This window comes from Williamsia sp. DF01-3, from assembly GCF_023051145.1.
In the GTDB taxonomy this organism is placed as follows: Bacteria; Actinomycetota; Actinomycetes; order Mycobacteriales; family Mycobacteriaceae; genus Williamsia.
Genome location: NZ_JALKFS010000005.1, coordinates 3,331,171 through 3,387,821, shown reverse-complemented (window position 1 = coordinate 3,387,821; position 56,651 = coordinate 3,331,171). Strand labels below are relative to the sequence as shown.

Here is a 56,651-nt window from a genome sequence, read left to right as displayed (position 1 = left end):
TGCTCGAGGACTTCGGATCGGGGATGCGATGGGGGACACCGCTCTCCGCCGTTTCCGGGCAGCGTCTGACGCGTACGCGGGGATGGTGAGTGGAAGAGTTCACCGGTCGTGGGTGCCGTTCGGAGGAGTGATCGAGTACCAACCGCGGGTGGCCACGGACGCGTTGGTGCGAACCCCTTCGGGGCGCGAGATCCGCGTGCTCTCAGGACATTTCAGCCCGCCTCATCACGGTATCGATGAGCAGCGGCGTCAGGTCGACCCGATCGCCGCAGCGGCCGGCACCTGGTCGGGGCCCACCATCATGGGCGCCGACTTCAATGTGCGAGACGGATCGCCGGAGTTTCAGCGTGAGCACCAGATCTTTGCGTCGGTCGGCCTGGTCGAGGCCACGGCAGGTGCACCCGCGAACAGCGACCGAATCTATGCCTCGGCGCATTTCGGCCGAACCGACGCTCGCAAGGTGCTGCCGTCGTCTGGCGAAGTGCAGGCCAGTGACCACGCGCCGGTGGTGGTCGATCTTTTGCTCGAAGCCGGTCATTCTGGGTTTGAACGCGGTGATGCCCCGCCCGGCGTACCGGACGGGGCATCGACGCCGCGGCCTAGCTGACCAACAGATCCAGTTGGTCGTCGGTGACCTGCACGGAGACCTTGCCACCGTCGAGGAGCACCTCGTCCAACAGCAGGTCTGCAATCCGGTCATCAACTGCACGCTGAATCGAACGACGCAGTGGTCGTGCGCCGAACTCGGGCTGGTGCCCGTGCTCTGCGATCCAGTCGACAGCAGCATCAGAGAACTCGATGTCGATCCCCTTGGCGCCCAACCGCTTGCGGCTGTCGGCCAGGAGCAGGTCGGTGATCTTGTGCAGCTGCTCGGTGTCGAGCTTGCGGAAGACCACGATTTCGTCGATCCGGTTGAGGAACTCCGGTCGCATCGACTCCCGCAGTCGGGCCATCACTCGCTCACGCACCGGCCGTTCCGCGGCTTCGGCGTCACCGGAGTTGAACCCGAGTCCACCGGACTTGCTGGAGATGATGTCCGATCCCAGGTTGCTGGTCATGATCAGCACGGTGTTCTTGAAGTCGACGGTGCGACCCTGCCCGTCGGTGAGACGACCGTCGTCGAGCACCTGCAGCAGCGTGTTGAACACGTCCGGGTGCGCCTTCTCGATCTCGTCGAGAAGGATCACCGAATACGGGTTCCGGCGGACCTGTTCGGTGAGCTGCCCCGCCTCGCCGTACCCGACGTATCCGGGGGAGCCCCGATCAGGCGGCTGACCGTGTGACGTTCTCCGAACTCGCTCATGTCGAGTCGGAGCATCTTCTTCTCGTCGCCGAAGAGCGAGGCTGCCAGCGCCTTTGCCAATTCGGTCTTTCCCACGCCTGTCGGTCCGAGGAACAAGAAACTGCCCACGGGCCGATCCGGATCGCTCATCCCGGTACGGCTCCGGCGAACCGCACGCGCGATGGCCTTCACCGCATCCTCTTGGCCGACAACACGCTGATGTAGCTCATCCTCGAGGCGGCGTAGACGCTCCCGTTCCTGCTCGGTCATCTGGCTTGCCGGGATACCGGTGGCGCGGGCGACCACTTCGGCGATGTGTTCGGCGGTCACCTCAGGTGTTTCGCCTGCCTCGGACGGCCCGCCCGACAGACGTGCCTGGAGCCGGGCGGTCTCGTCACGCAATGCGGAGGCCTTTTCGTAGTCCTCCGCCGCGACGGCCTGCTCTTTGGCGGTCTCGAGTTGGGTCATTTGCTTCTGGATCGCCTCCACGTCGGTGGTCGGTGAAGCGAGTTGCATCCGCGCACCGGCTTGGTCGATCAGATCGATCGCCTTGTCCGGCAAGAACCTGTCGCCGATGTAGCGGGCGGACAGCTCGACAGCTGCACGGATCGCCTCATCGGAGTATCGGATTCCGTGGTGTTCCTCGTACCGCCCGCGTAGTCCATCGAGGATTGCCACCGCGTCCTCGACGCTGGGTTCGGGCACCGTCACCGGTTGGAATCGACGCTCGAGAGCGGGATCTTTCTCGATGTTCTTCCGGTACTCGTCGAGCGTCGTGGCACCGACGATGTGCAGTTCACCGCGAGCGAGCTTGGGCTTGAGGATGTTTCCGGCATCCATCGACCCCTCGGCTCCGGCACCGGCACCTGCGATGGTGTGCACCTCGTCGATGAAGACGATGAGTTCGTCCTTGTTCGCGGCGATCTCGTCGATCACCTTTGTCAACCGTTCTTCGAAGTCGCCGCGGTATCGGGTCCCCGAGACCATGCTCGACAGGTCGAGCTGCACGATGCGTTTGCCTGCGAGACGATCGGGCACGTCGCCGTCGACGATCCGTTGAGCGAGCCCTTCGACGATGGCGGTCTTGCCGACACCGGCCTCGCCTACCAGCACCGGGTTGTTTTTCGTGCGTCGCGACAGGATCTCGATGGTCTGTTCGATCTCGTCTGCACGGCCGATGACCGGGTCGACGCCCCCGCCGCGGGCCTTCTCGGTCAGGTCGAACCCGAACTTGTCCAGCGTCGGGGTGGCAGTCGTGGACTCCGCAGCGACCGAGCCGCCCTGAAGTGCGGTCTGCAGGTGTTCGGGTGTGATGCCGGCAGCGGCGAGCAGACGACCCGCAGCCCTGTCATGGTCGGCAGCGAGAGCGAGGAACAGATGTTCTGGATCGATGTACGTCGAGCCCAAGGTCTGGGCGAGTTGGTGAGCCTCGAACACGGCGGTTTTCAGTGCAGCGCTCAGTGAGGTCGTGGTGAAACCAGTGGTCGGCGTCCCCTGAGGAAGACGCTGTTCAATGGTGTCCGCGACCACGGTCGTGTTTGCCCCGGCGCGCTCCATCAGAGTTTTCGTGGGCTCCGTGGCGGTCATGACGCGCAAAACATGTAGAGCGTCGAGTTCTGTGTCGCCGCGGCCGGCGGCGAACCTGGCGGACTCGGCGATGAGGTCTTGGGTGGACCTGCTCATCAGCCGACTGATGTCGATGCGACGCGGGCCCTCGGGGCCGAAGAATGCGGGCATTCGCGGAGCCTCCTAGTTAAGAGTTGAGTGGATCTGACTCAATTAACATGAGTGAGGTTCTATCAATTCCCGGGTGCCGCGGTCAATTCTGTAACTCGGCCTCGCAGGGGCCGGATCGGACGTGTGGTCGCCCCGGCGGGCCGTGACGCGATAGCGTGGGCAGAGAACTTCGAGCGCACATCATGAAGCGAGGACGACGTGGTCGATACGAGCTCCACCTTGGAAGATCTGTCTCGCAAGCACCTGGGCATCGCACGCGACGATGCGCATGGCCGCAGTGCCGACATCCTCGTCCACGACGGTCCGCTACGTCAGACGTTGATGGCGATGGTTGCCGGTACCGAACTCGGCGAACACAATTCGCCGCCGGCGGCGAGCATGCTTGTACTCAGCGGCAGGGTGAAGGTGACCGCGGATGAGGGTGAGGTCGTCCTGAACGTAGGTGAACTTCGTGGGCTCACGCACCATCGGCACAGCGTGACCGCGATCGAGGACTCGGTTTTCATTCTGACCACGGTCACCGGTTACGGCGAACCATCGCGGCGCTGACCCGATCATCTTGACCCCGTCGCCTGCCCAGGGGTAGGCAGTCCGGGGTTGCGGCGCGACGCGCTGACACTTAGCCCTTGCGCTAAGTATCCGTCCGCTGATAGTTTGCCTTATGGCTCAGTATTCAGAGCAATTGAACGGGGTTTTCCAAGCCCTCGCTGATCCCACCCGCAGGGCGGTGATCGGGCGCCTGGGGGAGGGGCCGGCGAGTATCAGCGAGCTCGCCCAGCCATTCGACATGGCCTTGCCCTCCTTCATGAAACACATCCGGCAACTCGAGGACAGTGGCTGGATACGCACGATGAAGGTCGGTCGGGTTCGCACCTGCGTCATCGAGCAACGGCAGTTCGACGTCGCGCAGGATTGGTTGGAAAGCCAGCGCGCCCTGTGGGAACAACGCACCGATCGGCTCGAGAACTTTGTCGTCAATGAAGTAGCGACGCAACAACATCAGGAGACACGCCATGGCAACACAGCCCAACCCTGAGCTCGACCTCGTCATCTCCAGGGTCATCAAGGCTCCGACTGCCGCGGTATGGGATGCCTGGACAAATCCTGCCAATTCGAGAAGTGGTGGGTTCCCCATCCGACGGTATGCAGGGTGCTCGAGATGGACTTACGGCCCGGTGGTTCTTTCCGTACGGAGATCAGCGAAGACGGGGATGGCTTCGAACCACACATCACCGGCTGTTTCCTGGCTGTCGACCCGCGCCGGCGAATTGTGTTCACCGACAGTCTCATAGCCGGGTGGCGCCCATCGGCCGACGCGTTCATGACTGCCATCATCACTGTTGCCGAGCACCCTGAAGGCACTGAATATGAGGCCAGGGCCCTGCACCGTTCCGCTGCGGATCGAGACAGCCACGAGCGCATGGGCTTTCATGACGGTTGGGGAACTGTCACCCGGCAGCTCGCGGATCTGGTCGAAGGCGAGCCCAGCCGATGAAACTGACGCTCATGCAGTTCGTATCTCTCGATGGGGTCTGCCAGGGCCCCGGATCTCCCGACGAAGACACGACTGACGGGTTCACGGGCGGCGGCTGGTTGGTTCCGCACATGGACGAAGAGTTCATCACGATTGCCGCGAGATGGCTCGACCAAGCGGACGGTCTCTTGTTGGGTCGGCGCACATATGAGAACTTCGCGCGTGACTGGCCGGCCATCACCGACCCCGACGATCCATTCACGAAGAACATGAACGGTCTTCCGAAATACGTTGCCTCGCAGACGCTGACTGCTGCCGCCTGGTCCCCGACGACGATCTTGTCCGGTGACGTGGAGGGGCAGGTCGCCGACTTGAAATCCCGGCCGGGTCGTGACCTCCAGATCCATGGCAGTGCCCGGCTCGGGCAGTCGATGCTCGCCGCCGGACTGGTCGATGAGATCCGGTTGGTGATCGCGCCGGTGGTGGTGGGTTCAGGGCGACGGTTGTTCCCTGCCGGGGGAACACCCGCGGGTCTACAACTCATCCGCCATGAGAAGACACCAGGCGGTCTTGCCATCCATGAATACAAGACCGTCGGTGCACCGGTGACGGGCATCTACGAACCGGCGTAGTCGGCGAACGTGTGCCGAAAGGTGTTGTGGTGGGCGCGGAGTCGACTCCGCGCGCCTGACCCTCGCCCACCTGCACCACGTTGCGCGGTGGCGGCGCGCTGTCGAACCCTGAGGACGCAGAACCGGTTCCACTACGATGGCGTTCATGCGATTTGGATTGTTTGTGCCTCAGGGATGGCGTCTGGACCTCGTCGGGATCGACCCCGCCGACCAATGGCCGGTGATGCGTGATTTTGCGGTGCGCGCCGACAACGGTCCGTGGGACTCGGTGTGGGTTTACGACCACTTCCACACGGTTCCGGCTCCCACCGACGAGGCCACCCACGAGGCGTGGACGTTGATGTCGGCGCTCGCAGCGTCCACGTCACGTGTTCGGCTGGGTCAGATGTGCACGGCGATGAGCTACCGAAATCCGGCATATCTTGCGAAGGTGGCCGCCACGACCGATCTCATCTCGGGCGGACGGGTCGAGATGGGGATCGGCGGCGGCTGGTACGAGCACGAGTGGCGGGCCTATGGCTATGGCTTCCCGTCGGCGGGGGAGCGATTGGGCCGGCTCGACGAGGGGGTGCAGATCATGCGGCAAGCGTGGAGCACAGGCTCGGCCTCGCTCGATGGGAAGCACTACCAGGTCGATGGTGCAATCGTCCGTCCACTTCCTCTGCAGGAGGGCGGCATTCCTTTGTGGATCGCGGGTGGGGGCGAGAAGGTCACCCTGAAGATCGCCGCGAAGTACGCGCAGTACACGAACTTCGATGGCAGCCCCGAAGGATTCGTACGAAAGTCCGACATCCTGCGGACGCACTGCGAAGCCGTCGGCTCTGACTTCGACGCGATCGTCCGGTCTGCCAACTACAACGTCGCGATCGGTTCCACCGAGGCCGAGGTGGAACAGCGGTTGAGCACGCTCAAGGATCGACTTACCCCGCACGTTGGCGCGGATGCGGCCGAGGGCGCCCTCGGAGCTTTCCGCGGGCTACCAGGGGTGGGGACCCCTGAGCAGATCATCGAGAAGCTGACGGTTCTCAAGAGCCATGGTCTCTCTTACGGCATCTTCTATTTCCCTGAGGCTGCTTACGATCTTTCGGGAATCGAACTTTTCGAGAAGGAGGTTCTGCCCGCGCTCGCGTGAGAGAGCGTCGTCGAATCACGACTCGTGGACGTCCGTGCCCAGATAGAAGGCCGTGGTTCGCATCTCGGCTGAACGCGCGGCATCCTGTGATGCACCCGCAGCAATATGCGCGTCTGCCCAACGCCGACTGCTCTCGGACATGAACTGCCGGGCGGCATCGGTCTGGGCCCACTCGCTGGTCTCGGCCGGCGCATCGGCCCCGGTCTCGAGGTGCAGCGCGAGACCGAGCAGACCGAGATCCCAGCCGATCCCGACCGCGCCCGGCCCGTACTGCCTCCACCGATCGGGATCGATGTCGCCGGAGTGCTCGATGACAAGTCGCGACTGCTCATCAGCGACTTCTTCGAGCCGGACGGTCAGGTGGGTGATCTCTTCGCCGAACTTCCAGGTGAGGGTGAAGCTCGTCGGCGGATCGCAGGTTTCGACGGTGCCGCTGGCATTCCCTTCGATGTGGTATTCGCCTCCCAGTACCAGGTCGCCAGTGACATTGCCGAACCACCGCGCCAGGCGGTTCGCTGTGGTGCAGGCTTCCCAGAGGTCGGCCACGGTGGTGTTGTACACCTGACTCAGGCGGGCGGACGTGCTGATGGTCGAGCCGTTGTCCTGTGCGGTAACCGCCCTGTCAACACTGTTGAGTTGCTGTGCCGTGTCAGGGAATTGGTTGTCAGTCATGTCAGGTCCTCTCGGTGGGTCGGGTCTTTCGTGCGCGCTTACCGCGGGCGATCTCGGTGTCCAGCGCGGCCAGTCGCGGCGTCCAGAAGCCGCGGAATGCTGCAAGCCATTCATCGACGGCGCGCAGCGGATCGGCCTCTACTGCGTACAGCCGACGCGCCCCATCGGGACGTACGGTCGCGTAACCGTTGTCGCGCAGCACGCGGAGATGCTGGGACACCGCCGGTTGACTGATTCCGAATTCCCTGCCGATCGTCTGCGACAGCTCGCCCGCTGAACGTTCCCCGTCGGCGAGCAGCTCGAGCAGTCTCCTTCTAACTGGGTCGCCGAGGATGTCGAGTGCGTGCACCAGAGCTATATTTCACTGACAACTTATATAAGTCAAGACGCAAATGACCGCGATACCGCCCAAGGAGAAACGACCCGCCGGGCCGCGGCGGGTCGCCGACTCAGGCGGTAAGACTGCAGAATTGTGTTGCGAGCGCAATCACCAATTCGGTGTACACGGGCAATCAGAGGTAAGTTCGGGCGAATACGAGACGTCACCACCCATCAGGCGCTGGACCGCCTCCCCGACGAAGAGGGCGCAGAACATGGCACGCAAAACCATCGAACAGATCACCGACGACCTCGACGGTTCCGATCTCGACCCGTCGGAGGTGATAGTGGAAACATTCACCGTCAACGGTGTCGAATACTCCCTCGATCTCGGCCCCAAGTCGGCCGAGAAGTTCGACAAAGACATGCAGAAGTGGATTGACAAGGCCACCAAGATCGGTGGCCGTCAGAGGAGGGCCACCGCCAAGCAGGCGCCGGCCACCTCCGAAGTGCGCAGCGACAAGTCGCAACTGGCAGCCATCCGTGAATGGGCGCGCGAGAACGGTTATGAGGTCTCCGACCGCGGCCGTATTCCCAACGCCATCGTGGACGCATTCAACTCGGCTCACAACTGACGCTCGGGTAGTGAGTTCTCTCCGCGCCGGCTCAGGCTTGGTCGCCGCGGCCCGCTCCGTCGAGGTCAGGATGCTGGCCGGCATGACAGGGCGGGAGCAGTCAGAAGCGTTCCGGCTTCTGCGGAGCATGATCGATTCTTTGCGCGACGTGGACGGATGATGTTGTCCGCATTCGCGTAAGCGACCCTTTGCGTAGTGTGAGCGACATTGCCTTCCTCGGTAGGAGCTCAGACATGGCAGACGACGAGAATGTGGTGACAACCACCAGTGGGCCGGTTCGGGGCCTGGACGACGGGATCACCAAGTCGTGGCGGGGTATCCGCTATGCGGCGCCACCCACGGGCGAGCGGCGTTGGCGGGCGCCGGTGTCACCGGAACCTTGGGCCGATGTCGTCGACGCGACCACGTTCGGTCCGGTGGCGCCGCAACCGAACAATCCGGTGATCACGCTCGGACCCGGCGCCGTCAAGGACGAGGACTGCCTGAGCCTCAACGTCTGGTCGGCGTCAGTGGTCACTCCGGACGACCCACGGCCGGTCATGGTCTGGATCCACGGGGGCGCATACATTTTCGGCACGTCGAGTCAGCCGTTGTACGACGGGCGCGCGCTTGTCTCTGATGGCGACGTCGTGTTGGTGACGGTCAATTACAGACTCGGAGCGCTGGGATTTCTGGATCTGTCGGCGTTCAGCACCGATGAGCGCGTTTTCGACACCAACCTCGCGCTGCGAGACGTGATCCTCGCGTTGCAATGGGTTCAAGACAACATTGCCGGCTTCGGGGGAGACCCGGAACGGGTGACCCTTTTCGGGGAATCAGCGGGCGGGGGCATCGTCACGACACTCCTGACCGTACCGGCTGCGTCAGGACTGTTCTCCCGTGCAATCGCGCAGAGCTCGCCGGCGACCTCGGTGTACGACAGCGCAAGGGCAAAACGTGCCGCCGACATCTTTCTCCAGAAGGTCGGGGTCGAACCGGATGAGGTTGCGACACTTTATGACATGCCGGTCGATCGCCTGGTGTCGGCAGGACTCGAACTGTTCAGCGATGTGCCGGCCGCAACACCCGGGACACTGGCGTTCGCACCGGTGGTCGACAAGGATCTGCTGCCTGACTACCCGCTGGCGGCGGCCTGTGCCGGCCGCTCGAACCCAGTTCCTCTGATCATCGGTACCAACAAAGACGAGGCGGCGCTGTTCAAGTGGATGAAGTCGCCGTTGATGCCGATCACCCCGGATGCGATTCGCGCCATGTTCGCCGAGATCGCGGCAGAGCAGCCGGAGCTCAAACTGCCCAGTGAAGCCGAGATCGGTTCGGCCTACTCGGGTTTGAAGATGAAGGCAGCCGGGCTCGCTGTCGCCCGCGACGTCGGTTTTCGGATGCCGACCATCTGGCTCGCCGAAGCGCACAGTGCCGTCGCGCCGGTGTATCTCTACCGGTTCGACTGGGCCACGCCGATGCTGCGGGCCTTGCGGGTCGGGGCCACACATGCCACCGAATTGCCGTATGTCTGGGGCAACCTGGTGGCCGGCCGCAAGGACATCACGTTCAAACTCGGTGGCCTGAAAGTGGGGAAGGCGCTCTCAGCCCGTCTCCAGAATCGATGGGTGAACTTCGCCGTGGACGGTCATCCCGGCGGACTACCGGGTGACCCGGAATGGCCTCCCTACGTACCGGATCAGCGTGCGACCCTGGTGATCGACAGGCAAGACAAAGTGGTCGATGACCTCGACCGGGATCTGCGTGCGGCGTGGGGTACCGAGGTGCTCAACTTCCTCTAACCGGCATCACCGGCGGCATCGACGAGGACTTCGAGATACTTGGCCACACCGTCGTCGTCGTTGGTCGCCAGGATGTGATCGGCTGCTGCGAGGGCATCGGGTGAGCCGTTCGCCGGACACAACGCCAGGCCGGCCCATTCGAGCATCGGCAGATCGTTGATCGCGTCTCCACAGGCCGCGACCTCGGTCGGATCGATGTCCCACGCGTCACACAGTCGGGCGAGTCCACTCGCCTTGGAGACGCCTTCGGCGGCCATCTCCACGTAGGGCGCGCCGGAATGGGTCGGGGTCACGCCAGGTATCCCGGCCTGCGCCACTCGCCGGAAGAGGTCGACGCTCGGGATATGAGCATGGCGCGCAACGACTTTGACAATCGGTTCGTCGTCCAACGAGGCCGTGTCGCTCATCTCCATGGTCAGCGGATCACGATGGTGGTCGGCGTAGACACAGAGCGCGGCGTAGGCCGGGTCGGCGATGAAACGAGTCGGGCCGACCACGGAGAACACGGTGCCGGGAAAGAGGGTCCGCACCTGTTCGATTGCCGTACCGGCGACGTCCGGGGCCATCGCCTGCACGTCGAAGATGGTGGCCTCGCCATCGGTGAGGTCGATCAACACGGCGCCGTTCGCAGCAACGGCATAACCGCGAAACCCGCTGCCGACAGCAAGGTTGTGAACCGAATGTTGCGCTCTAGCAGTGGCCCATACCACTCGGATACCTGCTGTGGCAGCGGCGGCCATGGCCGCCGCCGACCGTTCACTGATCGTTCGTCGAGACGTCAGCAAAGTGCCGTCGAGGTCGGTTGCCAGCAGCCGGATACTCACACGAGCATGATGCCAAGCGGTGGTGCGGCCCGTTGCACGAGATAGCGGTTCAGGCGGTTGGCCAGGTCGCGCCCCGGTGCTGCGGCCGATTCGAATGGAGCATCTCCGATTCCGTTTCGCGGTGCGGGCCCGCTGCCCGCTGTAACGTCTGCGCTGGAGGCCCGCCATGATCCTGGAGTACATCCGCTACCGCATCGACGAATCATCAGCTGCCGAATTCGAGGCTGCGTACGCCCGCGCCGCCGACGCCCTGCACAAGTCCGAGCACTGCGTCGACTTCGAGTTGTCGCGAGCAGTCGAAAAGCCCGACCACTACATCCTGCGCATCACGTGGGACTCCCTGGATGGACATTTGACAGGCTTTCGAGGCAGTGAACTGTTCCGGTCGTTCTTCGCCGAGATCAAGAACTACGTGGGCGCCATCGACGAGATGCAGCACTACGAACTGACCAGCGTCACCGGTACCGGCTCGGGCGCCGACGTCCCGCCCACCCTGTTCGAATGGGCGGGCGGCGCAGAAGCGTTCGACAAGCTTTTCACTCGTTTCTACGAACTGGTCCCGCAAGACGAGTTGTTGGCACCGATGTTCGCCGGGATGGATGCGCGTCACGCGCAACATGTCGCCTCGTGGGTGGGCGAGGTATTCGGTGGCCCTGCCGAATACACCGCGCATGGCGGCGGCTACGAGAACATGCTCGCCCATCACGTCGGTAAGGCCATCACGCCCACGCAACGCCGGCGCTGGGTGGACCTACTGCTCGATGCAGCGGACGAAGTGGGTCTGCCCGACGACCCGGAGTTCAGGTCGGCCTTTGTCGCCTACCTCGAGTGGGGCACCCGCATCGCGGTGGAGAACTCCCAACCCGGAGCCACCCCGATGCCCCATGCCCCGGTGCCACGTTGGGGCTGGGGTATGGCCCCTCCCTGGCAAGGTTGAACGGTCCTGTCCGAAGCAATCGATACCGTTGACGGATGCACCTCGATGACGTCGTGACCACCAGCGCGGCGGTCGCCGCAACCCGTTCGCGGAAAGCGAAGACCCTCGCCATCGCAGATCTGTTGCGCGGCGCCGCACCGCAGGACGTACGCGCTGTGGTCGCCTGGCTGTCAGGCGAGACGCTGCAGGGCCGACTCGGTATCGGTTGGCGCACGCTCTCGGGGGCCCGGGCACACGCGGCCGCAAGTCCGACGTGGACGGTGGCAGAGGTCGACAGCCTGCTCGACGAGCTGGCCGTGACCTCCGGTGCCGGCTCGGTCAAGCTTCGAAAGGAGTTGTTGGGCAGCCTGTTCGAAAGGGCGACATCAGGTGAACAGGACTTCCTCATCCGACTGCTCACCGGAGAGGTACGCCAGGGAGCGCTGGAAGGCGTGATGACCGAGGCGATCGCTACGGCCTCTGATCTGCCGGTTGACGTGGTGAGGCGGGCGTTCATGCTGTCGGGCAGCCTTGCCGAGACCGCGGCCGCGGCAATGGGTGGCGGCGCAGCTGCCCTTCAGTCTTTCGGTTTGGAGGTCGGCCGGCCGGTGCGGCCGATGCTTGCTTCGCCCGCGAAGTCGCTCGGCGAGGCGCATTCGGCGCTAGGTGGGAACGTGAGCGTGGAGTACAAGCTCGATGGTGCTCGAATCCAGGTGCATCGCAACGGCGATGAGGTGGCGATCTTCACGCGAACACTCAACGACATCACCGAACGGGTACCCGAGCTCGTGCAGTTGGTGCGTGACCTACCGTGTGAGTCGGTGGTTCTGGACGGGGAGACACTGGCGCTCGCCGACTCGGGCCGACCCCGGCCGTTTCAGGAGACGATGAGCAGGTTCGGCGCCAGTTCGCAGCGCGATTTGTTGCTGCAGCCATATTTCTTCGACTGCCTGCATCTCGACGGTGAAGACCTGCTCGACCGGCCATTGTCCGATCGGATAGGTGTACTCGATCGCCTTGCGCCCCAGCATCGGATTCCGGCGCTACGATCTCCGACTGTCGAGGAGACCGAGGCCCATCTCGATGCTGCGCTCGCCGCCGGTCATGAAGGCATCATGATCAAAGCCCTCGACTCGACGTACGCGGCAGGCCGGCGGGGCAAGTCGTGGCAGAAGGTCAAGCCGGAGCACACGCTCGATCTCATCGTGCTGGGTGCCGAATGGGGCTATGGCCGTCGGACGGGCTACCTCTCCAATCTGCACCTCGGCGCTCGCGATCCGGATGGCGGGGAACCGATCATGGTGGGTAAAACGTTCAAGGGGCTCACCGATGAGCTGTTGCGTTGGCAGACAGAAGAGTTCCCGAAGGTGGAGCGAAACCGGGACCAGCACACCGTGTACGTACATCCGCAGATCGTGGTGGAGATCGAGTTGGATGGCGTGCAGGTGAGCAGTCGATATCCCGGCGGTGTCGCGTTGCGTTTCGCACGCGTCTTGCGGTATCGGCCGGACAAGACCGCCGCGATGGCCGACACCATCGAGGCGGTACGGGCGATGTTGCCGGGAGACGGGAGTTAGTTCAACGGCTGCGCGGCGAGTTCGAGGACGCGCGTCTCGGAACTGCGCCTTGCCTCGGCGGCCTGCGTCGATTTCGAATCCAGATCCGGGATGCGACCTACCAATGTGAGGTCGTCGGTGACGACCTCCACCTGCATCCCCAGTGCTTTACCAAGGACCTGGGTCAGTGGCGGAATCGTGTGGTCCAGCGACTCCTCGGCCGTGCCGGGCGCGTACACAAGGCCTCGCGAGGAGATGACCACCACCGGCTTACCTGCGAACGGTTGGTCGGGAGTGTCGAAAGGCGCTGTGGTGCCCAGTACGTGAATGTGGTCGATCCAGGCTTTCAGGGTGGAGGGCAGCGACCAGTTGTACATGGGCGCACCGACAACCACCACGTCGGCGGCAATCACTTCGTTGATCAGTTGCCACTGCAGGGCCTCCGACTCGGCACTGGGCTGCTCGGTGGCAGACCGCAGCCTGGTGGCGTAATGCAGTCCTGCGTCGGAAAGGTGCGGGATGGGGTCGCGATGGAGATCGCGGTAGGTGACCGTTCTCGTCGAGTCGGCGGCGAGCCATGTCTGCGCGAACAGCTGGGTCAGCTCGCGAGATCGGGAGGTGTGGACGTCGGCGGACGAATCGAGGTGAAGTAGGTGAGCCATGGTCTCATTCTGCCCACCCTTGGCAGACGGGTCCGATGAGTGTCTCTGCGTGCTACTGGACGCCTACCCGTTTCGGTGCCGTGGCCCACAGGAGCAGCACACCGACGGCGATTCCGATCCCGAGGTACAGCCAGCCCAAAGGTGCTTGCGAGTTCTCGGGCAGGACCCCTGCGGTGGTCATCGCGGCACTGACGATGAGGTAACACCCTGCACTCACCACCCCGCCGATCAGGCCGAGATTGCGGTCGAACAGGCCCAGGGCAAGTCCATACATCTGTGGGCACAAGACACCGCACCCGGCCAAAGCGAGGCAGGCGCCGATCGTGATGGCCGGTGCGTTCACGCCCATCAGCGCTGCGGAGGCGACGAGAATCATTGCCCCGCAGAAGAAGACGCCCAGTGCTCCGAATGCCAGAGGTCGGGTGCGGATGCGGGTCGCGAGTGTCCCGCACGCCAGCTCGCCCAGCAGGTTCGCACCTCCGACGATCAACGCCATCGCGCCGTACGCGGCGGGTGAGAAGTCCAGTTCTTCTTGATAGAGAAATGGGCCGACCACACCGAACACCAACTGCGCTGATGCCATCAGGCCGAATACGACAATCAGCACCACGAACACGCGGTGGCGTAACGCGGCAGCCAGGACACGGGCGGTGATCCGAAAGTCCACCCGATCGCGGTCATCGGCTGCGAGTGTTTCCGGAAGCGCGAACGTGACCAGGACAGCGACCGAGGCAGCGAGAAGCGCGATGAGAGCGAAGATCCACCGCCACGAGATGAACTGCACCAGCAGTCCGCCGATCGCCGGAGCCAGTACCGGAGCCACGCCCCACGCCGCGCCGAGTAGACCCGAGACAGCGATCAGTCGAGTACCGGCGAAGCAGTCGGCGGCGATGGCGTAGGCCAGGACCAGGCAAGCGCAGGCCCCGCAACCCTGGAGAAAACGTAGGACGAGCAGGGTGATCACGTTGTCTGAGACCGAACAACCCAGGCTCGTTGCGACGACGATCGAAAGACACACCAGCAACACCGGTTTGCGCCCGACCGCGTCCGAGATCACGCCCACCGGTATGAAGGCCAACGCCATACCCAACATGTAGGCGGTGACCGTGTTCTGCAAGGTCGTGCTTGTCGACCCGAGCTCGGTCGCCATGTCGGGGAGTGCAGGGGTGTATGCATCCAGCGGAATTTGGCTCAGCGGAATGACCATCAACAGGATCGCGACGATCCCGCGCGACGCCACAGGCGCGGTCGGCCTCGTCACGAGGTCATCCCCGTCAAGCGCAGCATCCGGAGAACGCTACCGCCCCGCGGGCCAGAACGCGCCGGGAGCGTCAGACGACGTTGTCGCGCTGCTCATTCCAAAACTCGACAATTGCCGTGGACAGGGCCGCGGGCTGTTCGATCGCCGGGATCACGCGGGCACCCCTGACGGTGACCTCGCGCGCATCGGTCATCGTTGCCGCGACTGCTCTGGCCTCTGCGGGCGTCCATTCGCCTCGGTCATCAGTGGTGACGAACAGAGTCGGACAGTCGATTTTGTTTACCGCCCACGTCAGGTCGGTTCGATCGAGAATCGCGGTTTCGATCGCATTCACCATCGCTGCGTTCGTCACTCGACGCATCGAAGACCTGAGCAAGGCGACCGCTTCTGTATCGGTCGCCCGTGTCCGGTCGGTGAACAGTGTCTCTTCGATCGCCTTGCGCGGTAACCCCCGAGGACCGAACATGCGGTACAGCGGAGCGAGGGCGCGGACCTTCAGACGCAACGGCTTGCTGATCGGATTCGTCGGTGCGCTGATCGCGGTGAGAGTGCGGACCAGATCAGGACGTGTTGCGGCCAAGTGCATTCCGACATGCCCTCCCCATGCGTTGCCGAGCCAGTCGACTGGTCCGCCGAGGTCTTCGACCAGCGACGTCATCAGCTCAGCTGCTGCAGAGGCGCAGGCTGCGATGTCGGTGGGCCGAACCAGGGCGTCGCTCTTACCAGACGAGGGGGCGTCGACGAGAAAAAGACGCCGGTGTTCGGCGAGGGTGGGCAGCACTCGGTCCCAGCTCGACGAGTCCACGAACATGCTGTGCCACAACACCGCGGGTGGACCATTTCCCACTGCGCGGACGTGCAGGCCACCCAGGCTGGTGGGGACAGTCGACGTGATTTCGGCAATGGCCATGGGAAGCTCCTCGTTGATCGGTCCAATTGAGATTACAGCGCGTAAAGTCAAATGAATATAGGCTGATCGAATGGTCCGCACATACTCGTCGGAGGTACGCGCAGAACGAGCTCAAGAAAAGCGACGCGCAGTCGTGGCAGCGGCGCACGCGATGTTCGTCGAGGAAGGGTGGGTGCCCACCACGATGGCGAAAGTTGCTGCTGCCGCAGGAGTCACGCGTCAGACGGTCTACTCCCAATTCGAATCGAAGTTGGCGCTGCTCGACGCGTGTATCGATCGTGCGCTCTCTGATGGTCGGGCTATCCCAGTTCGAGAGATGCCCGAGTATCGCGCGATGGGCGTCGGCGATCGGCACGCGCGAATAGCGGCCGGGGCACGATGGCTCTGCGGTGCGCACGAACGGTCAGCGGTCATCCAGGCCGTGCTCGATCAGGCGGCTGTCACCGATGCCGAGGCGGCTTCGCGGCTCGCCCAGCGCGAACGCACCCGTCACAACGAAGTCGGCTTTGCGCTGTCGCTGATCCTTGACGCCGAACCCGAGACGCTCATCGTCGATGCGGTGTGGACGATGGCGTCCCGGCGGGTGTGGCTGATGTTGGTCGACGAACAGCGCTGGAGCGGTGCTCTGTGGTGTCGCTGGTTCGCCGCTCAGGTGACACTGCTCGTCGATCCGCGCGGACCGCTGGCCGGTTAGAGGTCAATCGGCAGACGGCGGGACGAACTCCGGTTGGTCGAGCAGCCTGAGCCAGCTGCCGTCGGGTTGACGGCGCACCACCTGTGCTCGTGCGCCTGACCCGTCTCGGGGTGGTGTTGACGTCAAGGCGATGTCTCCGCTGATGAGAGTCGGCAGCGGCGCCTCGGGTTCGAACTGTGGCCGCGAGGTCAGCACCTTCTCCCACAACGCCTGGATGGCCGCGCGACCAACGGTCTGCTCGCCCGGGGGATAGGCCATGACAGCGTCGTCTTCGTAGAGCAATGCCACCCCCTCCGCGTCGCCTGCGTTGCAGCGTTCGACGAACAGCCGGGTCAGGTCCTCAGGGCGCAGCGCCCGTTCTCGATTCGGCACAATGTCTCCTCGTTGGTCGGTATGTGACTGATTTAAGCCTCACGTCCGCCGTTCAAGAAGTCCAACAGATTGTTCTTCTGCGAACTAGAATTACTGGATATGGAGCTACGTCAACTCGAGTACTTCGTCGCGGTGGCTGACGAATCGAACTTCACGCGTGCGGCAGAACGGGTTCACATCAGTCAATCCGGGGTGAGCGCACAGATCCGGCAGCTCGAGAAGGAGCTGAACTGCGAATTGTTCGACCGCTCCAGTCGGGTGGTGCGGCTGACGCCGGCTGGGCGTGCGGCACTCGAACCGGCTCGGCATGCGCTGGCTGCGGCTGCGGGAGTGGAACAGGCTGTCGACGAGGTGGCGGGTTTGCTGCGCGGCCACCTCACCATCGGCATGGTGACCGGTTGCACCATCACGCCGTTGTTTGCCGCCTTGGAGAAGTTCCATCGATCGCATCCCGGGGTGGAGGTGATGTTGCGCGAGAGCTCATCGGACCTGATGGTCGGTGAAGTACGCAGTGGAACAATCGATCTCGCTCTGATCGGTGCGGCCGGTAGTCTTCCGTCCGGGCTCAACTCGATGACGATCATGAGTGAAGGTCTGTGTGCGATGGTGCCTGTGGGCCACTCGTTGGACAGGCGGAAAAGCTTGAGTGTGAACGACATCGCCGACCAACGCATCATCGCCATGCCTGCGGGGACCGGTCTGAGAACAGCATTCGACCGAGCATGTCTTGCTCACGGTGTGGAACCGGTGATCGCGCTGGAGGCAAGTGCACCGGACGCCATCGTGGAACTGGCAGCCAGGGGACTCGGAATCGGCATACTGAGCATGTCGATGGCGGACGATCATCGTGATCGACTCACCGTTGTTCCCCTTGCCGGTCTACCTGATCCCGCACTGCTGGCTGTCGTCTGGCCCGAGTCCGCCGGCCCGGCCGTTCGTGCGCTGGTGCCCGAACTCGAGGAGGCATTCGCGCTGTGAATCCGCACGCTTTCGCCGACTCCGAACGAGCATCCGTGTACCGGGCCATCGGCGAACGACGAGACATGCGGCGGTTCGTTCCCGATTCGGTGGTGCCCGAGGAAGTCCTGACGCGGCTCCTGCAGGCTGCCCATGCGGCCCCGAGTGTGGGGCTGATGCAGCCCTGGCGATTCCTGCGCATCACCGACAACATGCTGCGCCGGAAGATCCGCGACATCGTCGACGAAGAACGGTGTCGGACTGCGGAGGCGTTGGGGGAGCGGTCGGACGAGTTCCTTCAGCTGAAGGTCGAAGGTGTTCTCGATTGTGCCGAACTGCTGGTCGTGGCACTCGGCGACGACCGCGACCGGCACATTTTCGGGCGTCGAACGATGCCGAGAATGGACCTCGCCTCGGTGTCCTGTGCCATCCAGAACATGTGGTTGGCCGCCCGGGCGGAAGGTCTCGGGATGGGGTGGGTGTCGCTGTTCGATCCTGAGGTCCTCGGCGATCTTCTCGCCCTGCCGCCCGGCGCCGAGCCGGTCGCAGTGCTCTGTCTCGGACCAGTTCCCGATTTCCCCGACAGGCCGGCCCTGGAGATCGATGATTGGGCACACGGTCGGCCGATCTCGGAGTTCGTCACCGAAAACCGCTGGAGCTGAGCGGTTTTGAAGACAGAATTGTCGCCCCGAATGGGGGCGACGATTCTGTTCGAGTCACAACTTGCTGGAACTGGTTGATCTACAGGATGTAGAGCATCTCCTGGTAGGTCGGCAGCGGCCAGAGATCATCTGCGATCTGCGCCTCGATCTGGTCGGCGGCTTCGCGCACCGCGTCCATGGCGGGTAGCAGTGTGTCCTTGGCGTGCACCGCTTCTTCGTAGCTTCCCTCGACGTGTGTCGCCAGAGCCTCCTTGAGTTGCGTCAAACCGCTCGTCAGTGCTGCAAGCGGTTCGGACAGTGCGTTGAGGAGTGTGAGATCGGCTTCGACGCCTGCCGCTTTCAACGCTCCGACGTTGGTCGCCAATTCTGTCTGGTACCTGACCGCCGCCGGTAGCACCAGGGTCGAGCCGATCTCGAGGGTGAGCTTGGCCTCGACCCCGATCGTCAGGGTGTAATGCTCCAAGCCGATCTCGTAACGGCTGTGCATCTCGCGCTCGTTGAACACGCCGTACTTGGAGAAGAGTTCGATCGACTTGGCAGAGATCAGTTCTGGCAATGCGTCGACGGTGGTTTTCAGATTCGGCAGACCGCGGGACTCAGCTTCGATCGGCCACGTGTCGGAATAGCCGTCGCCGTTGAACACCACGGCGCCGTGTTCGGTGATGATGTCGGTGAGCAGCTTTTGGACGGCGGTGTCGAACTGGACACCTTCCTTGACCGCTTCCTCGAGAACGGTCGCGCAGTGGTCCAGCGAGTCGGCCATGATGGTGTTCAGGACGACCATGGGTTCGCTGATCGTCTGCATCGAGCCCGGCGCCCTGAACTCGAAGCGATTCCCGGTGAAGGCGAAGGAGCTGGTGCGGTTCCGATCGCCCGGATCGGTCGGCAGCACCGGGAGGGTGTCCACGCCGATGATCATGGTGCCCTTGCCCTTTGACGAGGTGGCCTCGCCCTTGGCGATCTGCTCGAACACATCGGCCAGCTGCTCACCGAGGAAGATCGAGACGATGGCGGCGGCGCCTCGTTGGCGCCGAGACGATGGTCGTTGGTGGCCGAGGCGACCGAGACCCGAAGCAGCCCTGCGTGCAGGTGTACGGCGCGGATGACAGCCGCACAGAAGACCAGGAATTGCGCGTTCTCATGAGGAGTGTCCCCTGGAACCAGGAGGCTGCCGAACTTGTCGTTGCCGAGCGAGAAGTTCACATGCTTGCCCGAACCGTTCACGCCTTCGAACGGCTTCTCGTGGAACAGGCACTCCATGCCGTGCTTCTTGGCAACGGTCTTGAAGGTTGTCATGAGGAGCTGCTGATGGTCGGCCGCGATGTTGCCCCGTTCGAACATCGGCGCGATCTCGAACTGCCCTGGCGCCACCTCGTTGTGCCGGGTCTTGGCAGGGATCCCGAGTTTGAACAGTTCACGTTCGGTGTCCATCATGAATCCGAGGACCCGCTCGGGGATGGCACCGAAGTAGTGGTCGTCGAACTCCTGGCCCTTGGGCGGCTTGGTGCCGAACAATGTCCGACCGGCATTGATCAGGTCGGGACGCGCGAGAAAGAAGTGTCGATCCACCAGGAAGTACTCCTGCTCGGGCCCGCAGAAGGCCACGATGTGGCCCGGGTTCGAGTGCCCGAACAGCCGGAGCACACGCTCGGCGTGCTTGCCCATCGCCTGCTGTGAGCGGAGGAGCGGGGTCTTGTGATCCAAGGCCTCGCCCGTCATCGAGACGAAAACCGTTGGGATGCAGAGAGTGTTGCCGTTCGGGTTCTCCAGTACGTATGCCGGACTGGTCACATCCCAGCCGGTGTACCCGCGTGCCTCGAAAGTGTTGCGAAGTCCGCCGTTGGGGAAGCTCGACGCATCGGGCTCACCCTGGATGAGTGTCTTGCCCTGGAACTCTGCGAGTGTCGAACCGTCGCTCGCCGGCTCGAGGAAGCTGTCGTGCTTCTCCGCGGTCAGGCCAGTCAGGGGATAGAAAACGTGAGCGTAATGTGTCGCGCCCTTCTCCAGCGCCCAATCCTTCATCGCTGATGCGACGGCGTCGGCGATCGCGGGATCCAATGTGGTCCCTTTTTCGATCGTCGCCATGACGGACTTGTAGACATTTTTCGGCAGGCGTTTGAGCATGACCGATTTGTTGAACACGTTCTCGCCGAAGATGTCTCCGGGAGCCTCGGCCGTGTCGAAGCTGGGGGAGGCGGCGTGTACGCCTCGACCGCAGTGATCGCGGCAAGCCGGATGTTGTTTCCACTCATGTGTTAGACCCTTCAGGCACGGACTCTCCACCTTGTTCTGGGAAAGCCCTGACCTGCGAACCCTACGAATGATCTATAACGGGCTCATTTCGTCGCTGTGACGATGAGAAGCGCCCGGCTAGGGCCGGTCCGTTCTGAACACGTGGTGTTGACCGTCGTCGATGGGATTGTCCGGTGTGAGATACCCGGTCGCGATCTGAGTGAAGCCGGCAGCGAGCAAAGCTCGCCACGAAGCGGGGTTGGCCACCGCAACCGGAACGATGATCGTGTCGGACGACGGATGATCAACCCATGATTTGTCGACCATCTCGCGGATCATGGCAGTACCCAAGCCCTGGCCGGTGAGATCGGGGACACCTATGAAGTAGTCGACAGACAAAGCGTTCGGAGGTACGGAGACCAGGGTTTGCATCTCGACGAGCTCCTCGGGGTAGGCGGAGAACAGATACCGCTGGATCAGACCGATCGGCGCGCCATCGTGTATCACGATGAAGACCTCGCACGGTTCCGTTCCCGTGATGCTGCCACCGAAGTCCCGCTCTACTGCCGCGTCGGACGTGTCGTGGTTCCAGAATCTCGCCACGTGCGGCTGTTCCAGCCATCGCTGGATCAGAGGTAGATCGTGACGCTCGATCGGGCGGAACCGCACTCGTCCAGCATGTGCGCAACACGAGGGACGGTCAAACGAATTAGCGGCCGCCGGGTGAGCGGTCGAACGCGCGCTGGACAGGCCGGGTCGTGGCGCCTGCACAACATCTCAGCGCGCGTTCATCACCGGGAAGACGTGATCGCGCAGCAGCGGTGCCAGATCTGCGCCGGTATCAGTGCGGTGGACCCACCGCAGTTCGGCGATTTCCGCCGAGGCGATGGGGATTGCGGGAAGTCGTGAGCTGAAGACCGTGGCGGAGATCATGGTGTCGGTCTCGTTGGCCGCGGGTGCCCGGAAGGTGCCCACGAGCATCAGGTCGTCAGCAGTGAGCCGAATCCCGATCTCCTCGTCCACCTCGCGGATCGCGGCAGCGGTCGCGTCCTCGCCGGCTTCGAGTTTGCCGCCTGGGAACATGAACATCCGTGTGTCTGACTTGCGCACGGTGAGGATTCTCTGGTGGTCGTCGGAGAAGCACACGGCCGCCACGGTCAAGGTCTGTTGGTCCGATACAGGCACCGCGCATTTTTACCACGACGCCGATACCGGCGGTTTCGGTGAAGAACTTCCCCAAATCTGTAACACGTTCTAGTCTGACGACATGACAGTTTCTGCGGATACCCCCACCGATTTCGACCATCTGCGCGGCGGCACCCACCTGGGCCACCTCATGGTCGCGGCGCTGCGTCGCCATGCGAACGAACCGGTTTTGTTCTTGGGCGACACCACCCTCACCGGGGGGCAGATGGCCGAGCAGATCAGCAAGTACACCCAGGCGTTCGAATCACTCGGTGCCGGATCGGGCAGTGCGGTCGGCCTGTTGGCTCTCAACCGCCCAGAGGTCCTGTTGGTCATCGGAGCGGGACAAACCCAGGGTTGGCGACGCAGTGCTCTGCATCCGCTCGGATCGCTCGACGACCATGCATATGTGCTGAGCGACGCGCAGATCACCACCCTGGTGATCGACCCGGTGCCGATGTTCGTCGAGCGTGCGGCCGCACTCCTCGAGCGTGTCGACAGTCTCAAGCAGGTGCTCACGCTGGGCCCGGTTCCATCTGAACTCTCGGAGGTCGCCCGCGATGTGATCGCTGAATCGCAGCGGTTCGAGGCCAAGCCTCTCAAAGCAGCTGATCTTCCCCCGATCACATCGTGTCGATCACCTACACCGGTGGCACAACCGGAAAGCCGAAGGGAGTCATCGGGACTGCTTCGGCAATGTCCACGATGACGCAGATTCAGCTCTCAGAGTGGGAATGGCCAGAGCACCCGAAGTTCCTGATGTGCACCCCGCTGTCGCATGCCGGGGCTGCGTTCTTCGTACCGACCCTGATGAAGGGCGGCTCGATGGTGGTGTTGCCGAAGTTCGATCCGGCCGAGGTGCTGCGCACCATCGAAGAACAGAAGATCACCGCCACCATGCTGGTGCCATCGATGCTGTACGCCTTGATGGACCATCCCGACTCGCACACGCGCGACCTGTCGTCGCTGGAGACCGTCTACTACGGAGCATCCGCGATCAACCCGGTTCGGCTGGCCGAGGCCATCGAACGCTTCGGTCCGATCTTCGCGCAGTACTACGGACAGTCCGAAGCACCGATGGTGATCAGCTACCTGCCCAAGGACGCCCACGATGAAAAGCGGCTGTCCAGTTGCGGCCGTCCGTCCGCGTTCTTGCGCACCGCCCTTCTGGGTGAAGACGACAAGCCGGTCGCGGTAGGGGAGCCCGGGGAGATCTGCGTGGCCGGTCCGCTGTTGGCGGGTGGCTATTGGGGGCTACCCGAAGCAACGGCAGAAGCATTTCGAGACGGCTGGCTTCGCACCGGAGATGTCGCCAGAGAAGACGAGGACGGCTTCTGGTTCATCGTCGATCGCACCAAGGACATGATCGTCACGGGTGGGTTCAATGTCTTCCCCCGCGAAGTGGAAGATGTTGTCGCCGAACATCCTTCGGTTGCGCAGGTCGGCGTGATCGGAGTTCCCGACGAGAAGTGGGGTGAAGCGGTGACCGCGATCGTGGTGCTGCGGACCGATGCGCCCACGGATGAATCGTCGATCGCGCGGATGACGGCCGAGATCCAGGACGCGGTCAAGGAGCGCAAGGGTGCGGTCCAGTCGCCGAAACAGATCATCGTCGCCGACGCCCTGCCGTTGACCGCCTTGGGTAAACCGGACAAGAAAGCGTTGCGCAAGCAGTACTGGAGCGACAGCGACCGCTCTGTCGGGTAGTCGAGGTGCGTGCAGCGGCAATTCCTACACGTATCGCCGTGAGAACCGGGTGATCAAGGGGCACGGCCCGTCTGGGCGGTTCGGTCTTCGGAGCACCCTACCTGCAGACGCGTCGGCTCGAACGCGCTGCGGCCCTGCTGCGTGACACCGACTATTCGGTGGCAGATGTATGTGTGGCCGTCGGTTTGCGCAGTGTCGGGTCTTTCACCACGAGCTTCAAGCGAACTTACGGACTCACGCCGGCCCGTTATCGGGCCAGTCTGCCTGCCGCAGCCGACCGAGCGATGGTGCCCGCGTGCGTCGTTCGTACGTGCAGTCGTCCCGCGCCCGACAGTCGGCTGTAGCAACCGAATCCTGGAGATCGGGCCAGTCGACGAACAGCACGCGGGGAGAAGACTCGACCGGTAACGCGGCGTTAGCGTCGACTGTGTAAATCCCACTCGAACACAGGAGTTCATCATGAGAATCGCTGGAGCGCAGATCTGGGTTCACGATCAAGACATCGCGCTGAAGTTCTACACCGACCAGTTGGGTATGGAGGTGCGGTCCGACGCCACCGTGCCGGAGCTGGGTGGGTTCCGTTGGCTGACCGTGGCGCCACCGGGGCAAGACGATGTGGCCATCATCCTGATGGCCATTCCGGCACCACCGATGGTGAGCGAGTCCACGCACGACGAGATTCTCGCGCTTGTCACCAAGGGTTTCGCGGGGACGGTGTTTCTCACCACTGACGATTGCCAGTCGGAGTACGAGAAGCTCGCCACCCGCGGGGTTGAGTTCACCGAGGTACCCGAGCGAAGGCCGTATGGGATCGACGCCGGGTTCAGGGACCCATCCGGGAACAGCATCCGGTTGACCCAGCCGACCGAGGTCTACGTGACATAGACGACCTCTGCCGCATCAGGTCTCGACGTCGCCGATCAGTTCGGACACGTGGTTGGGTACGTAGGTCGCCAGTTCGCGAGGAGGTCGTTGATAAGTCCCGGTGTCGATCGGCTTCTCGGGCAAGTCGACCTTCGGTTTCTTCACCTCGTGATAGTCGATCGTGGACAACAGATGCGACATCATGTTCAACCGAGCGTGTTTCTTGACGTCCGATTCGACCACGTACCAGGGGCTGTTCGGGGTGTCGGTGTGGACCATCATCTCGTCCTTCGCGCGAGAGTAATCCTCCCAGCGGTACACCGATTCCAGATCCATCGGACTTAGTTTCCATTGCCGCACAGGATCATTGAGCCGTGACCGGAATCGCCGGAGCTGCTCGTCGTCGGACACCGAGAACCAGTACTTGCGGAGGATGATGCCGTCGTCGAGGAGCATTTGTTCGAAGATGGGCGTTTGACGCAGGAACAGAGAATGCTCCGTGGGTGTGCAGAAGCCCATCACTTTCTCCACGCCTGCCCGGTTGTACCAAGACCGGTCGAAGATGGTGATCTCGCCGGGCGCCGGCAGGTGTGCGATGTATCGCTGGTAGTACCACTGGCCGCGCTCGCGGTCGGTGGGTGCGGGCAATGCGGTCACACGGACAACTCGGGGCGACAGATATTCGGTGATGCGCTTGATCGTGCCGCCCTTGCCGGCCGCGTCACGGCCCTCGAAGATCACCACGACCCGGGTACCGGTGTCCTTCACCCACTCTTGCAATTTCACGAACTCGGATTGCAAGCGAAAGAGTTCGGCCTCATAGACATCTTTGGGGATCTTGTGGGCCTTGCTCTTCTTACCGCTGTCCTTCTTTCCCATGGAGGGAGCCTACTGGGTTGCAAGCGCGTCGTCAGCGATTGTGAACCACCGGGCTGATCGATCCGGCTCAGACCTTGTTGCCGGACAACGCCAGGGTGCCGCCCAACCCGATCATCATCAAACCGCCCGTTGCGCTCACCTGTGCTTGCCGCCGGGGTGAATCGGTGAACCAGGAGCGGGCGACCGATGCGATCATCGCCCATGCGCTGTCGCAGATCAACCCGATCACGAGAAAGATCGCCCCCAGGACAAACATCTGAAAGCCGGGGGCGCCCGAGCCCGGTTCGACGAATTGGGGTAGCACCGCTGCCAGGAACACCAGAGCCTTCGGATTGGTGAGGCCAACCGTGAAGCCCTGTGTCACAACGCGCCTTGTCGTCACTTCGCCGCCGGGACCGGCGCCCGCGTGGATGCGGTGGCGATGACGGATCGCTTGGACCCCCAAATAAATCAGGTACACAGCACCGGCTGATTTGATGATCATGAACATGGTTGCGGACGCGGCCACCACGGCGCCGATGCCCAGCGCGACAGCCGCGATCTGAGGGATCAGACCCATGGTGTTGCCGAGCACGCTCAGGAGCCCGACTCGCCTGCCATAGGCGATTGAACGTCCGACAACAAACAGCACACTGGGCCCCGGGACGGCGATCAGCACAACTGCGGCGACGATGAATGCAAGCAGATTGGGTAGAGGAACCACTGTTTCACTGAACCACCGATGTCAACCCGTTGGCAGGCGCGTTCTGAAGACCGCGGGAATCTTCGGAGCCTTGATGTGGTTGCCCACGTGACCGCGAAGGAAGAAGGACACCTCGATGCCCATAACAAAATCGTCGGCCGTGGAACTCGGCCTGGACACATTCGGCGATCGCACTGCCGGTCCGGATGGTGAACCACTCTCGTACGACCAGGTCATCCGTGATGTGGTCGCAGAAGGGGTCCTCGCCGACAAGGTGGGGTTGGACTTTTTCGGTGTCGGTGAGCATCACCGAGAGGATTTCGCCGTCTCAGCGCCTGAGGTGGTCTTGGCCGCAATTGCGGCCAAGACAGACTCCATCCGTCTGGGAACAGCTGTGACCGTACTGAGCTCAGATGATCCGATCCGCGTGTACCAGCGCTTCGCCACTCTCGACGCGATCTCCGGTGGCCGGGCGGAGGTCATCCTGGGGCGCGGCTCGTTCACCGAATCGTTCCCGTTGTTCGGCTACGACCTCGCGCAGTACGAGGAGTTGTTCTCCGAGAAACTGGATCTGTTCGCCGAGCTGCGATCAGAGGGCCCGATCACCTGGAACGGTGGGCACCGGGCGCCCCTGACCGGCCAGGAGGTGTTCCCGAAAACCGCGAAGGGAGGGTTGACCACCTGGATCGGTGTCGGTGGCTCGCCGGAGTCGGTGGTACGCGCGGCGCGATACGGAATACCGTTGGTGCTGGCCATCATCGGCGGTGAACCGGCCCGGTTCGAACCGTTCGTCGACCTCTACCATCGGGCGCTGACCGAGTTCGGGCATTCCGAGTTGCCGGTGGCAATGCACTCGCCGGGTCATGTCTCCGACAGTGACGAACAGGCCCGTGAAGAACTGTGGCCCCATTACCGCGATCAGATGAACCGGATCGGCCGGGAACGAGGATGGCCGGCGACGACACGCGGTCAGTTCGAGCAGGCGGCAGGCCCGGACGGTTCGTTGTATGTGGGTTCCCCGGACACCGTTGCTGCGAAGATCATTCAGAATGTGCGGGCACTGAAGGTCACCCGTTTCGACATGAAGTACGGCAACGGCACCCTGTCCCATGAAGCCAAGATGCGAAGCATCGAACTGTACGGCGAGAAGGTCGCCCCGATTGTTCGCGAGGCCTTGTCCGATCAGAGGTAAAGTCCCGCGGTGTAAGCGTCGCGAGCAGTGCGGCGCACCGTAGGAGGCAAGACGTGGCGAGCAGTTCCGGTCCCGCATCGGTCACGTGCCGAACCGAGTACCGCAGTACGACTCACGAACGGCTCGCAACAGCTGCGAGCGCGCTCGTGATCGCCTCGCTGCTGGAGTTGGTCGCACTGACGATCGTCGATGCCCCGCCGATGACAACCGGTCTCATCGTCATCGTGACATTGGGGCTGGGCCTGCTGCTGGCGGCGTTGGGCCGCATCCGTGACCTGCCGGCCGTGATGATCACCGTGGACAATGAAATGGTTCACTTCGGCAATGCCGACTCCACGCTGCACTCCTTTCCGCTGGACTCGCTGCTGTCGGTCAAACAGAGTTCGGAGCTGGCAACCGACACATCTGTCGCCCGGTCGTCGCGCGCTGATCAGTTCCACGTCCGAGGCTGCCGGTACCTGCGTCTGCGGTTCGCGAGCAACCCGGATCAGGAGTGGCAGGTCGCGGCGATCGAGTCGGACCCGGCCGCGGCGGAGGTGGTCGCCCGCCTCCGCGCACATCAGCCCGCCAAGCGCACGGTCAGGGTGGGTAAGGCCACAGGTGACCTCGCCAAACCCGCAGCGGCAGAGCCGGGTTATCAACCTGCACAGCCCCCGCCTGGCCGGTTGATCCCGCGCATCGCGAACGCCGACAGCGAGGAAGCCGCAAAACGGTTGTGGCAGGCGGCAATCAAACAACACGACGATGTGCTGGCGGACTACGCCCAGTACGAACTCGAGCCCGAACTGCTCCTCCGGTTCCCAGCTGTCACCGACGTGTCGGTCGACACGGTCGAACTCTTTCATATGGCGCTGAGTCACGCGCAGGATCTGCGGACCGAGCGGTTCCCGGTCAACATCGATCGTGCCGACGAGTATCAGCAGGCGGTCATCGACCTGCGTAAGGCGTGGGTCGAATGTGAGAAATATGGGCGCGCGGTGGGTACAGGGTTACTCGAGGTGAACGACCAGAAGGAGCTAACGGTTGCGTTGTCGCTGCTGGAGAATGCGCGAAACGTCCAGGGCGATCAGCAGGCCGAGTACCTGAACCAGATCAAGCAGATCGTCACCGACCTGACCGACCGCGGCAGCCTTCATCCACAGCCGCAGGCGATAGAGGAAATCGATGCGGGACGGCGAAGGGCTTTAGAGGCGGAGTAGGCGCTGGCAAATGCCGTGTCGCGGGGCTACTTCGGTGCGATGTACTGGCCGTCAAGGGAGTAGATCTCCTCGGTCGGGTCAGGTCCGGACTTGATCGAGATGACCGTTTGATACTCGTCGAGTACGTACCGATACGAAGCCTCGATGTCCACGAGGTCGCGGTCGAACGTGTCGACGTTCCCGCGCCGCATCGCGTCATTGCGCACTTGATCGAAAGTGGCCGCCGACACCTCGGTGAAAGCGAAAGAACCCGTACGCAGCCGACCGGACTTGTTCTCGCTGTAAATACGCAGCGAAGGGAAGTGGCCGGGTGCCCGGCTCAGCGATCCGCTCGATTTGAGGTCGGTGTACTCCACGAGTACTCCGCCGGAATTCTGTATGTCTCCAGCCGAGATCGTCGCCGAGTCCGGATCCCCACGGATCTCGAACCTATTGAGAATCGGCTGGTCCGTCGGGATACCGGCCTCGGCCAACATCTCCGCGGCGAGAGTCACGGAAGTCTGGAAGTCGCCCGGGTTGAACCAGGTTGCGACAACTCCGTCGGTGTTCGCCTGAATGTCGACCTTGTCCTCGATTTCCTCGCCGAAGTCGGCCGTCGCCAGGACGGGTTGATCATCGCCGGAGCGAGCCACCGTCATGGTTTGGAAGGAGCGAGACTTCTCCGGAACAACCGCGTTCATTTCATCCCGGATCGCGGTGAATGGCATTCGCGCCAGATCGTCCGAACGGAAGGTGCGCGGAGCGCGGAGGTCCGTCGTGTTGCGCTCGACTGGCGCCCACCTCTCGCTGGCCGCCGAAAAATCGATATCGATGCTTTCGCCGGTTCTTCGGTCGAGCACGGATGCGCTGTCGTAACCGTCGTGCGTGATGCGAAGACTGAGAATGCTGTTCTCGGCATTCGGTCCCAGAGTTCGAATCTGCCGGAGCAAGTTGTCGATCTGCTGCTGGGGATCGTAGGTCGGTTCGGTCTCTTCGACTGAGATGGATGAGATCCCTGCATCCGGCAGTGACACCGAGATGTGCCATCCATCGCCGACACCGACGAACAGTGCAACCGCCACGAGGACGGTGATCAGTGGTTGCAGCAGCGTGGACTTCGGCGGGTGATTACCGAACTCTGTGGCCTTACCTGGCGCGATACCTACGTCGTAGGACAGCGAGGTGTCGGGACGAGGCGGGATCAGGGTAGAGGGGAGTGTGGTCTCGGCGTCCTGCAGGACGGTTGCGGCGACCGGCTTGGGCATCGCCGTGAGCCACCGCGCGCGATAGTCGGTGTCGTTGGGCGGTGAGATGGTTGCCGTCACAAGTGTGGGCTGCACATCCGACGCGTCGAGGCTTGACCTGGTCAGTGCCTCGATCGTCACCGGGATCTGTTTGCGGGACTGCCCTGCCTTCAGCATTCCGTCGATCCGGCGGGGACGCGGCGAGATGACAAGCGCGGTGACCATCAACGGAACGCCCACCAAGAGCGAGACGAGCCAGTTGTTGTACGCGCCGAGACCGACCGCGCATCCCAGCACCGCGCCGGCGACCGCTGCGCGAACCGCGAACCTGACTGCCGGCGGTCTGGACCGATCGGAACCGCGATCCGAGCTCATTGGCCACCTCCGGGACGGAATCATATTGCTCCCGTGACCAGCGCGAAAGTGGCAGAGTCTGATCGCTCGGGAAGCCTGCCGCGTACGGTATCCCGCGGACGCACTCCGCGTACGGTGGAGCACGGCACTTTTGCAGATGGACGGGAGTACGGCTCGGTGGGAAAGCTCACGAACAACATGTGGCGACTGCTGGGAGCGCAGTCTTCGCGCAACCAGTCGAAGTCTCTGACCTTGATCAAGAAGTCCGGTGACCATGACTCATGGGCGGCGGAGCTGAGCGACGAGAACTTCGCCACCGAGGCGGAGAAGCTCGACATCACCGACCCCGAGGGGGAGGACCGGGCCCGTTTCCTGGCGCTGGTCCGTGAAGCCGGAGATCGGGCGCTGGACATGCGGCCGTTCGACGTACAGCTGCAGGGTGCACTTCGGCTGCTCGAGGGCGACATCATCGAGATGGCCACCGGTGAAGGCAAGACCTTGGCCGGTGCAATCGCCGCGATCGGCTATGTGCTGCAAGGGCATCGGGTGCACGTGGTCTCGGTGAACGACTACCTCGCCACTCGTGACGCGGAGTGGATGAAGCCTCTCTTCGACCAGTTCGCCATCTCGTCGTCGGCGGTGTCCGAGAACTCCACGCGCGAGGAGCGCAAGGCCGCCTACGACACCGACATCACCTACGGTTCGGTCAACGAGGTGGGTTTCGACGTACTGCGTGATCAGCTCGCCACCCGGGCGGAAGACCTCGTATCGCCGAAACCGGACGTGGCGATCATCGACGAGGCCGACTCGGTGCTCGTCGACGAAGCGCTCGTGCCGCTGATCCTCGCCGGTGCGACCACCGGTGACGTGCCCGACAAACCCATCCACGATGCTGTCGGCAAGTTGAAGAAGACGCACTATGAAATCGATGCCGAGGGCAGGAACGTCTACCTGACCGACGAGGGTGCGGCGTTCATCGAGCAAGAGCTCGGTGGCATCAACCTGTACGACGAAGAGCATGTGGGTACCACGCTCGTGCACGTCAACGTGGCGATGCACGCACACATCCTGCTCGAACGCGACGTGCACTACATCGTGCGCGACGGGGGAGTCCACCTCATCAACGCCTCGCGTGGGCGAGTCGCCCAGCTGCAGCGATGGCCTGATGGCCTGCAGGCAGCCGTCGAACTGAAAGAAGGCCTGGCGCAGACCGATTCGGGCGAGGTGATCGACACCATCACCGTTCAGGCGCTGATCGGGCGTTACCCGAAGGTGTGCGGGATGACCGGCACGGCGCTGGCGGCCGGTGAGCAATTGCGGCAGTTCTATCACCTGGCCGTGTCCCAGATCCCACCCAACACCAAGAACATCCGCGTCGACGAGGTCGACCGGGTCTACGACACGAAGGCCAACAAGGCCGAAGCCGTCGTCGAGTTCGTCAAGGAGATCCACGACACCGGGCAGCCGATCCTGATCGGTACGCACGACGTCGCGGAGTCCGAAGAGCTCGCCCACCTCCTCGGCCGGGCCGGTGTGCAGAGCGTGGTCCTCAACGCCAAGAACGATGCCGAAGAAGCCAAGATCATCGCTGAGGCCGGTGCCAAGAATGCCGTCACCGTGTCGACTCAGATGGCCGGGCGAGGCACCGACATCAAGCTCGGCGGTTCCGCAGGCCAGAAGGACGGCGAATCGACGTCCGAGCGGGACGAAGTGGTCGAACTCGGCGGCCTCTGCGTGGTCGGAACCGGTCGCCACGACACCGAACGACTCGACAACCAGTTGCGCGGCCGGGCTGGGCGACAAGGGGATCCGGGCCGCTCGGTGTTCTTCTCGAGCGTGGAGGATCCGGTTGTCACGCGAAACCTCACCCTCAAACGCGACCCGGTCAGTTCGTCCGAGGACGGGTCGCTGGGCTCCAAGGGTGTCGACCTGATCGAGCAAGCACAGCGGGTGGCCGAGGGCGTCATGCTCGAGCTGCATGCGAACACCTGGCGTTACAACCAACTGGTGAACCAGCAACGCGACATCGTGATCGCGCGGCGCATGAAGCTGCTGACGACCGACACCGCTCTCACAGAGCTGAAGGACCTGGAAAGCGATCGGTACCGCGAACTGACCGGAGAGGCCTCCGAGCCGGCCGAGACAGCCGATTCGGACAACGCTCCCGATACGAAGTCGGTGGGCGACGAACCTGCTGAGACCGCTGTCGAGTCTGATTCGTCGGTACCGGTCGAGAAAGCCGAACCCGTCCCCGCGGCCGTCCTCGAGCAGGCCGCACGCGAGATCATGCTCTTCCATCTCGACCGCGCATGGGCCGACCACCTCGCATTCGTCTCAGACGTCCGGGCCAGCATCCACCTGCGTTCACTCGGTCGTGAGTCCCCCCTCGACGAATTCCACAAGCTGATCCTCGATGAGTTCGGCAGATTGCCCGGGGAAGCAGTCGACAACGCTCGCAAGACATTCCGTGAAGCTGTCATCACTGCTGACGGTGTCGACCTGGAACAGGCCGACCTCCGCCGCTCGACCACCACATGGACGTACATGGTGCACGACAGCCCGTTCAGCTCCGGTGGCGCAAAGGCGCTACAGGGCATCATCGGCATCTTCCGCTAGCGCTCGGGGCGGGCCTGCGCAAGGTGGCCCGTGGGTCCGGTGGCCGGAGTGCCGGGCCGTTCTTGCCGATGCGGCAAGTTTTCGTGACAGCCGGAGCCGTCTGGGCAAGGCTGGCCAGGGCAGGCTGTTCGACGTCGCGGATGGCCGGACGAACGGAGGAACCGGCCATGGGGACCACGAGCTCGTCCGGTCGCGTCAGGCGTCGTCGGGACACGCCGCCGCCCCGGACCGGTAGCAGCGAAGTCGAGGTACTCAGAGGATTCCTCGACTACTTGAGGACCTCGATCGTCGCGAAGGTGGAAGGCGCTCCCGAACCGCAGGTGCGGGCGGCCGCGGTACCTTCTGGAACGAACTTGCTCGGCCTGCTCAACCATCTCGTTCATGTGGAACGGGCGACATTCCTCGGCGAGACGGTCACCAGGTGGCAGTCGACCTTCACCGCCGAGGCATCGGACAGCGTCGATGACGTGATCGCCAGGTACCGGGAGGCCGTCGAATCGGCGAACGATGTCCTCGACGACTGTGCCGATCTCGCCGCACGTCTGCCACGTTCCGCGCCGGGACGTCCTGCGCCAAGCGTTCGTTGGGCTCTGACCCACATGATCGAGGAGACGGGCCGCCACGCGGGTCACGCCGACATCTTGCGCGAGCTGATCGACGGTCAGACCGGGCGCTGACGACAACGAGCGCAGGCACCGCAACGCCGGACAACCGCGAAACGCCGAATGCGGCGGATGTGACAGGGTAGTTCGCATGGAGGAAGTCGGCCCGGAACCGGTTGTGGAAACGAATCGGATATTCACCGTTCCGAACTTGCTCAGCGCCGTTCGGCTCGTGATGGTGCCGGTGTTCCTCTGGGTTCTGCTCGCGAAGGAAGCCGACGGCTGGGCGTTCGCGATCCTGTTCTTCGCGGGGCTGTCCGACTGGGCGGACGGCAAGATCGCCCGGCTCATGAACCAGTCGTCCAGATTGGGCGCTCTCCTCGATCCCGCAGCCGATCGGCTCTACATGCTGGTCATACCGATCGGCCTGGCGATCCGCGGGATCATGCCGTGGTGGCTGATCGGTGTACTCATCGGCCGGGACGTCCTCTTGCTGGCGAGCGCGCCCCTGCTGCGCAGCCGCGGCCTCACGGCCCTGCCTGTGATCTACATCGGCAAGGCAGCGACGTTCGCGCTGATGTACGGGTTCCCGATGATCCTTGCCGGGCAACTCGATTCGGTCATAGGCGACATCTTCTATCCGTGTGGATGGGCCTTCATGATCTGGGGCACGGGCATGTACCTGTGGTCGTTTGTCCTCTACTGGATACAGGTGGTGCAGGTGATGCGCACGATGCCGCCCGTGCATGACGCGAAAAGCTCACCAGACAACTCGCCCCGATGAGATGAACACCGATGGTGCGCTAAATTCTCCCTTCAACCCCCGAAGCGAATGCTTAACCGGAAGGCGTGACACGTGACCGACAAGCAGACTCCTGACGATCTGCGTTACACCACCGAGCACGAGTGGGTGAAAAAGGTGTCCGACACGACCGTTCGGGTCGGGATCACCGATTACGCGCAGGACCAGCTCGGCGACGTCGTCTTCGTTCAGTTGCCCGCGGTGGATGACGAGGTGGTCGTGGGGGAGTCGTTCGCCGAGGTCGAGTCGACGAAGAGCGTGTCGGACATCTTCGGTCCGCTCGCCGGAGTCGTGACCAACGTGAACGACCGGCTCGAAGCAAGTCCTGACCTGGTCAACTCCGAGCCCTACGGCATGGGCTGGTTGGTGGAGATCAACGTTGGTGACGACGCAGATCTCGACGCCGTGTTGGGTGAGATGCTCGATGCGTCCGGATATCGCGAAGTCACTGCCGGATAGGGCAACCCGGTGACGGGTCGGTTTGGGAACTGTATGCAGCAGCTTTATGCATCTGCGGCCGATGGCAGGGTACGGTCTAGGTCACGGGTAATTCCCCAAACCACTTGATGAGGACGAATCCGGCGTGTGAGCGATCGACCGCCGAAATGCCGTGGAACGACTTGGCCCCCTTCCGGGCCGCGGGGACAATTACGAAGAAGGAGAATTGGTGAGCGACAACGAGAAGGACATCGAGGCTCCGGTAGAGACCACTTCGGTCTTCCGGGCCGATTTCATCAAAGAGATGGAGTCGACCGGAGGATCCGCCACCGTATCGGCCGACAGCGGCGTCGAGCGGCTCTCCGCAGGCACCGCGCTGCTCGTCGTCAAACGCGGCCCCAACGCCGGTTCTCGTTTTCTGCTCGACCAGGCCACCACCTCGGCCGGTCGGCATCCCGACAGCGACATCTTCCTCGACGACGTGACGGTCAGTCGCCGTCACGCTGAGTTCCGCTTGGGCGACAACGACTTCCAGGTGGTGGATGTGGGCAGCCTCAACGGCACCTACGTCAACCGCGAGCCGGTCGATTCCGCCGTTCTCGCCAACGGCGACGAGGTGCAGATCGGCAAGTTCCGCCTCGTCTTCCTGACCGGCCCCAGTGGTGACGAAGGTTCCTCGAACGCGTGACCTCTCCGTCGGCGGGGCAGCAATCTGAAGGATCGATGTCAATCGGCTCGGTCCTCGATCAGCTGCGCGGCGAATTCCCGGATGTCACCATCTCGAAGATCCGGTTTCTCGAATCGGAAGGTCTGATCACACCCGAGCGGTCGCCATCGGGTTACCGACGATTCAGTCGGGCAGACTGCGAGCGGCTGCGGTTCGTGCTGACTGCTCAGCGCGATCGTTACCTCCCGCTCAAGGTGATCAAAGAACAACTCGACGAGATCGATCGTGGCGCTCAGTCCGATACACAGGCCGGGCCCCGACTGCTGTCTTCCGCCAAGAACTGGGTGGCGCCGGCCACCGACTTCTCGCAGGGTGGTGGTGGCCGGCTCAGCCGTGACACCCTCCTCGAGCGCACCGGGGTCGACTCGGCTTTTGTCACCGAACTGTGCGACAACGGTCTGCTCGTGCCGGGTCCTCGTGGTTTCTTCGATGAGGATGCGGTAAGGCTGGTCGCTGCAGCAGCAGCCCTGGCGAACTTCGGTCTCCAGGCTCGGCATCTGCGGGCATTCAAGGTTTCGGCGGAACGCGAAGCGGGTCTGGTCGCGCAGATCGCCGGACCCATCGCCAAGGGCAAGGGCACCGGGGCCCGCGACCGGGCCGAGGAGATGGTGCGAGAGATCGCCGCCCTGTCGGTGACACTGCACACCCAATTGGTCAAGCAGGCCGTCCGCGAAGTGCTCGACTGAGCCACTCTTGGTTTTCTCGGTCGTCGCACGGCCTCACTTGCCATAGGATTGATGGCGGTGCAGCATTCGCCCACACAAGCGTTGGGAGGGCCGATCGCATGAGTGAAATGCGCGTTGTAGGTATCCGGGTCGAACCGCCGCAGAGCCAGCCGGTCCTGCTCCTGCAGGAGACCAGTGGTGAGCGCTTCCTGCCCATCTGGATCGGGCAGAGCGAAGCTGCCTCGATTGCCTTGCGACAGAAGGGTATCGAGCCGCCCCGACCGCTGACGCACGACTTGATCGTCAACCTGATCAATGCACTCGGTCATGAACTGGTCGAAGTCCGCATCGTCGACATGCAAGAGGGCACCTTCTACGCAGACCTGGTGTTCGCCGGGGATCTGCGCATCTCCGCCCGGCCCTCCGATTCCATCGCGATCGCGATGCGGGCAGAAGTGCCGATCTACGCGGAGGAGTCCGTACTCGCCGAAGCCGGGCTGCTGATGCCCGATGACGACAGCGACGACGCCGACGACGAATCGGCAGGCGAGGTCAAAGAGGACGAGGTGGAGAAGTTCAAGGAGTTCCTCGACTCGGTGTCTCCGGACGACTTCAAGGCCACCGGAGGCGCGTGAGCCTTCCGTTCTGACGATGACGCAGTCGGCTTGGATCACAGAACGGAAACCGTGGGGTCACGAATCGTCTAAAGCTCGAGTTTAGGTTCAGGGTTAGGGCGAGTCGCGTTGATCGGCGCCCCTCCTGGACCTACGGTCAGTCCCAGGCCGTGAAAATTGCGGTGATGTGATTTTGACCAGTCAGAGCGCGTAAACTTGGGCCCGTCGGCGCCAAGACGTCGCTCGGACGGTCACCGACAGAGCACGCGAGGAGATCCCAGTGGGCGATCAGCCACACGACGGTGAAACTGCCCATGTGGGGGAGACTGCCCAAGGGGAGAATGCCCACCGGATCGACCGACCGTCGCAGGGGTCGTTGGACGACATCATCCCGGGACTGTTCCCCAACGACACCGTGCCCGACGAACTCGTCGGCTACCGAGTGCCCAGCGCGTGCCAGATCGCGGGTATCACCTACCGCCAGCTCGACTACTGGGCCCGCACGTCGCTGGTCGTCCCGTCCATCCGCGGCGCCGCAGGCTCCGGCAGCCAGCGGCTCTATTCCTTCAAGGACATCCTGGTCCTGAAGATCGTCAAGCGACTTCTGGACACGGGCATTTCGCTGCAGAACATCCGCGTGGCCGTTGATCACCTTCGCAAGCGCGGGGTCGAAGACCTGGCGCGCATCACCCTGTTCTCCGACGGGACGACCGTGTACGAGTGCACGTCCGCCGAGGAAGTCGTCGACCTCCTACAGGGCGGTCAGGGTGTTTTCGGGATCGCGGTCAGCGGTGCCATGCGTGAACTGAGCGGAACCATCGCCGACTTCCCGGCCGAGCGTGCTGACGGCGGGGTCACCGAAGCCGCTCCCGAGGACGAGCTGGCCTCGCGCCGCAAGAGCCGGGCTCGCCGCACAGGCTAGAACATCGCCCCTGCGGCAATGTCTGCCGACGTCGGTCTAGACTGAACCCGCGTCGCAGCGACCCGGGAGAGCGTCACAGCAGTGTGACCGCCGAAGGAGCAACACCTCTCCGTCAAACTCTCAGGCACCCAGGACCGTGTCGTCGTCGGCGTCTCTGGAGAGTGGCGGCATCAGCCGTCCGCCCATGGTGAAAGGCCGCATCTTTTGTGGCTGAATCTCTCAGGCGTCCACCGGTCCCTCGGGGAGCGTGGATAGGACAGAGGGGGAGGACCGGCGTCCGGCTTCGGTCGGCACAACCTGTGGTCGCCCCTTGGGGTGACCGCTGCGGAGGTCCCACCATGACCGGCTCTTCCTTCACTCATCGCCACATCGGTCCTGACAACAGCGAGCTCGGCCGAATCCTCTCGCTCATCGGCGCCGACTCGCTCGACGACCTGGCCCGGCAAGTGGTGCCTGCAGGCATTCTCGACGGCCCGCAGGACAACGGTCTGGAAGCACTGCCGCCTGCGGCATCCGAACACGAAGTGCTCGCCGAACTCGCTGCACTCGCAGCCGAGAACACCGTCGCGACGTCGATGATCGGCCTCGGCTACTACGACACCCTCACCCCGCCTGTCCTCGTCCGCAACATCCTCGAGAACCCGGCGTGGTACACCGCCTACACCCCTTACCAGCCCGAGATCAGTCAAGGCCGCCTCGAAGCCCTGCTCAACTTCCAGACGATGGTGTCGGACCTGACCGGCATGGAGGTGGCCAATGCGTCGATGCTCGACGAATCGACTGCGGCCGCCGAGGCCATGACCCTCCTGCGCCGGGCCGGCAAGAGCAAGTCGCCCCGGTTTGTCGTCGACAGCGACGTCTTCCCGCAGACGGCAGCGGTGATCGCCACCCGCGCCGAACCACTGGGGATCGAAGTCGTCACCACCGACCTCTCGCAAGGACTTCCCGACGGAGACTTCTTCGGCATCCTGCTGCAGACTCCGGCAGCGTCAGGCCGGGTCATCGACTGCACGCCGCTCATCGAGGCGGCACACGAGCGCGGTGCGCTGGTCGCCGTCGGCGCCGACCTGCTGGCCCTCACGTTGATCTCTGCGCCCGGCGAGCTGGGCGCCGACGTGTGTTTCGGGACCACCCAACGCTTCGGGGTGCCCATGGGCTTCGGTGGACCCCATGCCGGTTACCTGGCAGTCCACGCCAAACACGCCCGGCAATTGCCGGGTCGCCTCGTCGGTGTCTCGAAGGACGCCGACGGCAACCTCGCCTACCGGTTGTCTCTGCAGACCCGTGAGCAGCACATCCGACGAGAGAAGGCGACCAGCAACATCTGCACCGCGCAGGTGCTGCTCGCGATCATCGCCGCGATGTACGCCAGCTACCACGGAGCCGACGGCCTCCGCGCCATCGCGAGCCGGGTGCACGGGCATGCCCGCACACTTGCGGCGGCGCTGCGGTCCGGTGGAGTCGAGGTGGTGCACGACAACTTCTTCGACACCGTGCTGACCTCTGTGCCGGGGCGGGCCGCCGGCGTCGTCGCCGCAGCCAAGGAACGTGGCATCAACCTCCGACTGGTGGACGATGACCATGTCGCGATCGCCTGCGATGAGGCCACCACCGCGGACCACGTGTCCGCGGTCCGCGACGCTTTTGGGGTCGACGCCTCGAACGCCGCCAAAGACTGGCCTGAGATCGACAGCCGCACAAGCGAATACCTGACCCATCCGGCGTTCAACAGGTACCGCACCGAAACCGCGATGATGCGGTACCTGCGGAGTCTTGCCGACAAGGACATCGCACTGGATCGGAGCATGATCCCACTCGGCTCGTGCACGATGAAGTTGAACGCCGCCGCCGAGATGGAAGCCATCACCTGGCCGACCATCTCCCGGCTGCATCCCTTTGCTCCGGCAGGTGACGTACTCGGAATGCGCAAGATCATCGCTTCGCTCGAGGACTGGCTCGTCGCGATCACCGGCTACGACCGGGTCAGCGTCCAGCCCAACGCGGGGTCTCAGGGCGAATATGCCGGGCTGTTGGCCATTCGCGAATACCACCGCAGCCGTGGTGACTTGAACCGCACGATCTGCCTCATCCCGTCGAGTGCCCACGGGACCAACGCAGCATCCGCGGTCATGGCGGGCATGCGGGTGGTCGTGGTGTCCTGCCGCGACAACGGCGATGTGGATGTCGACGACCTACGCGCCAAGGTGGACGCCAACGCCGCCGATCTGGCAGCGATCATGCTCACCTATCCCTCGACCCACGGTGTCTTCGAGGACGAGGTCGGTGACATCTGCGCCGCGGTGCACGACGCAGGCGGCCAGGTCTACGTCGACGGCGCCAATCTCAACGCACTGGTGGGAGTGGCTCGCCCAGGGCGCTTCGGTGGAGACGTCAGCCACCTGAACCTGCACAAGACGTTCTGCATCCCGCACGGAGGCGGCGGGCCCGGCGTCGGCCCGATCGGAGTGCGCGAGCACCTCGCGCCGTTCCTGCCGGGACATCCACTGGCTGATGAGCTGCCTGGCGATCTCACCATCTCGGGTGCGCCCTACGGCTCGGCGTCGATCCTGCCGATCACCTACGCATACATCCGGATGATGGGAGCCGAGGGATTGCGGGAGGCAACGCTCACGGCGATCGCCTCCGCCAACTACATCGCTGCCCGGCTGAACGACTCGTACCCCGTGCTGTACACCGGCGCGGGCAATCGGGTGGCGCACGAGTGCATCATCGACCTGCGACCGATCACCAAGAGCACCGGCGTGACAGTGGACGACGTCGCAAAACGTCTGGCCGATTACGGCTTCCACGCTCCGACGATGAGCTTCCCGGTCGCCGGAACGCTGATGATCGAGCCCACCGAGAGCGAGAACCTCGACGAGATCGAGGCATTCTGCGACGCGATGATCTCGATTCGCGCGGAGATCGACAAAGTGGCGGACGGTCAGTGGCCGGCCGACGACAACCCCCTGCAAGGTGCCCCGCACACCGCCGAGTGTCTCGTCGGGGACTGGGAGCACAGCTATGACCGACTGGTCGCCGTGTACCCGAACGGACTGCCGTCGGCCGGTGCCCGAGCGAAGGTGTGGCCCGCGGTGCGGCGTATCGACGGCGCGTTCGGCGACCGCAATCTGGTCTGCAGTTGCCCGCCGATCGAGGCGTTCGCCTGAACCCGGGTGGGGTTCAGCTGCGCCGGGTGAGCACCTCGGTGATCGCGTTCTGTGCCTCGGGCGACGGCATCGGCATGGGTGTCGGCGTCACGGGGAACGTCACTGTCGAGGTTGCCGGCGGCAGCTGACCTGCGCCGCGGAAACCCAGTGAGGTGATGGTCGAGATCTGTTCGGGGTCGTGGACGTAGTCGATGAAGGCGCCGACGGCGTCTCGTTGTGCCGCGTCCACCTGATCACCGGTCATCTCGACCACCGGGAAGTCGGCCATAGGGGTCGGCCCGGACGGGAACAGTGCCACCACAGCAGAATTGGCGTCGTCCTTGGTGATCGCATACAGCTGCTGTTCGGTGACCGGTACGGCATGGATGCTGCCGGTCGCGGGATCGGCTTGCTGCTGCAGTGCCCGCACCCCGCTCTCGGACGATCCCAGATCCGTCGCCGGCGCTGAGGCGAGCATCGCGCGGAGCGTTGACGAGACAAGTGGGGAGGCAGCGTCTTCCGGAGACAACGGTCCGCTGGGTGTGCGCGACACCTCGGTGGCGATGGCCTGGGCCGCCAGCATCGTCGCGTCCGATTGCGGGCCTACGGGCATCGCCATCCTGAGTTCACCCCAGCCGCGGAGTCCGAGGTCATCCATCGCCTTGGCCGAGCGCTGCAGAGTCGGCAACTCGATCCAGCCGACATCGCCGTCCATGGCCTCGGCGGCTGCAGCCGGTATCGCCAGGACCACCGGACTGGTCACGAGTGACGACGGCAATCCGTCGACCACATCCGGCCGGGCCGCGATGAGTTGTGAACTCCACACCGACGACTGCGGAATCCACGCGGCCGGGAATTGGCCCCGCGACGCGGTGTCCCAGTCCCCGGTGAGACCGTCCAGTGTGACCTTGGCATCGCCTGGGCGAACCTCGATCGTGATGCAACGGTCGCGTTCGGTGGGACGCGTCTTGTTGTACTTGTCCGCGACGGCCTTGAGAGGAACCGCGAGACCGGGGTCGCTGACGATCGACACCGAGAGGTCGCCCTCGACGCAGCGAGCGGCCGCATCCTTGCCCTGCTCGTTGATCCGGTCGCCCAACAGAACCCATAGGAATCCGAGCGCGACGACGACGACCACTGCGACAGCCAGTACAAGAAGGCCGCGGCTGACACCGCGTCTGCCACCGGCCCTGCGATGCTCGCCCACGCACACCTCAATCCACGAAGTTCATGTCCACCGCAACCTACAGCTTCGGCGACTGGCTGGTCACAGCTCCACCGGGTTGCCGACTGACTTGTGCTGCGCATTCTATGCGGTCGTATCTCCTGGTGGTGGAGCCGCCCGCGCCGACGGCATCGGCACGAACCCAGGTCAGGACAGTGCGACGGTGCAGACGATCTTCTTGCGTTCGTCGTAGGTGTAGTAGGTCTCTGTCTGTGCTGGGCAGTCGGTCTCGTCCACGGTGTTGGGCAGGACCGCCAGGATGCGCTCGCCGGTGGACCCGGTACAGGGCACCTGGACGGTGCTGTCCGACGCGGTGCCCATCTCGAAGCACTTGCCGACAACCCAGTCGATGTCGAGGCAGAGCACCCCGGTCGTGGAGCCGTTCAGCTCTTCGTAATACGTCTGATCGACGTCCGACGGGCAGCTGTTCTCGTCGGCGACCTTCGCCACGACGGTGTAGTGAGAGTCGACGGCACCGCAGGTTGCTGGGGCGATCTCGGCGTCGAGCATCGTGCCGGTGAGGTTCACGCAGTCGCCGACCTTGGCGTCGATCTCGGTGATCTCACCGCTGTCCTCCGGTGTTGCAGAGGGAGACTCGGCCGTCTCCAAAGGGTCTGCGGAGGACGCCTGCGCAGAACTCGAAGCAGTTGTGGCCGTTCCGGTCTCGTCGCTGCTGCAGCCGACGGCCGACAAGGAGAGGGCGGCCGCGGCAACGGCGACCAGGGCGAATTTACGGACGTCAGAAAGCACGGTGCTCGACTTTCGGTGAGAAATGCCTTGTGGCCCGAGCACAGTGCCCGGGCCACAAGGAAATTATCAGACGACGACGCCCTGCGCCGCGCTTCGCAGGTCAGGCGTTGGCGGCCTTGAACTCGCGTCGACGCCGGTGCAGGATCGGCTCGGTGTAGCCGTTGGGTTGCCGGCCGCCTTCGAGGATGAGTTCTTTGGCGGCCTGGAAGGCGATGGAAGCCTCGAAGTCGGCGGCCATCGGCCGGTAGGTCGGGTCGCCGGCGTTCTGCTTGTCGACCACCGGTGCCATCCGCTCGAGAGCTGCGACGACGTCTGCTTCGGACACGATGCCATGGCGGAGCCAGTTGGCCAGTAGTTGGCTCGAGATCCGAAGTGTCGCACGGTCTTCCATCAACGCGACGTCGTGGATGTCGGGCACCTTGGAACAACCGACGCCGTGATCGATCCACCGCACCACGTAACCGAGGATGGACTGGCAGTTGTTGTCGAGTTCTTCACGCTTTTCCTCGTCGCTCCAGTCGGTGCGGGGAGCGAGGGGGATGGTGAGGATGTCCTCGACCGACGCCGGATCGCGTTTGGCGATCTCGTTCTGGCGTTCGAACACGTCGATCTGGTGGTAGTGCAGCGCGTGCAGGGTCGCGGCGGTGGGCGAGGGCACCCATGCGGTGTTCGCGCCGGCCTTGGGGTGACCGATCTTCTGCTCGAGCATGTCGGCCATCAGGTCGGGCATGGCCCACATGCCCTTGCCGATCTGCGCTTTGTGCTGCAGCCCCGCGTGCAGGCCGGTGTCGACGTTGAAGTCTTCGTAGGCCTTGATCCAGGTCTGCGCCTTCATCTCTGCCTTGCGGACGACGGCTCCGGCTTCCATCGAGGTGTGGATTTCGTCGCCGGTGCGGTCGAGGAAACCGGTGTTGATGAACACAACCCGGTCGGCAGCTGCTTTGATGCAGGCCTTGAGGTTCACCGTGGTGCGGCGTTCCTCGTCCATGATCCCGACCTTGAGCGTGCCGGTGGGCAACCCCAGGACCTGCTCGACCCGGCCGAACAACTCGACCGTGAAGGCGACCTCGTCCGGGCCGTGCATCTTCGGCTTCACGATGTAGATCGAACCGGTCCGCGAGTTCTGCAGCCCGTCGGCTTTGAGGCCGTGGCTACCGATCAACGAGGTGAACAGCGCATCGAGGATGCCCTCGGGGACCTCGCTGCCGTCGGCGGCGATGATCGCGTCGTTGGTCATCAGGTGACCGACGTTGCGCACGAACAGCAGCGACCGCCCGTGCAGGGTCAATTCCGACCCGTCAGGGGCGGTGTAGGTGCGGTCGGGATTGAGCACGCGGGTGAAGGTCTTACCGCCCTTGGTGACCTCTTCGGCCAGGTCGCCCTTGTTCAGGCCGAGCCAGTTGCGGTAGCCGGTGACCTTGTCCTCGGCGTCGACAGCGGCGACCGAATCCTCGAAGTCCATGATCGTGGTGACCGCGGACTCGACCAGCACATCTTTGACCCCGGCCGGGTCTGTCGACCCGATGGGGGAGTCCGCGTCGATCTGGATCTCCAGATGAAGTCCGTTGTGGCGCACCAGGATACCGCTGGGAGCAGCTGTGTCACCGGAGTATCCGGCGAACGCGGCGGGATCGGCGAAGCCGGTGGTGGAACCACCGGAGAGGGTGACCTGCACCTGCTGGTCGACGACGGCGTAACCGGTGGCGTCGGCGTGCTTGCCGGACTCCAGGGGTGCGGCCGTGTCGAGGAAATCCTTGGCGAACGCGATGACCTTGTCGCCGCGAACCTTGTTGTACGACTTGCCCTTCTCGGCGCCGTCGGACTCGGGGATGACGTCGGTCCCGTACAGCGCGTCGTAGAGCGATCCCCATCGGGCGTTCGACGCGTTCAGGGCAAACCGGGCGTTGAGGATGGGCACCACCAGCTGCGGTCCGGCGGTGCTGGTGATCTCGTCATCCACACCTGAGGTGGTGATCTGGAAATCGTCGGGGACCGGGGCGAGGTAACCGATGTCGGTCAGGAACGCCTTGTAGGCGTCGGAATCGAACGAAGCGGGGTCTGAGACCGGGTTGTCGCGGTGCCACTGGTCGACCTTGGCCTGAAGGTCGTCGCGGATGGCGAGCAGCTCACGGTTGCGTGGGGTGAGGTCGGTGATGACCGCCGCAGCACCTGCCCAGAACGCATCCTGGTCTACGCCGGTGCCGGGCAACGCCTCGTTGTTGATGAAGTCGTAAAGAACGGACGCAACCTGCAAGCCGCCGTCGACGGTGACGCGCTGAGCCATAACCGGCCTCACTTTCTTTCGATCCAGGTCAATTTCGACCTCTATGTTACTCATGGGTAGGAAGGGGCTCTTGGCCGGTCAGCAGCGCACTGCATCGGTCGATGAGCCGGGCACGGACGATCTGGGCGTGATGGGTCAGGACCGACTGCGCCCGGACGTATTCGCTACGCCCAGCTGCTTCTTCGATTGCGATGGGTTCGAATCCGAACGCCGCCAGGTCATAGGGACTTGCCCGCATGTCGAGCTCGCGGAAGCGCAGTGCCATCTCGAATGCATCCACGACGAGCTCGGAAGGTATCAGCGGCGACAGCTTGAACGCCCACTTGTACAGATCCATGCACAAGCAGCTAACACACATCGGAGGATTGAGCCATGAGAGAACAATACGACCCTGCTCGTCATTTGCGGGCTCTGTGCTGTGTCTGCGGATTGCTGCGCCACCTGAACCGCAAACGCTACAACGGAACACCGAGTGACTTCATGCCGACGAATGGATACTCGCCTACTGGCGATGTGCCGGCCGGGTGGGGCGACCTGCGAGGCCACTGGAGCCATCAGCAGCGGAAGCCTGCGCACCTGCGTTCGATGTCGTCGGTGTACGACCGGATGGTGTGTTTGGCCTCTTGCGACCAGTGTGGCGAACGCACCCGGCACGCGATGATCTTCTCCGAGACCTACCCCAATCGGGACCAACTTGAAGATGACATGCTCCACAACCGCCTCGGCAAACCGATTCTCTAGGTGATATCTACGACGACGTGATGGCCGTGCCGTGAGCCGGTCATCTCGGCGCGGGCGATGATCGGGCGTTCGCCGTCAGGTAGCTCGACCATCGAGCCGAGCGTAGGTGCGTCCTGCGGGCGGAAGTAGATCGTGCACGATGCGACTACTTCGTTTCCCTGGGCGTCTCTGACGATTCTGTTTTGAAACTGGATGCGGCAGGGCACGTCGGTCACTGGGTCTCCGAAGTTGTCGCCGTACGCGCCCGACCCGGTCAGAGGCCGGTAGGTCACCCGATGCGGTAGCAGCCGCTTGGCGATGGTGCTCATCGTGCGCGCCTGCGGTGCCGGTTGAGGATCGCCAACTCGGTCAGCGTCCACCCGTCGTTGACTTGCCGCTGCGCGTTGTAGTCGCCAATAGCCTCGGCGCGCAGGTTCTCGGGGTTGGCGGCGAGCCGGGCCGCCGAGGTGAGCACCACGGCCGCGAGGTCGGCGGATGGCTGGTCACCGGAGAATCCGCGATCGCGGGTGTAGGCGCGCACCTGGGCGGTGACAATCGGTAGCACCTGCTCGGCCAAGTCGACGAGGTCATCCTCATCGCCACGGCCGAGCAGGTTGGCCACGTCCTGCGGGGTCACTGTCATCAGATGGTGATGCCTGAGAGGACGACGACCGCCTCGGGGTTCAGTGGTGCGAGGTCGTAGCGGGCCACCACGCGGATGGCCTGCTGGTCATAGTCGCCGAAGGTCTGATCAAGGATCTTCACCGAGGGCGCCATGTCGCGGGCGACCGCGATCTGCGAGAAGTCGACCAGCGCGGCTCGGCCGGTCGGGGTGCCACCGGTGGTGTCCGGTACACGTGCGGTGACGATGACCGGGGAACCGAACAGGGTGAATCCGCCCGGTTGGGTGGGGTCGGGCTGAAGCTGGTAGCGGTTCTGGCCGTCTTTGAGCTTGCGGATCTTGATGAACTCCCGCGGGGTCATTACCCACTTGAGCGCAGCGAGGTTCACGTTGGCGGACAGCGCCTTACCCCAAGCATCGATCAGGGCGTCGAGTGTGATGGCCCCGACTGCGGCGACCGTCTGTGTACCGGCCCAACCGAACATGCCCTTAGGGGTGGTGATGCCATCGCCGGAGGCGGAGAAGAACTGGGTGTCCAGCTTGTCGGCGACATCCTTGACTAGCCGCTGTTGCAGGGCGGCGTCGAGGGCGACGACAGACTGCCGAGCCAGTTCGTTGCTGTAGCGGGTGAGGATCTTCACCGACTTCATGGTTGATGGGAGCAGTGTCACTTCATCGAACGATGCGTCCCGCTCGGGGATCTGTTCATTTTCACCGGTCCAGCCGGGGTCGGTGACGGGGCCGCCGAGCTTGGGAATGCGGATCTGGCTCGCGCTGTCGAAGACGCGGGGGCCGGCGGCGAGGAATTGGGACTGCGCTTCGAGGGGCTGGACAAGGATCGTCTGCACCTGTTCAGCGGTAAGTTCGCTTGCTGTGGTCGTGGAATTGGCCATTGTGAGTGCTCCAAACGTGAACGGAATGAACGGGTTTCACGTTGAGCGCCTGGCTCACTACGTACGAAGATGGCATCTGGCCTGCCACCAGTATCGCAGGTGGCAGGCCAGATGACAATCGTTGCCGTTAGTCCGAAACGGACTTGCGCGGATCGGCATTGCGCGGCGGGTGCTCAACAAGTGCACGGAACGCTTCGGCGTACCGCAAGGCGACGTCGTGGTGCGAACTCTCGACAACGCGGTCGAGCAACGCTTTCTGGGCGTCGATGTACGCCTGCCCGAGTCCGGTCGTGTCTGCCATGGCTATGCAGCCTTTCGTCAGGCTCGGGCGTTCAGCATCCCGAGCAGGTTTACCCCCGCCTCTGCGGAGCCACGTCCACCTTGCCCTACGTCACCGACAAACCGGCGCGCTTTAAGGTGCGGCTTTGCTTCGATCAGAGCGTCGACCGCGGCAGCCAATGCGTCGGGATCTTCGAGGTGTTCAGCATTGAACGGTAGGTCGGTCGGGTCAGCGAGCTTGCCGGTAGCGCGCACCAGTTCGGTGTGCAGGCGGGCGCCGAGGGTTTCGGCCGTCTTGGCTTCGGTGCGGTAGCGGGCGTTCTCCTGCCGCAGGTTCTCGACGTACTCGCGAGGGAAGGTGTCAGGTTCGTTCTCCTGCTCGTCGTTCCCGTTCTCGTTGCTCTCGGGTGGCTGCTGCTCTTCGGGCTGCTGCTGATCGGCGGGCGGCTGACTGCTCGGGGTCGGCGGCGTCGTTGGCTCGGCGGGTGGCTGCTGCTCGTTTTGCGTTGTCTCGGTTGCGGGCACTGGACTTCTCCTTTTGGTGTTCGTTTGCTGGTTTCTGTGTGCATGAGCACCCTTTGTGGGTCCACATTTCTTTGTCGATCGGCATGACTTGGCCGGCCAGGTTCTGGCAGGCGGGGCACGCGCCGGAGTTCGGGGCGCGGGTCCAGAACTTGACCTCGTGCGATTCGAGGCCGGACTTGTAGGCGTGCTGGGCGGTCTCCAACGTGCGACCACGAGCGCCGGTCTCGAGTGCGCGCTTGGGTTCCTCATCGGCCAAGGCGTCAACAATGATCTGCCGCAACAGATTTGGTGGCGGCTTCGGTGCCGGGATGCCCACCGGTAGCACCACCTCGGCTGTCATCACGGTCAGGGCCGCGACCACACCCGCGTCGGCGAGCGCGGCAGCCTTCGAGTCACCGACCGTCAGTGCCGTGGTCGCCAGGGCAACGAACATGTCTTCGGTGATCTCACCCGCGAGGAATCGGAGGTAGAGCGCCTGGACGGTCTCGTTGGTCGAGTTCGCGAGCGCAGCTACTTGCTCGGCGTAGGCGTTCACGGGGTCAGCGCCGTGATGTCAGTACCCGCCTTGTCGAGTGCTTCGAGCCGGGTCGCCGTGCGGATGTCGAGGATCTCGTCACCGGAGTAGCCGAGCCGGGACAGCGCGTAGGTGGCAGGCAGCAGACCAGCGGCGAACAACTTGGTGACGGCGTCGGCCTCCTGAGCGACACTGCGAGTGGCGGCGTCGGCCCACTGCACCCGGGGGCTGACATCCTCCACAGACCCACCGTCACGGACCGCGACAATCAAGCGGGCCACCTGCTCCCAGGACCGGCCGAACAATGCTTGCTTGGCCTCGGCCCGTGCGGTGAGCGATGCCTCGGCGGCGCGCAGCGCATCGGCTGACGACGGCGCCGATTGCAGGATGCCGGTGTAGTGCGCGGGCAGCGCAGACACGGCCATGATCTGAGACATGAGGATGTTCACGCTCGACTCGTAGGCGGCCAGGTCTGACCCTTCGAGCTGACCGAACTTCGCCTCGGATTCTTCGGCCAGAAGGAATCGGTTCTCTTCGGGGTAAGGATTGACCTCTTCGAAGATCGGTTCGCCGTCGTCGTCGAGCACGGGGTTACCGTCGTCGTCGAGCTTCTTCTCTTCGACCAACTCGACGCCGGTAGCCCAACGGCGCGGCCGGGCGAAGTACTCCGAACCGACCATCATGTCTGCAAGTACCTTGTTGAGGCCATCGACAAGAGGCAGCAGGTCAGCGATCTCCGAGACACCGCCGTCGAGGATGCGGTCGGAGTTAGTCAGGCGCACCACCGGGACGACACCGAGCGGGTTGTCGAGGACTTCGACCGTCTCATATCCGGCCGTTGTGGCGCCGGTCGTATTGGCGCGTAGGCGGGTGATCTTGTCCGCCTCGAATATCGTTGCCTCTGTTGTAGTTTCGGTGGTCCACCGCTTGCACGCCGCGACAGGCCGGCGAGTACCGGGATCGACAATCATCGACATCTGCCGCGCCGATTCGATGGACACCTGCGGGCGCCCCTGGGCGTCGGCCCACACCACCACATAGCTGCAACCGAGCAACAGGGCTTCACGGTGCGCGATGGGTGCGAGTTGGTCGAGGTCGTTGCGCAGCCAGTCGGCCCAGATGTCGACGTCAGTAAATCCAGTGATCCGTAGGCGCTCGGCAATCGAGGTCACCGCCAGCCGCGGAATGTTGCTCGACATCCGGCCGAACCGGTTGCCGAGTGCCTTTGCCGCCTCGGGTGCCAGGAACGCTAGGGGCTGTTCACCCCGGTAGTACCGGTCCAGCAGCTCGTAGCGCGCTACCGGTTCGTCAATGGCTTGCAAGAGGGTGGTGCGCAGGTCAGCGATCATTTGAAACTCCTTGCTCGTTTTTTCTTCTTGGATGCGCGCCAGACGGCGCGACTATGAGCCATGACCGCGCAGGCAGCCAGGTCGATTTTTCGGGCGGACCGTTGCCGCGAGCCCTTCGACAACCGGATGCCGCGGGCGTCCTCCACGATCACCGCGGCGTTGACATGCTCGGCCAACTGACGGTCACCGCTGTGGGTCATTCGGGCGTTGATAGCCGCGCTGTAGAGGTCGCCGGTCGCAGCCGTCAGACGGGCCGGCGAGTGCGGAAACTCCACCACGGGCAGCTTCTCTGATTCGAGGATCTGCAACGTGCGCGTCCACCGGAACGGGTCAGCAATGATCTCCACGACATTCCACTTGCGGCAGGCGAGGCGGATCTCCTGCTCGACCTCGGCCACCGGCACCCGATAGGTGTCGTCACCGTTCGGCCGCTGCCACACCCTCACCTTGTCCATATGAGGTTCCGTCGACACCGTCGCCACCAATAGCGCTGTCGAGTCATCGGAGAACGAACCATCGAGGGCAAGCACAACGTCAGTGCCCTTCGGTACCGGCTTGCCCGTGGCGAGCGCTTCCCATGCACCAGCGGGTAGGAATTGACCGGTGGTGTCGGAGACGAACTGACACAACCGAGCGCGCCGGAACGTAGCCTCACGGGTCTTCGGCGGCAGCAGAGCGACCAAAGCGTCACGGTGGAGAAAGTCATCGAGCGCCGGGTTGGCAAGCTCCCAGCAGTGCTGGCAGTCCACCGGATGATCCTCGAAACCTGCCGCGGAGAACTCCCGCCACACCAGTGACGTGTCGTTCGGGTGATCGTCGGCGTAGTCCCGAAGATCGCGCAACACCTGATTGTTCGGGTCCGGGCCGGGCGTCCCGATACACACCAGCGTCGAGCGCTCCCGCTTACCCTGCGCCAAGGTCAGCACCTCGTAGCTGTCCCGGTTCGCCACGCCCGCTTCATCGAGGATCGCGAGCGTGTAGTCGAGCCCTTCGAGCCGCTTCGCCTCGGCAGGCAGGCAATGGAAGTAGCTGTCCGTCGCCGGGATGTACAGACGCTCTTTGAAGATCTGGCACCGGGACGACAGTTCCTCGTCCAGCTCCACCATGCGCCGGGCGACGTTGAACACGATGCCGGCCTGCCGCTCATCCACCGCGACCACACACACCACCGCACCCTCACCACCATCGAAGAACTTGTAGAGCCCGTAGGCGGCTGTCAGCGACGACTTGCCCTGACCACGCGGCAGCATCCACCCCGCCGTCCTGGGTTGGACCTCGGCGTCCTCGACCGACCCGACCAGCTCACGTTGCCAATCACGCAGGCGCAGCGCCTTCAGCGCGCCCGTGCCCTTGGGTACCTTGATGAACTTCTCGCAGAACTTCTCGAACCGCTTCGACCCCGCGGACCGCGGCGCCCAGGGCAAGGGGCTGTCGTCCACCGCAGCCTTCGGACCCGCCCTCATGGTTGGATCACCCCATGGCATTCAGTGTTGTGTTCGCAAATAGCAAGGTCGTTACCTACGACGGCGACGACTCCTACAAGGTCACGGATTCCGGCGTCCTCAGGATCTACGTCGAGGGCCGCCTGACCGAGACCTATTCGCCCATCGGGTGGCTCCGCATCGGAGACCAGGATGCCCCGAAGCCCGGTGGCAACGTCTGGTAGGTACCCCCTGGGGGTGTGTAACGCCCTCCGAGGCTCCCCCCGTCCGGTCACGCCCCCCTCGGGAGGGGTGACCCCCCTGGTACGTCCGGGGCCGCGTTTGGAGTTGCAGGAGCGGCAGACGACTTCGACGTCGGTGATGCGGATGGGTTTGCCAGCGTCGTAGCGTGCCCATGCTTCGGGGGTGTGGTCCACGGTGAGGTCATCGCGGGTGCCGCAGTCGAGGCACCAGGGTTGCATCCGTCGTGCGCGCCGGGACAGCTTGGCCCACGGTGTGCCGTAGCCGCGCTGGGCGGTGGTGAGCTTGTGGTCGTCGGTGCGGTGCAGGGCTCGGTTGGCCGACGCGCAGTCTGCGCAGCGGGTGTCGGTGGTGGGTTCACCGCAGCGGATGCAGGGCTTAGCCATTGGTGTCTCCGTTGTCGGCGGCCATGGCGCGTAGCCACGCGGGTACGCGCTGGGCTGGGATGCCGAGGGTGCCGGCCAGGTGCAGTGACAGCGCGCTGGTGATGGAGCATCCTGCGATCCACATCTCGATCTGTTCTTCGGGTTCGAGTGAGCCGATGAGGTTGAGGGTGTCGTGTCGCCGTCCTTCGAGGACGAGGGCAGTGACAGCGAGGTAGGTGTCGATGCTGTCGCGAGAGGTGGTGTCGTGGTCAGTCATTGGTCTCGTCCTGCTCTCGTGCTGCGCGGTGCCATGCTCGGCTCTTGCGGGTGTACTCATCGAGCAGGCGGTCCATGAGGTCGAGTTCGTCTGGGGTCATGCGGTGTGCGCTGCGGCCGAGGGTGAGGAGGCGGGCGCGTGTTGCCTTGCGGCTGATGTCGAGCAGGCTGCTCATGGTTTGGTCTCCTTGTTGGCGTCGCGGATGGTGGCTTGGTAGTGGTCGAGGTAGGCGTGCAGGGTGTCTCGTTCGATGGGGGTCAGCTGACCTCTGCTGGCGCGGTGGGCCAGGGACCAGAGGCGGCGAGCGAGGCGGTTGGGGTCTTTCTGGCTCACGGTCAGTAGGCACCGCCGTCGGTTCCGTCGGTTCCGTCAGTCCCGTCGGTTTCTGAGAGAGGGGGTAGACCTAACCGACGCCAGACCGGTTGCAGGCTGGAGAGGCGGTATCCGCGAGGGCCATCACCGAGCCGTTCGGAATTGAGCTTGAACGACTGGACCATCATTCGGCCCATGCGCTGAACGGTGAGCGCCTTGCCGTAGTTGGAACTCAGTCCCCAGTAGTCGGGGTTGTGGGTGATGAGCTTGGAGACGATGGTTTTCGAGGGGGTGTGGATCTCGTTTTCGCCCCATGTTGTCCTTATGTCTTTTATAAGAACCATCGCGGCGGGTTCTCGCATGAGTCCGTCCTCGCGTTCGGACCTGTCTTCTTCGAGGCTGCGCTCGATGAGGTTGTCGACGATCTTGGGCCAGGTGCCGCCCGCTACGTCGGCAACGCGCTTGAGAGGGCGCCACCGTTCCTTTGACCGTCCGATGCATCCCTCGGGGAGGGTGGGCCGGGATAGACGGATGTTGTCGCGGTTGAGTTCGGCCCAGATGTGGAGCTGGTCGCGGATGGCGTGCGCCTCCGGTTCGATGTCCTCCCAATCGGAGTCTTCGACGATTCCGTGTAGGTCCCGCATCAAGAGCACGCGAACGCAGCGTGACCGTGTGTCGTCTGGTAGATCGGGCGCGTTGCCGGCCATCACGACGGGGCTGTAGGTGGGCATTTCGTTCACGTTCCAGCCGCCACCCTTGTTGGGCACTAGGACCGGCCGGGTTGCGCCCTTGCGGTAACCGGAGTTGATAATCGCGATCAGATCTTCGACGCCGGGCTTATTGGGTGCCAGCGACCGGTCCACCTCATCGATGCAAATGGTTCGGATGCCCTTCTCGATGAGCCTGACGAGCAAGGCCGGAGAGGACAGCGAAGCCGCTTGGATCGGATTGTGCGCAAGGCGTGAGATGTGATCCAGCACAGTGGTTTTGCCCGCGCTCGGCATCGGTGAGTCGAGGATGAGACGGGGGCTGGTGTAGGTCTCGTTCGCGACGTGGGTGTGTGCGATCCACAGCGCCAGGAGGTCGGCGTCGTGCTCGTTGGTGAAGCAGATGAACCGGTCGAGCCATGCCCGTACGTCGGTTAGAAGTTCCGAACCGACGGGGTGCCGGTTTGAACCGACGGAACCGGTTGAACCGACGGAACCGACGGGAGAGGTTTCAGTCATCAGGCACCACCAGTCCGGTCGGGCAGGGGGTTGTGATCGCTCGGGAAGCCGTTGCGGCTGGCGATCTCGGAGAGCAGGCGTCGGTCGTCCCCACCCCTTCGCCACAGAATGCGGGCCGCTTCGGGCGACACAACCGGGCAGATGCCAACCCCCAGTAGGTGTTGTGCTGCGTCGCGGATTGCGTCGAGGCGGTGATTGGTCAGCGGTCGGGGTTCGTCGAGGCACCGGCACAGCCAAGGGTCTGCGCAGCCGCATTCGAGGACACCCCGTGATGCTGCGAGGAAACGTCGGTGTAGGGCGGTAGGATGCGAATAGACGTTGTGATGGATGTCGGCTTGTTGCTCGCCCTCGGTTGCCCGACCGGGGGCGGCGCCATTTCCGGGGCTCAAGAGACGCCAACCTGTAGAAGCGTGGCGATACGGTCGCGCTGTTCTGGTGTCAGCGGTGGCGCGTCGGCCAAGACCTTTTGCACATGTGCTTCGAGCTTTGCGGCTCGGAGGTCTCGCCGGGCATCGACAAGTTCGGGGTCGTCGGAGGCTCGGTCACGGGAGAGGCCGGCAACTTTAGCGCGATAGGTGAACGTAGGCGAGGACACGGGGCAGGCTCCTGTAAAAACAAGAACGCCGAGCATCAGAAAAGGCCATCTGGACCTTGTCTGCGCTCGGCTCCCGTGCGGGGCTCTCCATCTTCAACCGTGCGGTTGTTGATGAAAATGGACTCGCCGTTAATCGAGACCTTCAGGACGCGCCATGCGGCTCGAACCCAATCTGTGCACGGAAGCCGTTTCTAGCTCGGCTTGCGGAACCAGATTGATGCTCGGTCCATCTCCCTCGGTTAGCTTTCGACATTCAAAACTGTCATAGACACCTTAGCAGCGTGGTGCGGGATCTTCACTCGACACGCCGCCGATGCTCTTCCATTCGGTCTTTACGGTAGCGGGATCGAACCGGTGGCCGCGGCCGGTGGGCATCACGGTCACCGTCAGTAGTGCGTCGATGATGGCGCGGCGCCGGTCGAGGGGGAGTGCAGCGAAGCGTTCCGCCACATCGCTGACACCGATAATGCCATCGAATATGCGCGCCCGGTTCGCGCTCAACATTTCCGATTCCGCCTGCGCGAGTTGATTTTTGATGCGTGCCGTTGCGGTGCGTAATTGCGAGGCGGTGAGTTCGCCGTCTGCGAAGTCGGTAGCGATCGAGTCGAGCCGGGCGCGAAGTGTCGCGGCCCGGTCACGTAGCTCACCGATGTTCTCTCGTTTCTCGTCGATTGCTAGTTCTATGGCGTCGGGCTGGGACAGCCTGCCGACGACGACGGCGACCACCACCTCGTCGACGTACCGCTGGTTTCGGGAGAGTCGCAGACACGCCTTGCACCGATAGACAGTTTGTCTTGTGCTCTGGGCGATACCGGAACCGAGCGGGGATTGGCAGACACCGCACAGCGCAAGACCCGTCAGTAGGTGTTTGCGACCGCGGGTGGCGCCACTTCGGCGGCCAGGATCGAGCAGCATCGTGTTCACCGAGCGCCAGACATCTTCGGGGACGATGGCGGGCCAGGACGCGGAGCCGACGATCTCACCGTTGTAGGACCGCAAACCCGCGTACCGGGGATTGAGTAGCAGTTGCCGCACCTGCGCGCTACGCCATTTGTTGCCTTTTGTGGTGGCTATCTGGGCGTCGTTCCATTTGGTGGCAATCGAGCCGAGCGAGGCGCCAGCGAGGACAGCGCGGTAGGCATCGCGCACCGCGTTGGATTCGGTGTCGATAAGTTGGTCGTTTTTCTCTGTGTAGCCGAAGGCGCGTGGTCCCCACGCTTTACCGGATTCTGCACGCTGTAGTCCTGCCCGTTTCTGCCGGGCTGATTTTCGTTCGACTTCGGCGCGGGCGACGGCGCCCTTGATGCGGGCGAACAGACGGCCATTGTCTGTCGAGAGGTCGGCGTCACCACCCACGGTCGCTAATGCAATGCCCTTCTCGTCGGCCAGAATGATGAAGTGTTCGAGTTCGACCGGGCGGCGGTGTAGGCGGTCTAGGTCCCAGGCGACGACGGCGTCGACATTGCCGGCACGGATGTCATCAAGCATCCGTTCGTAGGAGGGGCGGCGGCCCACACTGGCAGAGGTGTCGTTGTCGACGTACTCGACCGAGGTCCACCCTCGGGTAGAGCAGAGCTTTAGGCAGTCGTCGCGTTGACGCGCAACTGCGAGGCCGTCGCCATGACGGTCGAGGGATTGTCGGAGGTAGACGGCTGCTCGCACGAGATGTATCTTAGCGGCATAAGCAGCTCCATTCCGGCATGGATGCACCCTGGTTGTTCTGCGTCCTGTTGAGTCGTCCGGTCGAGCACCGTCAGGTTCAGTGGCCGAGCGGGTTCGGTGAAGAAGCGGTACGCGTCGTAGTGGGTGCATCGAAGCGGCAGGGAACGGACCACTGCGTCGGTGTCGGCGGATGACAGTCGCAGGGGAACGCCCGCGTGCCTGATCTGCTCGGAGGGGGCGGCGAACACCATCGCCCACTCGTGCAGACCGAAGCAGTTCAGCCGAGCGGGGCGTTCGCGGGTTGCCGACAGCAGGTCGTGCACGTACTCGACGGTCTCGCGTCGCTTGGCGAGGTGGCGTGGATCCACGGTGACCACCCCGTCGACCTCTGCGTATCCGGAGTAGTCGAGGTAGCGGCGAGCGGCGGAACCGCTGATCGGGTGTCCGAAACCGGGGTGCCAGCGGCGCAATTGTGCGGGGCGATAGCTGTAGTAGGTGAACAAAAATCCCCACACGGGATGAAGGACCTCGCCCCCGGTGGCGGCGTGAAGTCGTGCCGGGTGCCGGCTCAGCAGAGAGTCGACCCGCTCACGATGTGCCTGTGCGGCGGCCTGCCAGTCCTGGACAGGGGACTGAACGGCCACGAACCCATTCACACGCGGTGCGTTTCGTCGCGCACCGTTCCCACGAACTCCTCGACGAGATCCTCCAGGGCAACCACCGCAACCGTGCGACCGTTGTCGTCGACCACGGCGGCGAGATGTGAACTGGTGCGCCGCATGGCCGAGGTGGCCTCGTCGAGCGCTGTGCGGTCCGCCAGGACCGGGAGGGGATGGATCTTG

At 63.7% G+C, this 56,651-nt stretch carries 57 protein-coding genes, 6 pseudogenes and 1 riboswitch (2 of these 64 only partly in view); of the genes and pseudogenes, 30 read left to right on the top strand and 33 right to left on the bottom strand.

Annotation, left to right across the window (positions count from 1 at the left end; all coding sequences use genetic code 11):
* Positions 1-607, top strand: partial view of an endonuclease/exonuclease/phosphatase family protein gene (locus tag MVA47_RS18100; RefSeq protein WP_247209098.1) — the end only. It extends 617 nt beyond the left edge of the window; only the last 607 of its 1,224 coding nucleotides appear in the window; its start codon lies off the left edge, out of view; the stop codon is at positions 605-607.
* Here MVA47_RS18100 and MVA47_RS18095 read toward each other — a convergent pair.
* Positions 600-3,019, bottom strand: a pseudogene (locus tag MVA47_RS18095) (ATP-dependent Clp protease ATP-binding subunit). The gene MVA47_RS18100 and the pseudogene MVA47_RS18095 overlap by 8 nt on opposite strands.
* A 198-nt stretch (positions 3,020-3,217) precedes the next feature.
* Here MVA47_RS18095 and MVA47_RS18090 point away from each other — a divergent pair.
* The 5 genes and pseudogenes from MVA47_RS18090 (at position 3,218) to MVA47_RS18070 (ending at position 6,257) form a co-directional block, all read left to right on the top strand.
* On the top strand, positions 3,218-3,568 hold the full coding sequence (locus MVA47_RS18090; RefSeq protein ID WP_247209096.1) for a cupin: 351 nt from the start codon (positions 3,218-3,220) through the stop codon (positions 3,566-3,568).
* Between the two features lie 112 nt (positions 3,569-3,680).
* Positions 3,681-4,055 (top strand): helix-turn-helix transcriptional regulator, encoded by a 375-nt coding sequence (locus MVA47_RS18085; RefSeq protein WP_247209094.1) that lies wholly within the window; start codon positions 3,681-3,683, stop codon positions 4,053-4,055.
* Positions 4,033-4,514, top strand: a pseudogene (locus MVA47_RS18080) (SRPBCC family protein). The gene MVA47_RS18085 and the pseudogene MVA47_RS18080 overlap by 23 nt, the downstream one beginning before the upstream one ends.
* Positions 4,511-5,125: a dihydrofolate reductase family protein gene (locus tag MVA47_RS18075; RefSeq protein WP_247209093.1), complete on the top strand. Its 615-nt coding sequence runs from the start codon at positions 4,511-4,513 to the stop codon at positions 5,123-5,125. Before MVA47_RS18080 ends, MVA47_RS18075 begins: the two are co-directional and overlap by 4 nt.
* A gap of 145 nt (positions 5,126-5,270) precedes the next feature.
* A complete protein-coding gene (locus MVA47_RS18070) occupies positions 5,271-6,257 on the top strand; it encodes an LLM class F420-dependent oxidoreductase (RefSeq protein WP_247209091.1) in 987 nt (328 codons plus the stop codon).
* A gap of 15 nt (positions 6,258-6,272) precedes the next feature.
* On the opposite strand, the gene MVA47_RS18065 is transcribed toward MVA47_RS18070, so the two are convergent.
* Entirely contained in the window at positions 6,273-6,929 is a 657-nt protein-coding gene (locus MVA47_RS18065) for an SRPBCC domain-containing protein (RefSeq protein ID WP_247209089.1), read from the bottom strand.
* A gap of 1 nt (position 6,930) precedes the next feature.
* Entirely contained in the window at positions 6,931-7,278 is a 348-nt protein-coding gene (locus tag MVA47_RS18060) for a helix-turn-helix transcriptional regulator (RefSeq protein ID WP_247209087.1), read from the bottom strand.
* A gap of 244 nt (positions 7,279-7,522) precedes the next feature.
* On the opposite strand from MVA47_RS18060, the gene MVA47_RS18055 reads away from it, so the two are divergent.
* The 3 genes from MVA47_RS18055 (at position 7,523) to MVA47_RS18045 (ending at position 9,663) form a co-directional block, all read left to right on the top strand.
* Positions 7,523-7,882, top strand: coding sequence for an Lsr2 family protein (locus MVA47_RS18055; RefSeq protein ID WP_247209079.1), 360 nt, complete (start codon positions 7,523-7,525; stop codon positions 7,880-7,882).
* 10 nt (positions 7,883-7,892) lie between these two features.
* A complete protein-coding gene (locus MVA47_RS18050) occupies positions 7,893-8,042 on the top strand; it encodes a hypothetical protein (RefSeq protein WP_374474253.1) in 150 nt (49 codons plus the stop codon).
* Between the two features lie 73 nt (positions 8,043-8,115).
* Positions 8,116-9,663, top strand: coding sequence for a carboxylesterase/lipase family protein (locus MVA47_RS18045; protein ID WP_247209077.1), 1,548 nt, complete (start codon positions 8,116-8,118; stop codon positions 9,661-9,663).
* Here the strand turns inward: MVA47_RS18045 and MVA47_RS18040 are convergent.
* Complete coding sequence (locus MVA47_RS18040) at positions 9,660-10,487, bottom strand: HAD family hydrolase (RefSeq protein ID WP_247209075.1); 828 nt, start codon at positions 10,485-10,487, stop codon at positions 9,660-9,662. The two genes, MVA47_RS18045 and MVA47_RS18040, sit on opposite strands and share 4 nt — an antisense overlap.
* 166 nt (positions 10,488-10,653) lie before the next feature.
* Here MVA47_RS18040 and MVA47_RS18035 point away from each other — a divergent pair, with 166 nt between their 5' ends.
* Positions 10,654-11,424 carry an antibiotic biosynthesis monooxygenase gene (locus tag MVA47_RS18035; protein WP_247209074.1) on the top strand — a complete coding sequence of 257 codons (771 nt, stop codon included), beginning with the start codon at positions 10,654-10,656 and terminating at the stop codon, positions 11,422-11,424.
* Positions 11,425-11,459: 35 nt separating this feature from the next.
* Positions 11,460-12,980, top strand: a complete 1,521-nt coding sequence (locus MVA47_RS18030) for an ATP-dependent DNA ligase (protein ID WP_247209072.1) — start codon at positions 11,460-11,462, stop codon at positions 12,978-12,980.
* On the opposite strand, the gene MVA47_RS18025 is transcribed toward MVA47_RS18030, so the two are convergent.
* From MVA47_RS18025 to MVA47_RS18015, 3 genes are all read right to left on the bottom strand, one after another.
* Positions 12,977-13,621, bottom strand: coding sequence for an FMN-dependent NADH-azoreductase (locus tag MVA47_RS18025; RefSeq protein ID WP_247209066.1), 645 nt, complete (start codon positions 13,619-13,621; stop codon positions 12,977-12,979). The two genes, MVA47_RS18030 and MVA47_RS18025, sit on opposite strands and share 4 nt — an antisense overlap.
* 52 nt (positions 13,622-13,673) lie before the next feature.
* Positions 13,674-14,882, bottom strand: a complete 1,209-nt coding sequence (locus MVA47_RS18020) for a multidrug effflux MFS transporter (protein ID WP_247209064.1) — start codon at positions 14,880-14,882, stop codon at positions 13,674-13,676.
* 70 nt (positions 14,883-14,952) lie between these two features.
* Positions 14,953-15,792, bottom strand: coding sequence for an alpha/beta fold hydrolase (locus tag MVA47_RS18015; RefSeq protein WP_247209063.1), 840 nt, complete (start codon positions 15,790-15,792; stop codon positions 14,953-14,955).
* Positions 15,793-15,862: 70 nt separating this feature from the next.
* On the opposite strand from MVA47_RS18015, the gene MVA47_RS18010 reads away from it, so the two are divergent.
* Entirely contained in the window at positions 15,863-16,486 is a 624-nt protein-coding gene (locus MVA47_RS18010; protein ID WP_247209062.1) for a TetR/AcrR family transcriptional regulator, read from the top strand.
* 3 nt (positions 16,487-16,489) lie between these two features.
* Here MVA47_RS18010 and MVA47_RS18005 read toward each other — a convergent pair whose 3' ends face one another.
* On the bottom strand, positions 16,490-16,858 hold the full coding sequence (locus tag MVA47_RS18005; protein ID WP_247209061.1) for a nuclear transport factor 2 family protein: 369 nt from the start codon (positions 16,856-16,858) through the stop codon (positions 16,490-16,492).
* 99 nt (positions 16,859-16,957) lie between these two features.
* Here MVA47_RS18005 and MVA47_RS18000 point away from each other — a divergent pair, with 99 nt between their 5' ends.
* Positions 16,958-17,836 carry a LysR family transcriptional regulator gene (locus tag MVA47_RS18000; protein WP_247209059.1) on the top strand — a complete coding sequence of 293 codons (879 nt, stop codon included), beginning with the start codon at positions 16,958-16,960 and terminating at the stop codon, positions 17,834-17,836.
* Entirely contained in the window at positions 17,833-18,477 is a 645-nt protein-coding gene (gene bluB / locus MVA47_RS17995) for a 5,6-dimethylbenzimidazole synthase (RefSeq protein WP_247209055.1), read from the top strand. Before MVA47_RS18000 ends, bluB begins: the two co-directional genes overlap by 4 nt.
* 79 nt (positions 18,478-18,556) lie before the next feature.
* Here bluB and MVA47_RS17990 read toward each other — a convergent pair.
* The 3 genes and pseudogenes from MVA47_RS17990 to MVA47_RS17980 form a co-directional block, all read right to left on the bottom strand.
* Positions 18,557-20,729, bottom strand: a pseudogene (locus tag MVA47_RS17990) (glutamine synthetase III).
* 118 nt (positions 20,730-20,847) lie between these two features.
* On the bottom strand, positions 20,848-21,378 hold the full coding sequence (locus MVA47_RS17985) for a GNAT family N-acetyltransferase (protein ID WP_247209053.1): 531 nt from the start codon (positions 21,376-21,378) through the stop codon (positions 20,848-20,850).
* Between the two features lie 108 nt (positions 21,379-21,486).
* Positions 21,487-21,894 carry an NUDIX domain-containing protein gene (locus MVA47_RS17980; RefSeq protein ID WP_247209051.1) on the bottom strand — a complete coding sequence of 136 codons (408 nt, stop codon included), beginning with the start codon at positions 21,892-21,894 and terminating at the stop codon, positions 21,487-21,489.
* A gap of 82 nt (positions 21,895-21,976) precedes the next feature.
* Here MVA47_RS17980 and fadD8 point away from each other — a divergent pair.
* The 3 genes and pseudogenes from fadD8 to MVA47_RS17965 all read left to right on the top strand — a co-directional run bounded on the left by fadD8 (position 21,977) and on the right by MVA47_RS17965 (position 24,486).
* Positions 21,977-23,601 (top strand): annotated as a pseudogene (fadD8, locus tag MVA47_RS17975) (fatty-acid--CoA ligase FadD8).
* 98 nt (positions 23,602-23,699) lie between these two features.
* Positions 23,700-23,945: pseudogene (locus MVA47_RS17970) on the top strand (helix-turn-helix transcriptional regulator); the annotation flags it as partial.
* Between the two features lie 112 nt (positions 23,946-24,057).
* The gene (locus MVA47_RS17965) at positions 24,058-24,486 is read left to right on the top strand and encodes a VOC family protein (RefSeq protein ID WP_247210884.1); all 429 of its coding nucleotides are present in this window, start codon (positions 24,058-24,060) and stop codon (positions 24,484-24,486) included.
* 15 nt (positions 24,487-24,501) lie between these two features.
* Here MVA47_RS17965 and ppk2 read toward each other — a convergent pair whose 3' ends face one another.
* Both ppk2 and MVA47_RS17955 read right to left on the bottom strand, forming a co-directional pair.
* Complete coding sequence (gene ppk2, locus MVA47_RS17960; protein ID WP_247209050.1) at positions 24,502-25,344, bottom strand: polyphosphate kinase 2; 843 nt, start codon at positions 25,342-25,344, stop codon at positions 24,502-24,504.
* A 67-nt stretch (positions 25,345-25,411) separates the two neighbouring features.
* Positions 25,412-26,047, bottom strand: a complete 636-nt coding sequence (locus MVA47_RS17955; protein WP_247209049.1) for a LysE family translocator — start codon at positions 26,045-26,047, stop codon at positions 25,412-25,414.
* Positions 26,048-26,162: 115 nt separating this feature from the next.
* Here MVA47_RS17955 and MVA47_RS17950 point away from each other — a divergent pair, with 115 nt between their 5' ends.
* Positions 26,163-27,218, top strand: coding sequence for an LLM class flavin-dependent oxidoreductase (locus tag MVA47_RS17950; protein WP_247209048.1), 1,056 nt, complete (start codon positions 26,163-26,165; stop codon positions 27,216-27,218).
* A 53-nt stretch (positions 27,219-27,271) separates the two neighbouring features.
* Positions 27,272-28,417, top strand: a complete 1,146-nt coding sequence (locus tag MVA47_RS17945) for a hypothetical protein (RefSeq protein ID WP_247209046.1) — start codon at positions 27,272-27,274, stop codon at positions 28,415-28,417.
* Positions 28,418-28,443: 26 nt separating this feature from the next.
* Here the strand turns inward: MVA47_RS17945 and MVA47_RS17940 are convergent, their stop codons facing one another.
* The gene (locus MVA47_RS17940; protein WP_247209045.1) at positions 28,444-30,015 is read right to left on the bottom strand and encodes a hypothetical protein; all 1,572 of its coding nucleotides are present in this window, start codon (positions 30,013-30,015) and stop codon (positions 28,444-28,446) included.
* Between the two features lie 156 nt (positions 30,016-30,171).
* On the opposite strand from MVA47_RS17940, the gene secA2 reads away from it, so the two are divergent.
* The 9 genes from secA2 to gcvP all read left to right on the top strand — a co-directional run bounded on the left by secA2 (position 30,172) and on the right by gcvP (position 40,550).
* Complete coding sequence (gene secA2 / locus MVA47_RS17935) at positions 30,172-32,610, top strand: accessory Sec system translocase SecA2 (RefSeq protein WP_247210883.1); 2,439 nt, start codon at positions 30,172-30,174, stop codon at positions 32,608-32,610.
* A gap of 167 nt (positions 32,611-32,777) precedes the next feature.
* Positions 32,778-33,287 (top strand): DinB family protein, encoded by a 510-nt coding sequence (locus MVA47_RS17930; RefSeq protein WP_247209043.1) that lies wholly within the window; start codon positions 32,778-32,780, stop codon positions 33,285-33,287.
* 76 nt (positions 33,288-33,363) lie between these two features.
* Entirely contained in the window at positions 33,364-33,996 is a 633-nt protein-coding gene (locus MVA47_RS17925) for a CDP-alcohol phosphatidyltransferase family protein (RefSeq protein WP_247209041.1), read from the top strand.
* Between the two features lie 72 nt (positions 33,997-34,068).
* Positions 34,069-34,473, top strand: coding sequence for a glycine cleavage system protein GcvH (gene gcvH, locus MVA47_RS17920; RefSeq protein ID WP_062798667.1), 405 nt, complete (start codon positions 34,069-34,071; stop codon positions 34,471-34,473).
* A 208-nt stretch (positions 34,474-34,681) separates the two neighbouring features.
* Entirely contained in the window at positions 34,682-35,140 is a 459-nt protein-coding gene (gene garA / locus MVA47_RS17915) for a glycogen accumulation regulator GarA (RefSeq protein WP_030162599.1), read from the top strand.
* A 35-nt stretch (positions 35,141-35,175) separates the two neighbouring features.
* A complete protein-coding gene (locus MVA47_RS17910; protein ID WP_062798665.1) occupies positions 35,176-35,865 on the top strand; it encodes a MerR family transcriptional regulator in 690 nt (229 codons plus the stop codon).
* Between the two features lie 98 nt (positions 35,866-35,963).
* A complete protein-coding gene (locus MVA47_RS17905; RefSeq protein WP_030162603.1) occupies positions 35,964-36,479 on the top strand; it encodes a bifunctional nuclease family protein in 516 nt (171 codons plus the stop codon).
* 259 nt (positions 36,480-36,738) lie between these two features.
* Entirely contained in the window at positions 36,739-37,380 is a 642-nt protein-coding gene (locus tag MVA47_RS17900; RefSeq protein WP_023958051.1) for a MerR family transcriptional regulator, read from the top strand.
* A gap of 53 nt (positions 37,381-37,433) precedes the next feature.
* Positions 37,434-37,527, top strand: a riboswitch (glycine riboswitch).
* Between the two features lie 191 nt (positions 37,528-37,718).
* Complete coding sequence (gene gcvP, locus MVA47_RS17895; RefSeq protein WP_247209039.1) at positions 37,719-40,550, top strand: aminomethyl-transferring glycine dehydrogenase; 2,832 nt, start codon at positions 37,719-37,721, stop codon at positions 40,548-40,550.
* Between the two features lie 13 nt (positions 40,551-40,563).
* Here the strand turns inward: gcvP and MVA47_RS17890 are convergent, their stop codons facing one another.
* The 4 genes from MVA47_RS17890 to MVA47_RS17875 form a co-directional block, all read right to left on the bottom strand.
* Entirely contained in the window at positions 40,564-41,736 is a 1,173-nt protein-coding gene (locus tag MVA47_RS17890; protein WP_247209037.1) for a substrate-binding domain-containing protein, read from the bottom strand.
* Positions 41,737-41,901: 165 nt separating this feature from the next.
* A complete protein-coding gene (locus tag MVA47_RS17885; RefSeq protein WP_247209035.1) occupies positions 41,902-42,504 on the bottom strand; it encodes a hypothetical protein in 603 nt (200 codons plus the stop codon).
* A 100-nt stretch (positions 42,505-42,604) separates the two neighbouring features.
* Positions 42,605-44,788 carry a malate synthase G gene (locus MVA47_RS17880; protein WP_247209033.1) on the bottom strand — a complete coding sequence of 728 codons (2,184 nt, stop codon included), beginning with the start codon at positions 44,786-44,788 and terminating at the stop codon, positions 42,605-42,607.
* A 46-nt stretch (positions 44,789-44,834) separates the two neighbouring features.
* Positions 44,835-45,125, bottom strand: a complete 291-nt coding sequence (locus MVA47_RS17875) for a hypothetical protein (RefSeq protein WP_374474249.1) — start codon at positions 45,123-45,125, stop codon at positions 44,835-44,837.
* Positions 45,126-45,160: 35 nt separating this feature from the next.
* On the opposite strand from MVA47_RS17875, the gene MVA47_RS17870 reads away from it, so the two are divergent.
* Positions 45,161-45,529 (top strand): hypothetical protein, encoded by a 369-nt coding sequence (locus MVA47_RS17870; RefSeq protein WP_247209032.1) that lies wholly within the window; start codon positions 45,161-45,163, stop codon positions 45,527-45,529.
* Here MVA47_RS17870 and MVA47_RS17865 read toward each other — a convergent pair.
* The 8 genes from MVA47_RS17865 to MVA47_RS17830 form a co-directional block, all read right to left on the bottom strand.
* Entirely contained in the window at positions 45,526-45,837 is a 312-nt protein-coding gene (locus tag MVA47_RS17865) for a hypothetical protein (RefSeq protein WP_247209030.1), read from the bottom strand. The two genes, MVA47_RS17870 and MVA47_RS17865, sit on opposite strands and share 4 nt — an antisense overlap.
* A complete protein-coding gene (locus tag MVA47_RS17860; RefSeq protein ID WP_247209029.1) occupies positions 45,834-46,151 on the bottom strand; it encodes a hypothetical protein in 318 nt (105 codons plus the stop codon). The genes MVA47_RS17865 and MVA47_RS17860 overlap by 4 nt, the downstream gene beginning before the upstream one ends.
* On the bottom strand, positions 46,151-47,023 hold the full coding sequence (locus MVA47_RS17855; RefSeq protein WP_247209027.1) for a phage major capsid protein: 873 nt from the start codon (positions 47,021-47,023) through the stop codon (positions 46,151-46,153). The genes MVA47_RS17860 and MVA47_RS17855 overlap by 1 nt, the downstream gene beginning before the upstream one ends.
* 127 nt (positions 47,024-47,150) lie before the next feature.
* Entirely contained in the window at positions 47,151-47,324 is a 174-nt protein-coding gene (locus MVA47_RS17850; protein ID WP_247209026.1) for a hypothetical protein, read from the bottom strand.
* Between the two features lie 17 nt (positions 47,325-47,341).
* A complete protein-coding gene (locus MVA47_RS27080; protein WP_308280567.1) occupies positions 47,342-47,557 on the bottom strand; it encodes a hypothetical protein in 216 nt (71 codons plus the stop codon).
* Positions 47,558-47,663: 106 nt separating this feature from the next.
* Complete coding sequence (locus tag MVA47_RS17840) at positions 47,664-48,362, bottom strand: hypothetical protein (protein WP_247211087.1); 699 nt, start codon at positions 48,360-48,362, stop codon at positions 47,664-47,666.
* Positions 48,359-49,690: a phage portal protein gene (locus MVA47_RS17835; protein WP_247209024.1), complete on the bottom strand. Its 1,332-nt coding sequence runs from the start codon at positions 49,688-49,690 to the stop codon at positions 48,359-48,361. The genes MVA47_RS17840 and MVA47_RS17835 overlap by 4 nt, the downstream gene beginning before the upstream one ends.
* Positions 49,687-51,153, bottom strand: a complete 1,467-nt coding sequence (locus MVA47_RS17830; RefSeq protein WP_247209022.1) for a terminase large subunit domain-containing protein — start codon at positions 51,151-51,153, stop codon at positions 49,687-49,689. The genes MVA47_RS17835 and MVA47_RS17830 overlap by 4 nt, the downstream gene beginning before the upstream one ends.
* Before the next feature lie 14 nt (positions 51,154-51,167).
* Between MVA47_RS17830 and MVA47_RS17825 the strand changes: the two genes are divergently transcribed.
* Positions 51,168-51,356, top strand: a complete 189-nt coding sequence (locus MVA47_RS17825) for a hypothetical protein (protein ID WP_247209021.1) — start codon at positions 51,168-51,170, stop codon at positions 51,354-51,356.
* A gap of 394 nt (positions 51,357-51,750) precedes the next feature.
* On the opposite strand, the gene MVA47_RS17820 is transcribed toward MVA47_RS17825, so the two are convergent.
* The 7 genes and pseudogenes from MVA47_RS17820 to MVA47_RS17790 all read right to left on the bottom strand — a co-directional run.
* The gene (locus MVA47_RS17820; RefSeq protein ID WP_247209019.1) at positions 51,751-52,014 is read right to left on the bottom strand and encodes a hypothetical protein; all 264 of its coding nucleotides are present in this window, start codon (positions 52,012-52,014) and stop codon (positions 51,751-51,753) included.
* On the bottom strand, positions 52,007-52,189 hold the full coding sequence (locus MVA47_RS17815; RefSeq protein WP_247209018.1) for a hypothetical protein: 183 nt from the start codon (positions 52,187-52,189) through the stop codon (positions 52,007-52,009). Before MVA47_RS17815 ends, MVA47_RS17820 begins: the two co-directional genes overlap by 8 nt.
* A complete protein-coding gene (locus MVA47_RS17810) occupies positions 52,186-52,347 on the bottom strand; it encodes a hypothetical protein (protein ID WP_247209016.1) in 162 nt (53 codons plus the stop codon). The genes MVA47_RS17815 and MVA47_RS17810 overlap by 4 nt, the downstream gene beginning before the upstream one ends.
* A gap of 2 nt (positions 52,348-52,349) precedes the next feature.
* Positions 52,350-53,552, bottom strand: a complete 1,203-nt coding sequence (locus MVA47_RS17805) for a DUF3631 domain-containing protein (RefSeq protein ID WP_247209014.1) — start codon at positions 53,550-53,552, stop codon at positions 52,350-52,352.
* Between the two features lie 868 nt (positions 53,553-54,420).
* Positions 54,421-55,809, bottom strand: coding sequence for a recombinase family protein (locus MVA47_RS17800; protein ID WP_247209012.1), 1,389 nt, complete (start codon positions 55,807-55,809; stop codon positions 54,421-54,423).
* The gene (locus tag MVA47_RS17795; protein WP_247209008.1) at positions 55,725-56,453 is read right to left on the bottom strand and encodes a hypothetical protein; all 729 of its coding nucleotides are present in this window, start codon (positions 56,451-56,453) and stop codon (positions 55,725-55,727) included. The genes MVA47_RS17800 and MVA47_RS17795 overlap by 85 nt, the downstream gene beginning before the upstream one ends.
* Positions 56,454-56,461: 8 nt before the next feature.
* Positions 56,462-56,651: pseudogene (locus tag MVA47_RS17790) on the bottom strand (hemolysin family protein) (it continues 886 nt past the right edge of the window).

Coding starts and splice junctions, on each gene's coding strand:
- MVA47_RS17865 (WP_247209030.1), bottom strand. CDS start 45,837: ATGAGCACCATCGCCAAGCGGCTGCTACCGCATCGGGTGACCTACCGG.
- MVA47_RS17825 (WP_247209021.1), top strand. CDS start 51,168: ATGGCATTCAGTGTTGTGTTCGCAAATAGCAAGGTCGTTACCTACGAC.
- MVA47_RS17835 (WP_247209024.1), bottom strand. CDS start 49,690: ATGATCGCTGACCTGCGCACCACCCTCTTGCAAGCCATTGACGAACCG.
- MVA47_RS18025 (WP_247209066.1), bottom strand. CDS start 13,621: ATGGCTCACCTACTTCACCTCGATTCGTCCGCCGACGTCCACACCTCC.
- MVA47_RS17820 (WP_247209019.1), bottom strand. CDS start 52,014: ATGACTGACCACGACACCACCTCTCGCGACAGCATCGACACCTACCTC.
- MVA47_RS17930 (WP_247209043.1), top strand. CDS start 32,778: ATGGGGACCACGAGCTCGTCCGGTCGCGTCAGGCGTCGTCGGGACACG.
- MVA47_RS18000 (WP_247209059.1), top strand. CDS start 16,958: ATGGAGCTACGTCAACTCGAGTACTTCGTCGCGGTGGCTGACGAATCG.
- gcvP (WP_247209039.1), top strand. CDS start 37,719: ATGACCGGCTCTTCCTTCACTCATCGCCACATCGGTCCTGACAACAGC.
- MVA47_RS18070 (WP_247209091.1), top strand. CDS start 5,271: ATGCGATTTGGATTGTTTGTGCCTCAGGGATGGCGTCTGGACCTCGTC.
- MVA47_RS18085 (WP_247209094.1), top strand. CDS start 3,681: ATGGCTCAGTATTCAGAGCAATTGAACGGGGTTTTCCAAGCCCTCGCT.
- MVA47_RS17855 (WP_247209027.1), bottom strand. CDS start 47,023: ATGGCCAATTCCACGACCACAGCAAGCGAACTTACCGCTGAACAGGTG.
- MVA47_RS17875 (WP_374474249.1), bottom strand. CDS start 45,125: ATGGATCTGTACAAGTGGGCGTTCAAGCTGTCGCCGCTGATACCTTCC.
- MVA47_RS17805 (WP_247209014.1), bottom strand. CDS start 53,552: ATGACTGAAACCTCTCCCGTCGGTTCCGTCGGTTCAACCGGTTCCGTC.
- MVA47_RS17850 (WP_247209026.1), bottom strand. CDS start 47,324: ATGGCAGACACGACCGGACTCGGGCAGGCGTACATCGACGCCCAGAAA.
- MVA47_RS17910 (WP_062798665.1), top strand. CDS start 35,176: ATGTCAATCGGCTCGGTCCTCGATCAGCTGCGCGGCGAATTCCCGGAT.
- MVA47_RS17815 (WP_247209018.1), bottom strand. CDS start 52,189: ATGAGCAGCCTGCTCGACATCAGCCGCAAGGCAACACGCGCCCGCCTC.
- MVA47_RS17870 (WP_247209032.1), top strand. CDS start 45,161: ATGAGAGAACAATACGACCCTGCTCGTCATTTGCGGGCTCTGTGCTGT.
- MVA47_RS17905 (WP_030162603.1), top strand. CDS start 35,964: ATGAGTGAAATGCGCGTTGTAGGTATCCGGGTCGAACCGCCGCAGAGC.
- MVA47_RS17925 (WP_247209041.1), top strand. CDS start 33,364: ATGGAGGAAGTCGGCCCGGAACCGGTTGTGGAAACGAATCGGATATTC.
- MVA47_RS17940 (WP_247209045.1), bottom strand. CDS start 30,015: ATGAGCTCGGATCGCGGTTCCGATCGGTCCAGACCGCCGGCAGTCAGG.
- MVA47_RS17880 (WP_247209033.1), bottom strand. CDS start 44,788: ATGGCTCAGCGCGTCACCGTCGACGGCGGCTTGCAGGTTGCGTCCGTT.
- MVA47_RS17950 (WP_247209048.1), top strand. CDS start 26,163: ATGCCCATAACAAAATCGTCGGCCGTGGAACTCGGCCTGGACACATTC.
- MVA47_RS18075 (WP_247209093.1), top strand. CDS start 4,511: ATGAAACTGACGCTCATGCAGTTCGTATCTCTCGATGGGGTCTGCCAG.
- MVA47_RS18045 (WP_247209077.1), top strand. CDS start 8,116: ATGGCAGACGACGAGAATGTGGTGACAACCACCAGTGGGCCGGTTCGG.
- MVA47_RS18035 (WP_247209074.1), top strand. CDS start 10,654: ATGATCCTGGAGTACATCCGCTACCGCATCGACGAATCATCAGCTGCC.
- MVA47_RS17860 (WP_247209029.1), bottom strand. CDS start 46,151: ATGACAGTGACCCCGCAGGACGTGGCCAACCTGCTCGGCCGTGGCGAT.
- MVA47_RS18030 (WP_247209072.1), top strand. CDS start 11,460: ATGCACCTCGATGACGTCGTGACCACCAGCGCGGCGGTCGCCGCAACC.
- ppk2 (WP_247209050.1), bottom strand. CDS start 25,344: ATGGGAAAGAAGGACAGCGGTAAGAAGAGCAAGGCCCACAAGATCCCC.
- MVA47_RS18015 (WP_247209063.1), bottom strand. CDS start 15,792: ATGGCCATTGCCGAAATCACGTCGACTGTCCCCACCAGCCTGGGTGGC.
- MVA47_RS18055 (WP_247209079.1), top strand. CDS start 7,523: ATGGCACGCAAAACCATCGAACAGATCACCGACGACCTCGACGGTTCC.
- MVA47_RS17830 (WP_247209022.1), bottom strand. CDS start 51,153: ATGAGGGCGGGTCCGAAGGCTGCGGTGGACGACAGCCCCTTGCCCTGG.
- MVA47_RS18010 (WP_247209062.1), top strand. CDS start 15,863: ATGGTCCGCACATACTCGTCGGAGGTACGCGCAGAACGAGCTCAAGAA.
- MVA47_RS18065 (WP_247209089.1), bottom strand. CDS start 6,929: ATGACTGACAACCAATTCCCTGACACGGCACAGCAACTCAACAGTGTT.